General features: G+C 42.7%; 53 protein-coding genes, 1 tRNA gene and 2 pseudogenes (1 of these 56 running past the window's edge). 24 read left to right on the top strand and 32 right to left on the bottom strand.

All coding sequences use genetic code 11. The features are described from left to right. Window positions 1-179 precede the first annotated feature (179 nt). From ovoA to MiAbW_RS01020, 9 genes are all read right to left on the bottom strand, one after another. The gene (ovoA, locus tag MiAbW_RS01060; RefSeq protein ID WP_151694553.1) at window positions 180-1,535 is read right to left on the bottom strand and encodes a 5-histidylcysteine sulfoxide synthase; all 1,356 of its coding nucleotides are present in this window, start codon (window positions 1,533-1,535) and stop codon (window positions 180-182) included. Between the two features lie 40 nt (window positions 1,536-1,575). Beyond that, entirely contained in the window at window positions 1,576-2,586 is a 1,011-nt protein-coding gene (egtD, locus tag MiAbW_RS01055) for an L-histidine N(alpha)-methyltransferase (protein WP_151694552.1), read from the bottom strand. A gap of 229 nt (window positions 2,587-2,815) precedes the next feature. Beyond that, window positions 2,816-3,100, bottom strand: a complete 285-nt coding sequence (locus MiAbW_RS01050) for a DUF7734 family protein (RefSeq protein WP_151694551.1) — start codon at window positions 3,098-3,100, stop codon at window positions 2,816-2,818. Between the two features lie 32 nt (window positions 3,101-3,132). Beyond that, the gene (locus MiAbW_RS01045) at window positions 3,133-3,726 is read right to left on the bottom strand and encodes a DUF3177 family protein (protein ID WP_151694550.1); all 594 of its coding nucleotides are present in this window, start codon (window positions 3,724-3,726) and stop codon (window positions 3,133-3,135) included. Window positions 3,727-3,906: 180 nt separating this feature from the next. Continuing rightward, window positions 3,907-4,131 carry a Calvin cycle protein CP12 gene (locus MiAbW_RS01040; protein ID WP_151694549.1) on the bottom strand — a complete coding sequence of 75 codons (225 nt, stop codon included), beginning with the start codon at window positions 4,129-4,131 and terminating at the stop codon, window positions 3,907-3,909. Window positions 4,132-4,183: 52 nt separating this feature from the next. Then, window positions 4,184-4,363 carry a hypothetical protein gene (locus MiAbW_RS01035; protein WP_151694548.1) on the bottom strand — a complete coding sequence of 60 codons (180 nt, stop codon included), beginning with the start codon at window positions 4,361-4,363 and terminating at the stop codon, window positions 4,184-4,186. 316 nt (window positions 4,364-4,679) lie between these two features. Further along, entirely contained in the window at window positions 4,680-6,524 is a 1,845-nt protein-coding gene (locus MiAbW_RS01030) for an AAA family ATPase (RefSeq protein ID WP_151694547.1), read from the bottom strand. An 82-nt stretch (window positions 6,525-6,606) separates the two neighbouring features. Then, the gene (locus MiAbW_RS01025; RefSeq protein ID WP_151694546.1) at window positions 6,607-8,508 is read right to left on the bottom strand and encodes an ArsA family ATPase; all 1,902 of its coding nucleotides are present in this window, start codon (window positions 8,506-8,508) and stop codon (window positions 6,607-6,609) included. 12 nt (window positions 8,509-8,520) lie between these two features. Next, window positions 8,521-9,204: a GvpL/GvpF family gas vesicle protein gene (locus MiAbW_RS01020; RefSeq protein ID WP_151694545.1), complete on the bottom strand. Its 684-nt coding sequence runs from the start codon at window positions 9,202-9,204 to the stop codon at window positions 8,521-8,523. A gap of 92 nt (window positions 9,205-9,296) precedes the next feature. Here MiAbW_RS01020 and MiAbW_RS01015 point away from each other — a divergent pair, with 92 nt between their 5' ends. After that, window positions 9,297-9,632, top strand: a complete 336-nt coding sequence (locus MiAbW_RS01015) for a gas vesicle protein (RefSeq protein ID WP_151694544.1) — start codon at window positions 9,297-9,299, stop codon at window positions 9,630-9,632. A 131-nt stretch (window positions 9,633-9,763) separates the two neighbouring features. On the opposite strand, the gene MiAbW_RS01010 is transcribed toward MiAbW_RS01015, so the two are convergent. The 14 genes and pseudogenes from MiAbW_RS01010 to MiAbW_RS00940 all read right to left on the bottom strand — a co-directional run bounded on the left by MiAbW_RS01010 (window position 9,764) and on the right by MiAbW_RS00940 (window position 20,003). Beyond that, window positions 9,764-10,024, bottom strand: coding sequence for a gas vesicle protein GvpG (locus MiAbW_RS01010; protein WP_151694543.1), 261 nt, complete (start codon window positions 10,022-10,024; stop codon window positions 9,764-9,766). A 14-nt stretch (window positions 10,025-10,038) separates the two neighbouring features. Continuing rightward, window positions 10,039-10,773, bottom strand: a complete 735-nt coding sequence (locus MiAbW_RS01005) for a GvpL/GvpF family gas vesicle protein (protein WP_151694542.1) — start codon at window positions 10,771-10,773, stop codon at window positions 10,039-10,041. A gap of 15 nt (window positions 10,774-10,788) precedes the next feature. Continuing rightward, a complete protein-coding gene (locus MiAbW_RS01000) occupies window positions 10,789-11,262 on the bottom strand; it encodes a gas vesicle protein K (RefSeq protein WP_151694541.1) in 474 nt (157 codons plus the stop codon). A 375-nt stretch (window positions 11,263-11,637) separates the two neighbouring features. Then, the gene (locus MiAbW_RS00995) at window positions 11,638-11,946 is read right to left on the bottom strand and encodes a hypothetical protein (protein WP_002803843.1); all 309 of its coding nucleotides are present in this window, start codon (window positions 11,944-11,946) and stop codon (window positions 11,638-11,640) included. Continuing rightward, the gene (locus MiAbW_RS00990; protein ID WP_002796982.1) at window positions 11,903-12,313 is read right to left on the bottom strand and encodes a gas vesicle protein; all 411 of its coding nucleotides are present in this window, start codon (window positions 12,311-12,313) and stop codon (window positions 11,903-11,905) included. The genes MiAbW_RS00995 and MiAbW_RS00990 overlap by 44 nt, the downstream gene beginning before the upstream one ends. A gap of 29 nt (window positions 12,314-12,342) precedes the next feature. Continuing rightward, complete coding sequence (gene gvpN, locus MiAbW_RS00985) at window positions 12,343-13,383, bottom strand: gas vesicle protein GvpN (RefSeq protein ID WP_151694540.1); 1,041 nt, start codon at window positions 13,381-13,383, stop codon at window positions 12,343-12,345. A 630-nt stretch (window positions 13,384-14,013) separates the two neighbouring features. Beyond that, window positions 14,014-14,652, bottom strand: coding sequence for a gas vesicle protein GvpC (gene gvpC / locus MiAbW_RS00980; protein WP_151694539.1), 639 nt, complete (start codon window positions 14,650-14,652; stop codon window positions 14,014-14,016). 433 nt (window positions 14,653-15,085) lie between these two features. Next, window positions 15,086-15,301, bottom strand: coding sequence for a gas vesicle structural protein GvpA (gvpA, locus tag MiAbW_RS00975; protein WP_002735503.1), 216 nt, complete (start codon window positions 15,299-15,301; stop codon window positions 15,086-15,088). A 150-nt stretch (window positions 15,302-15,451) separates the two neighbouring features. Beyond that, a complete protein-coding gene (gene gvpA, locus MiAbW_RS00970; protein ID WP_002735503.1) occupies window positions 15,452-15,667 on the bottom strand; it encodes a gas vesicle structural protein GvpA in 216 nt (71 codons plus the stop codon). Window positions 15,668-16,713: 1,046 nt separating this feature from the next. Then, window positions 16,714-16,983, bottom strand: a complete 270-nt coding sequence (locus tag MiAbW_RS00965; protein WP_151694538.1) for a hypothetical protein — start codon at window positions 16,981-16,983, stop codon at window positions 16,714-16,716. A gap of 436 nt (window positions 16,984-17,419) precedes the next feature. Further along, window positions 17,420-17,494 (bottom strand): annotated as a pseudogene (locus MiAbW_RS00955) (RNA-guided endonuclease InsQ/TnpB family protein); the annotation flags it as partial. 67 nt (window positions 17,495-17,561) lie between these two features. After that, a pseudogene (locus MiAbW_RS00950) lies at window positions 17,562-18,459 on the bottom strand (tRNA (5-methylaminomethyl-2-thiouridine)(34)-methyltransferase MnmD). Further along, entirely contained in the window at window positions 18,419-19,213 is a 795-nt protein-coding gene (locus MiAbW_RS00945; RefSeq protein WP_151694536.1) for an alpha/beta fold hydrolase, read from the bottom strand. The pseudogene MiAbW_RS00950 and the gene MiAbW_RS00945 overlap by 41 nt, the downstream one beginning before the upstream one ends. A 190-nt stretch (window positions 19,214-19,403) precedes the next feature. Then, on the bottom strand, window positions 19,404-20,003 hold the full coding sequence (locus tag MiAbW_RS00940) for a superoxide dismutase (RefSeq protein ID WP_002765257.1): 600 nt from the start codon (window positions 20,001-20,003) through the stop codon (window positions 19,404-19,406). A 435-nt stretch (window positions 20,004-20,438) separates the two neighbouring features. Here MiAbW_RS00940 and psbH point away from each other — a divergent pair, with 435 nt between their 5' ends. From psbH to glgB, 3 genes are all read left to right on the top strand, one after another. After that, window positions 20,439-20,633, top strand: a complete 195-nt coding sequence (gene psbH, locus MiAbW_RS00935; protein ID WP_002736544.1) for a photosystem II reaction center phosphoprotein PsbH — start codon at window positions 20,439-20,441, stop codon at window positions 20,631-20,633. A gap of 104 nt (window positions 20,634-20,737) precedes the next feature. After that, on the top strand, window positions 20,738-20,986 hold the full coding sequence (locus MiAbW_RS00930; RefSeq protein WP_151694535.1) for a TatA/E family twin arginine-targeting protein translocase: 249 nt from the start codon (window positions 20,738-20,740) through the stop codon (window positions 20,984-20,986). 432 nt (window positions 20,987-21,418) lie between these two features. Further along, window positions 21,419-23,698 (top strand): 1,4-alpha-glucan branching enzyme, encoded by a 2,280-nt coding sequence (gene glgB, locus MiAbW_RS00925; RefSeq protein ID WP_151694534.1) that lies wholly within the window; start codon window positions 21,419-21,421, stop codon window positions 23,696-23,698. Between the two features lie 182 nt (window positions 23,699-23,880). Here the strand turns inward: glgB and MiAbW_RS00920 are convergent, their stop codons facing one another. Then, a complete protein-coding gene (locus MiAbW_RS00920; RefSeq protein ID WP_151694533.1) occupies window positions 23,881-24,150 on the bottom strand; it encodes a hypothetical protein in 270 nt (89 codons plus the stop codon). Window positions 24,151-24,347: 197 nt separating this feature from the next. Further along, on the bottom strand, window positions 24,348-24,749 hold the full coding sequence (locus MiAbW_RS00915; RefSeq protein ID WP_151694532.1) for a fasciclin domain-containing protein: 402 nt from the start codon (window positions 24,747-24,749) through the stop codon (window positions 24,348-24,350). Between the two features lie 667 nt (window positions 24,750-25,416). Here MiAbW_RS00915 and MiAbW_RS00905 point away from each other — a divergent pair. From MiAbW_RS00905 to MiAbW_RS00890, 4 genes are all read left to right on the top strand, one after another. After that, the gene (locus tag MiAbW_RS00905) at window positions 25,417-26,373 is read left to right on the top strand and encodes a ribonuclease Z (protein ID WP_151694530.1); all 957 of its coding nucleotides are present in this window, start codon (window positions 25,417-25,419) and stop codon (window positions 26,371-26,373) included. A 2-nt stretch (window positions 26,374-26,375) separates the two neighbouring features. Continuing rightward, window positions 26,376-29,612 (top strand): tubulin-like doman-containing protein, encoded by a 3,237-nt coding sequence (locus MiAbW_RS00900; protein ID WP_151694529.1) that lies wholly within the window; start codon window positions 26,376-26,378, stop codon window positions 29,610-29,612. A gap of 211 nt (window positions 29,613-29,823) precedes the next feature. Further along, window positions 29,824-30,750, top strand: a complete 927-nt coding sequence (gene argF / locus MiAbW_RS00895) for an ornithine carbamoyltransferase (protein ID WP_151694528.1) — start codon at window positions 29,824-29,826, stop codon at window positions 30,748-30,750. A gap of 131 nt (window positions 30,751-30,881) precedes the next feature. Next, a complete protein-coding gene (locus MiAbW_RS00890; protein WP_151694527.1) occupies window positions 30,882-31,307 on the top strand; it encodes a hypothetical protein in 426 nt (141 codons plus the stop codon). Window positions 31,308-31,357: 50 nt separating this feature from the next. Here the strand turns inward: MiAbW_RS00890 and malQ are convergent, their stop codons facing one another. The 3 genes from malQ to MiAbW_RS00875 form a co-directional block, all read right to left on the bottom strand. Further along, window positions 31,358-32,860: a 4-alpha-glucanotransferase gene (gene malQ, locus MiAbW_RS00885; protein WP_151694526.1), complete on the bottom strand. Its 1,503-nt coding sequence runs from the start codon at window positions 32,858-32,860 to the stop codon at window positions 31,358-31,360. A 155-nt stretch (window positions 32,861-33,015) separates the two neighbouring features. Then, window positions 33,016-33,086: transfer RNA gene (locus MiAbW_RS00880), tRNA-Gly, on the bottom strand. Window positions 33,087-33,159: 73 nt separating this feature from the next. Continuing rightward, window positions 33,160-33,897: an HAD family hydrolase gene (locus tag MiAbW_RS00875; RefSeq protein WP_151694525.1), complete on the bottom strand. Its 738-nt coding sequence runs from the start codon at window positions 33,895-33,897 to the stop codon at window positions 33,160-33,162. Window positions 33,898-34,250: 353 nt separating this feature from the next. On the opposite strand from MiAbW_RS00875, the gene MiAbW_RS00870 reads away from it, so the two are divergent. Further along, window positions 34,251-34,463 (top strand): YciI family protein, encoded by a 213-nt coding sequence (locus MiAbW_RS00870; RefSeq protein ID WP_151694524.1) that lies wholly within the window; start codon window positions 34,251-34,253, stop codon window positions 34,461-34,463. A 21-nt stretch (window positions 34,464-34,484) separates the two neighbouring features. Next, the gene (locus MiAbW_RS00865) at window positions 34,485-36,038 is read left to right on the top strand and encodes a bifunctional pantoate--beta-alanine ligase/(d)CMP kinase (RefSeq protein WP_151694523.1); all 1,554 of its coding nucleotides are present in this window, start codon (window positions 34,485-34,487) and stop codon (window positions 36,036-36,038) included. 216 nt (window positions 36,039-36,254) lie between these two features. Here MiAbW_RS00865 and MiAbW_RS00860 read toward each other — a convergent pair whose 3' ends face one another. After that, complete coding sequence (locus tag MiAbW_RS00860) at window positions 36,255-36,695, bottom strand: hypothetical protein (RefSeq protein ID WP_151694522.1); 441 nt, start codon at window positions 36,693-36,695, stop codon at window positions 36,255-36,257. 259 nt (window positions 36,696-36,954) lie between these two features. Here MiAbW_RS00860 and MiAbW_RS00855 point away from each other — a divergent pair, with 259 nt between their 5' ends. Genes MiAbW_RS00855 through MiAbW_RS00840 form a run of 4 tightly spaced genes read left to right on the top strand, consistent with a single transcriptional unit; the run spans window position 36,955 to window position 40,152 of the window. Then, window positions 36,955-37,455: a type II toxin-antitoxin system VapC family toxin gene (locus MiAbW_RS00855; protein WP_151694521.1), complete on the top strand. Its 501-nt coding sequence runs from the start codon at window positions 36,955-36,957 to the stop codon at window positions 37,453-37,455. Window positions 37,456-37,465: 10 nt separating this feature from the next. After that, window positions 37,466-39,289, top strand: coding sequence for a phosphodiester glycosidase family protein (locus MiAbW_RS00850; protein ID WP_151694520.1), 1,824 nt, complete (start codon window positions 37,466-37,468; stop codon window positions 39,287-39,289). A gap of 14 nt (window positions 39,290-39,303) precedes the next feature. Further along, window positions 39,304-39,627 carry a phasin family protein gene (locus MiAbW_RS00845; protein ID WP_151694519.1) on the top strand — a complete coding sequence of 108 codons (324 nt, stop codon included), beginning with the start codon at window positions 39,304-39,306 and terminating at the stop codon, window positions 39,625-39,627. Between the two features lie 6 nt (window positions 39,628-39,633). Continuing rightward, the gene (locus tag MiAbW_RS00840) at window positions 39,634-40,152 is read left to right on the top strand and encodes an FKBP-type peptidyl-prolyl cis-trans isomerase (protein ID WP_151694518.1); all 519 of its coding nucleotides are present in this window, start codon (window positions 39,634-39,636) and stop codon (window positions 40,150-40,152) included. Between the two features lie 87 nt (window positions 40,153-40,239). Here the strand turns inward: MiAbW_RS00840 and psb28 are convergent, their stop codons facing one another. After that, window positions 40,240-40,578, bottom strand: coding sequence for a photosystem II reaction center protein Psb28 (psb28, locus tag MiAbW_RS00835; protein WP_151694517.1), 339 nt, complete (start codon window positions 40,576-40,578; stop codon window positions 40,240-40,242). 186 nt (window positions 40,579-40,764) lie between these two features. Here psb28 and MiAbW_RS00830 point away from each other — a divergent pair, with 186 nt between their 5' ends. After that, window positions 40,765-42,273 (top strand): helicase C-terminal domain-containing protein, encoded by a 1,509-nt coding sequence (locus MiAbW_RS00830; RefSeq protein ID WP_151694516.1) that lies wholly within the window; start codon window positions 40,765-40,767, stop codon window positions 42,271-42,273. Window positions 42,274-42,300: 27 nt separating this feature from the next. On the opposite strand, the gene MiAbW_RS00825 is transcribed toward MiAbW_RS00830, so the two are convergent. After that, complete coding sequence (locus MiAbW_RS00825) at window positions 42,301-43,848, bottom strand: NAD(P)/FAD-dependent oxidoreductase (RefSeq protein WP_151694515.1); 1,548 nt, start codon at window positions 43,846-43,848, stop codon at window positions 42,301-42,303. Between the two features lie 153 nt (window positions 43,849-44,001). Further along, window positions 44,002-44,337, bottom strand: coding sequence for a hypothetical protein (locus MiAbW_RS00820; RefSeq protein WP_151694576.1), 336 nt, complete (start codon window positions 44,335-44,337; stop codon window positions 44,002-44,004). A 176-nt stretch (window positions 44,338-44,513) separates the two neighbouring features. Between MiAbW_RS00820 and MiAbW_RS00815 the strand changes: the two genes are divergently transcribed. From MiAbW_RS00815 to MiAbW_RS00775, 9 genes are all read left to right on the top strand, one after another. Continuing rightward, the gene (locus MiAbW_RS00815) at window positions 44,514-46,115 is read left to right on the top strand and encodes a 2-isopropylmalate synthase (protein WP_151694514.1); all 1,602 of its coding nucleotides are present in this window, start codon (window positions 44,514-44,516) and stop codon (window positions 46,113-46,115) included. Window positions 46,116-46,842: 727 nt separating this feature from the next. Next, window positions 46,843-48,093 (top strand): RNA polymerase sigma factor RpoD, encoded by a 1,251-nt coding sequence (gene rpoD / locus MiAbW_RS00810; RefSeq protein ID WP_151694513.1) that lies wholly within the window; start codon window positions 46,843-46,845, stop codon window positions 48,091-48,093. Between the two features lie 232 nt (window positions 48,094-48,325). Beyond that, window positions 48,326-49,165: an Rpn family recombination-promoting nuclease/putative transposase gene (locus MiAbW_RS00805; protein WP_151694512.1), complete on the top strand. Its 840-nt coding sequence runs from the start codon at window positions 48,326-48,328 to the stop codon at window positions 49,163-49,165. Window positions 49,166-49,236: 71 nt separating this feature from the next. Continuing rightward, window positions 49,237-50,709 (top strand): BCD family MFS transporter, encoded by a 1,473-nt coding sequence (locus MiAbW_RS00800; RefSeq protein WP_151694511.1) that lies wholly within the window; start codon window positions 49,237-49,239, stop codon window positions 50,707-50,709. Window positions 50,710-50,823: 114 nt separating this feature from the next. Beyond that, on the top strand, window positions 50,824-51,261 hold the full coding sequence (locus tag MiAbW_RS00795; protein WP_151694510.1) for a pentapeptide repeat-containing protein: 438 nt from the start codon (window positions 50,824-50,826) through the stop codon (window positions 51,259-51,261). Window positions 51,262-51,365: 104 nt separating this feature from the next. Beyond that, window positions 51,366-52,472, top strand: a complete 1,107-nt coding sequence (locus tag MiAbW_RS00790; RefSeq protein WP_151694509.1) for a hybrid sensor histidine kinase/response regulator — start codon at window positions 51,366-51,368, stop codon at window positions 52,470-52,472. 225 nt (window positions 52,473-52,697) lie between these two features. Then, the gene (locus MiAbW_RS00785; protein ID WP_151694508.1) at window positions 52,698-55,484 is read left to right on the top strand and encodes a cation-translocating P-type ATPase; all 2,787 of its coding nucleotides are present in this window, start codon (window positions 52,698-52,700) and stop codon (window positions 55,482-55,484) included. 388 nt (window positions 55,485-55,872) lie between these two features. After that, complete coding sequence (locus MiAbW_RS00780) at window positions 55,873-56,277, top strand: hypothetical protein (protein WP_151694507.1); 405 nt, start codon at window positions 55,873-55,875, stop codon at window positions 56,275-56,277. A 31-nt stretch (window positions 56,278-56,308) separates the two neighbouring features. Beyond that, window positions 56,309-57,671: the start of an nSTAND1 domain-containing NTPase gene (locus tag MiAbW_RS00775; protein ID WP_151694506.1), read on the top strand. Its footprint extends 2,399 nt past the window's final position; only the first 1,363 of its 3,762 coding nucleotides appear in the window; it begins with the start codon at window positions 56,309-56,311; its stop codon lies beyond the right edge, outside the window.

Here is a 57,671-nt window from a genome sequence, read left to right as displayed (position 1 = left end):
GGTTCTATTGTAGCGATCGAGGGGCGATTCTTCCAGGAATTTTTTTTTAAATTGGCAATTACCTAGGATTGGCCGAATAAAAGTAGAATTCAGTCCAGTAAAGGGATTGAAACCCTTTACTGTTGCCTCTTGCCTCTTGCCTCATCTCCACAAGCAATTTAAATGCGCGGGCAGCCTAGCTAAAGACTTTGCGCAATTCTAAAACCAGCGTGTTGATAAAAATTCCGGCGAAACCAATTGCGGTAGTAGGGTAGGATTTCTGTGCCGTTAGTCACCCAAGCTCCTCCTAACATCATTTTATGTTGACTGTTGAAGAAAGGAGTGGAATTGTCAGCATAGAGGTAATGGGGTTGAAAGTCAGTTAAGGGATTAAAATCATCTTCTAGCCATTCCCAGACGTTACCGCGTAAATCATAAATTTCTGAGTTATTACCCGCATTTTTTAACATTCCCACGGGAGTGGGAGAACAGAATTTTAAATTGAGGTTATAGTCATCAAATTTATCGTTTTCTAGGGTGTAATCTCGATTTTTTTGACTGCCATAGGTGACTAAATTCCACTCAGCTTCGGTCATTAAACGTATTCCTTGACCTTGAAAACGACAGTAGGCTATCGCTTCATAATAGTTAACTTCTACTGGCCAATCCAGAGGTAAATCGAAAACATCAAACATGGCTCGATATTGATAATTTCCTCCCTCATCTACCAGCCAAAATTTAGGATATTTGACTTGATAATGATTTTTCCATTGCCAAGCTTCCTCATCCCAATAACTGGGATTTTCATAGCCACCATTATCAACAAATTTTTTAAATTCTCCGTTGGTGATCATATATTTACTCACCAGAAAATTGTTAACTTGAACTTGACGATAACCATACTCATTATCCCAACCATAAATGGGAGAATCTTCGGGTTTACCAATTTCTACTATTCCCCCAGAAACCACTACCATTTGATTAGGATAAGCTTGACCAAAAGAAGGAGCATAATGCCAACTTTGAGGACGTTGCAGACAGTCTAAGGGCATTTGTCTGAGTAACATTGAAGATGTTTCAAAATGAACACGCTGATGTTCAATTCCCATCATTAATGCCCAAAGAGAATGGCGAGTATGAATAGGAAGATTAAGGGGGATATTTTTAATTATTTCGACCACAATTTCAGAGACTTGTTGCCGATATTCCCACACTTTAGCCACCCCAGGCCACTGAATATGAGCGATAGCAGAGTTTAATTCTTCAGGAGTTGCCGGATCTACTCCCACTCCAAACAATAATTCATAGTCAGGATTAGGGCTTTTTTTTAATAGGTTAACCAGTTGCAATTTATTCAGATAAAAAGCGGCAGCGTGACCTAAATAAAAAATGAGGGGATTTCTTAAATCGTCAGGGTTACAGTAAAAAGCTTCTTCTTTGATAATGCTTTTTAACAGCAGATCTTCTAATTGCCAAGCATTTTCAAAATAGTCCAGTATATTTTCTCGACTACAGTTTTTTAGAGAGATAGGAGCCTGTGCTTGAATAGCTTCCATGTTTTTATGCCTCTATTACTGATGATAATGTTTTCGTTATTTAAAGAGATAATTGACAGAGAATTAAACCGAATAAATTTTCGGGATCGGTGAAAACCTTGAGCGGTTTTAATCCCTTTGATTCTAGGTCTTTTGTCATAGTTTCTAGGTTAAATTTGCGCGAAATTTCGGTTAAAATACTTTCCGATGCTTTAAAATTAACTGTTAAATCGAGTTTTTTGATATGAACAGGATGATTTTTTTGACAAATTAAATACATTTCAATTTGGGATTGATCTTGATTATAGATAGCTTGATGACTAAATAAATCAAGGTTAAAATCAGCTTGAAAACGCCAATTTAAATGGGAAAGCATATTTAAATTAAAAGCGGCTGTCACCCCTTGAGAATCATTATAAGCTGCTTCTAAAATTGCCACTGGTTTTTGCAGATCAATTCCCAATAAAAAATAATCTCCAGCTTTTAGAACAGTAGCAATTTTTTCTAAAAATTTATCACATTCAGCCGCAGAAAAATTACCGATCGAACTTCCCAAGAAAAAAATCATTCTGGTATTATCAGAAGCATTTTGATAATAAGCTAATGCCTGTTCATAGGTTCCAATTAACCCCTGAATTGGTAAATTAGGATATTCTTTTTGTAATTCTATGACACTAGCTTTGAGAATAGTTTCACTAACATCGATAGGTACATATTTAGACGATTTTTGTTGCTGATAATAAGCGTCCAATAACAGACGAGTTTTAGTGGAACTACCACTACCTAATTCGATCAATTCACAGCCCCCTGTATAAGCGACAATTTCTTGAGCATATTCTTGGAGAATAGCCGATTCTGTCCTAGTGGGATAGTATTCTGGCAATTGACAGATTTCTTCAAAAAGTTGGGAACCTTGCCGATCATAAAAATATTTAGATGGTAAACTTTTGGGGGTTTTAGTTAATCCTTCAATTACATCTTGTCCCTGATCTTTAACTATATTTTTGCCAGTAGCAGCGGTGGCTAAATACTCAATTTGTAACAGTTCTTGGTTAGATTGTTTAAGTTGCATAGATTCTCCGATTATTCTCAGGTTTTTTGATTGTTCTCGATCGATACCGAGTATAAAATCTACTTTGACAGCTTGAATGCTGGCAGAGATTATTGTTCTCTGGTAACTTTACCACTAAAACGCCGCAAAATTTACCTCTTGTCTAGATAGACAAAGTTTATGGATGGTAAATAAAAGCTGTTAAATCCATCGAGATGAGTGCTGATGTTATTCAAGTAAAATTACTGGTTTAATTAATCAGTAAAGACTGCATTTCCTCTAAGGTAAGATTTTCTTGAATATAGCGAGGGTTAAGGGAATGATAGGGACTAGCAAGACGATCTATCTTAATAATTGTCGCCGTTTCAGGAATGAGCGGAATATCGGGATCGTAGGGGGTGCTGCGGGTAAGGGAACTAGAAAAACCTTTAAAAATAGAGATTTCTTCCTCCTCCCCATCCACAGCAATAGTCACTAATAAAACCTCTTGGGGATTTTTGATGCTGTATTGTTCGAGTTGTTGACCAATATTCATAGAAAAATGGCTAATCATCAATAGCTAAAGACCTACTGTTGTAAAGCTGAACGTCCCTGTTTGCCAAGGCGAATAAGAAGAAAATGGGCAAAATAGAGAGTATAAAAAGAGAGACCAACCAAACCAAAAAAGCCCAAAACATTAGCGGTGGCTTCTGAATGAAAAATCTCGCGAAACTGCCAGGGTGCTTCCTGCCAAACCTGACAATAGGGAGAATTTAGCAATTCCCCTGACATAGCACAAGAGAGAAAAGGTAAGGTAGAAATTGCGCCCAAAGGACTATAAATCGTTACTGCCCAACGCCAAGCAGTGGTGACAAATTTAATCGGACTGGCGGGTAAATCTTTAATTTCATCGTTAATATCCACCCAAAACCAGAGGGACATCGGGATTAAAATCTTAGCTAAAAAACTGGTGACAAAACCAATCGGCCAGGAAGCGATCATTAAATATACGGTAATTAATAAAAGACTAGCCACTCGCCAATAGATGATCAACAATTTCTGCAATGATTCGATTTTTGCAAATAAAGACCAAATTAACAAAATTGCTGGAATAATCACCGTAAATAGGACGGCTAAACGATAATCTATCCAAACGAGAGGACGAAACCAAAGTTGATTCATAAATTATTTAGACATAATTACACTGTCAACATTTTACTGTCTTCGGACGCAGGAGCCAAAATCGGCTCGGCCACAGCTTGACCGACAAACTAAAAAACGAGGGGCGATCTCTTTATAGTTGAGATCGCCCTAAAGCTAGGATTCTACTGTGAGGAGAGAAAAAACTGCTGCCTGACTGGATTAATCTTCATAAAGGCGACACTCGGCGGCATCGGGATTATCAGCACAATACTTTTCAAAGTAGGTTTTTTGGGGGTGGTCTTGACGTTGGTGAGCGGCTTCTGCTTGTAATTCTTCCACCGCATCCCAAGCGGCGGCACATTCGCCAGAGGTGGCACCTTCCATACTACAGACGGCTCTGGCGTTTTCTAGCTCTTCTTGAATTTTATCTTGGATATTGCTCATGATTCCTCTGGAATTGATCTATTGATACTCTAACAATTATACAGTCACCTTCTCAAACCATAGGATCGGTTATCCCACTCGATCGCCTTTCCTGTTCTACTAAGCCGATCCTACCGCGATTTTTGGGGAATTTAACATCAAGATTTCCTGACAGGCCAATTTTTAGCCCAGATTCCCCACTGGAGAAATGCCAGAGGGATTTCTCGCCGGGATAGACAGCGAGCAGAACCATATATCGACTTATTTGGGGCTGGCTGAATAAATCTAAAAACCTTGTTGGATAATGTCTTTGGGCTTTTTTGACATCAAAAAGTGTCAGCCATTGGAGTGATCGGGGGGAATTTTCAGGGACTTTTTCCCCGAAAATTGGGTAATTGACCACCTCAAAATCGGTAAAACCCTACACCCCATACCCTGCCACCAGGAAAAACTTTTTCAGCAAACCTTAATTGGACCGATTATTGCAGCCATTTTGGCACATTTTCCTTTTTAGGATGGTTTTCCTGAGTTGATATTCTCCCCCTTACTTTAAGTAAGGGGGAAAAAAATCAATTGGCACGCTGTTCAACCAACAGTTGGTAAGCATGATTAAAATCAGCCGTTGTAATGCGAATATCAGCCGGGTCAGTCATTCCCTGATGGCGATAACGACGAATTGCCATCAGTGCCGCTTGGTTACATAATAACGCTAAATCTGCACCATTCCAGCCTTCGGTTGCCTCGGCCCAATAGCCTAAATCCACATCCTCTAAAGGACGTTCCTCATTATGGACACCGAGAATTGCTAAACGACTAGAGGCATTCGGTAAATCAACTTTTAACTGTAAATCCAAGCGTCCCGCTCGCAATAGGGCCGGATCTAAGGCATCTGGGCGATTAGTGGCTCCAATCACTAAAATCGTTGCCCCCGTTTGCAACCCATCTAACTCCGTGAGGATTTGTCCCACAACCCGGTCACTCACTCCTGAATCCCCACTATAACGACCTCTTGCTGGTGCTAAAGTATCAATTTCATCAATAAAAACCACACAAGGGGCTGCCTGACGAGCTTTGGCAAACAACTCACGCACCGCTTGTTCACTCGCCCCCACCCATTTACTCAAAAGCTCAGGTCCATTAATACTGATAAAATTAGCTCGCGCCTGAGATGCAACCGCTTTGGCCAATAAGGTTTTTCCCGTTCCGGGTGGACCCCAAAGTAAAATACCTTTGGGAGCTTGGGCTTTGGTTTGCGTATATAATTGGGGATGGAGTAATGCTCCTTCCACGGACTCCTGTAGGGTTTGTTTAATCTGTTCAAGTCCGCCAATATTGTCCCAAGCCACATGGGGAGATTCCACCTCCACAGACCGCAATACCGCCGGTTTAACTTCTTTAAGGGCTTGCAAAAAGTCGGATTGGATCACCGTCATTGTTTCTGGAATTTGCGAGTCAATCGTAGGAACCTGGCGCCGCAAAGCACTATAGGCCGCTTTCTGGCAAACGGCTTTTAAATCTGACCCGACAAATCCCACCGCATTATCGGCAATCAGAGCTAAGGAAACCGATTCATCTAGGGGCATGGAACGGGTGAGAATTTGCAGGATTTCTAAACGGCCTTTGCGGTCAGGCACCCGAAAGAGGACTTCTCGGTCAAACCGTCCAGGACGACGGAGGGCAGGGTCAAGATGGTCGGGACGGTTTGTCGCCGCTAGAACAATCACCCCTTGGCTTTGGGCAAAGCCATCCATTAAACCCAGCAATTGGGCCACCAGTCTTTTTTCTACTTCCCCCTCAACTTTACTGCGGTCAGGTGCCATGCTATCAATTTCGTCAATAAAAACGATACAAGGCGCATTCTTACTGGCTTTCTCAAAAATTCCCCGCAGTTTTTGCTCGGCTTCCCCATAATATTTGCTGATCACCTCTGGTCCGACTAAGGCAATATAGTTAACACCGAGTTCTTCGGCCAAAGCACGGGCAGTCAGGGTTTTACCGGTTCCGGGTGGTCCGACTAAGAGAACGCCGCGAGTGGGTTCAAGTCCTAACTTGGCCAATAAGTCGGGGCGTTTCAGAGGAATGGCAATTAGTTCCTTGAGTTCTTTAATCACTTCCGCCAAGCCACCAACATCTTTCAGGGAAGCCGTGGTCGGTCCTTCGGGCGGTGTCACACTGTCTTCAACCCCTGAATCGGTGGGGGTATCGCGATTGCGATTCACCTCAAAATCATCCCCACCAGAATTGCTCGGGCGAGAAACTCCCCCTGAACGGGGAATACCGCCAGCACGGGGGATGTTACTCAAGGAACGAGAGTTAAACTGCACTTCGGTTTTAATTTCCCCTTTTTCCAGTTTTTCCTCTAAGGTTTTAGCCAGTTCGACTAATTGCTCAAAGCCTTTGAATAGTTCTACCATAAAATTTCTCCTGAGTCAAGTGAAGGATGGGGACTGGGTGATAGATGGGGTTAAGAAGTCCGACTTTAAAGACTAATTACCTTTAAAATAACAGATCTGCCGCGGCTTTGACCCGGGCTAGAGGTTCTACAGACCGAGGTAAACTGGGTAAGCGGATCAAAGTTTGATCTGGGAATAAATCCCGATCAATTTCCTCATTAGCGTGATAACGATTCTGCACGACATAACGTTGATAGACTCCCATTTTTTTCAAAGATTCTGTCAATCGCAGTTGTTCGGCAACGATAGCATCTTGGGCTTGCAAAATTCCAATAAATTCTGTATGTTGGGAATCTTTTAGTTTTTTCTGGGCATACATCACTTGTTGTCTTAAGGTTCGCAATCGTCCCATTAAATCTACACGCCCTAAGACATTTTGATACTTCATCCAAAGCTTAAAAATCCAACTTAACCAATCTCCTAAAGCCGTTGGCATTTCTAAAAATCGCAGGAGATGACCGGTAGGAGCCGTATCTAAAATAATCAAATCTTGTTGTTTCTGGTCTAATAACTCCATTACTTTTACTAGGGACAACATTTCATCAATTCCTGGCAGAGATTGAGCTACAATTTGTCGCCAAGCTTCTGGAGTATAAGCTAGTTTGATGTTTCCTTCTTCCTTACCTTCACCACCAATCATTTCTGCCAGTTCCCATAAATAATCATCCCGAAATTTTTCTAAAATGATATTAGCATCAACTTCTTGACCACTTAAATTAGCAGTTAATTGTGTGGATTGATGTCCTAACTTTGTCCCAAAGGCATCTCCCAAAGAATGCGCTGGATCAATAGAAATAATTCTAATTTTTTGATCGGTATGACGATTAGCTAACGCCCAACCAATGGCCGCAGCAACGGTGGTTTTTCCCACACCCCCCTTGCCACCAATGATAATGAGTTGGCGTTTATCGTCAATAAAATCACTAAAACTCGGCAGAATCTTTTGCGGCCATTGAATAGGAGGCGGCGCCATAAATTCTACTTGTTCGAGGATTTTAATTTGACTCATGATCTGATCTAGTGCTTCACCTCCTAGGGGCTCTTTTGCCTGTTGGGGCAGGGTGAAAATTGTCTCTTGACTTGGAATTTTCAGGAATTTATCGAGGATTTGCTGTTGCTCACTATAGCGGTCTAAATTTTGATTAGGATCTGTTAAAATGCGATTGATAAATAAGCTGCCGCAGGGAATATTTAAGTGATGCAAACTATTGAGTAATCGTTCGGTTTCTAATAAACTCATCGGTTCGGCAATTGCCACAATTAAACAAAGGGTAAAATCCCTATTTTGTAGGAGTTGTTTGCCTTCGGTTAATTCTGATTTTGTTTTGACTAAAAAGTCATCCACATCATCGGCATTGTAGGTTTTTGCAAAAGTTTGCGAAATAACACGATGTTTTTCTTGAAACAACTCTAAAGAATTGAGAATAATCTCTAAAAAGTCTTTAATTTCCAATAAATTTAAGGTATGACCCGAGGGGGCCATATCAACAACAATTCGATCAACAACATTCTCTATTAGTAATCGTTGAATTTCTAATAGACCCATGATTTCATCCAAACCAGGCCAGTCTAAATCCCAAACAGGAGTTAAATCTTCTCCTTCAACAAAACTACCCCGTTCTACCAAAAGTTCTAAAAATCTTCCGTATTTTGCTTTAAACTCTAAAAGCAATTTTTCTGCATCTAATGCCCTAACTTTTAAGTTGGGTAAGTCTTTTACAGGTAATGCTTGATCGCTAACTTCTGTTTGCAATACATCCCCTAAAGAGTGAGCAGGATCGGTTGAGATTAACAGGATTTGTTCCTCGGGAAATAATTTAGCCCAACGGCGAGCAAATCCACAGGAAAGGGTGGTTTTTCCCACTCCTCCTTTGCCACTAAACATAACTAAATGTCGAGTGTCATAACGACTTAGAGAGTTATTTACCAAGTTAAAGTTAGTCATAGAGAAATCAAGTTAAGTAAAGTGATAGGGGGGAGAAACTTGTCCTAATTGTAATTCCCAACGGGGGCAAGCTTTCTGCCAATGCAAGACTTGCTCGATTAGTAAAGGTTCTTCTTGAAAATTAACTAAAAGATAAATTCGTGATTCTGTACCCGGAGAAGTAATAATCCTAGTTGACGGATAGCTTTGGGTGATTAAATTCACGAGATTTTGCCATTCTGAACCTTGCAAAGTATAAAAATCTTGTTGAGCTTCATAAATCTGTTTTTTGGCTAAAAAATATTGTCTGCCCCTGCTTTCAGAAAGGAGTACAGGCTCCTCTAGCTTACGGGGAATACATTTTAAAAGATATTCTCCTTTTCCCTCAAGTTGTTCAATTTTTTCTAGATATTCTTGGGCATGAGAACAAAGATGAGTCAGTAAATTTTCTGCCTCTAAAAAAGATGTACCAAAACGTAGGGGTAAAATAGTGGTTTGTTGAAATAATTCACAGATGACTCGATCATGACATACAACGGATTGAATCAGGCGTTCATCATCATTTTGTAAAGTGTCTAAACAAACTTCGGGTTCGACTACGGCCGAGAAGTCTCCACCGGTTATCAGTAACAATGGGTTAGCCATTCCAACCGGTAATTTTAGGCTTTCTATGGGGGTTTTCAAAAAAGCGTAAGTATATAGATTGTACAATTTCATAGGGTTTACTAACAGAAAATTGACGATTTTTTACGAGTTTTTATATTGGGGCGTTGATATGCTAGAATATTCTAAGTTATTCAGGGATTGTTATGACAACCAATCGTCCACCCAGACCAATTAGATCTAAAATTAGCACCATGCCTCGGAAACAATCTGAAGCAGATAACCAACTTGAGCTTTATAAGTTAATTACTGAAAAACAACGTATCCAAGAAAAATTAGAAATGATGGAGCGGCAGATTCAGCAATTAAAAAATCGTCTCACGTTTGTGACAGAGCAAATTGAGACCACAGAACAAAGTATTCAAAATTTGCGTACAGCAAATCCTCCTAGTGTAGCTAAAAAACCTGATTCCCCCAAAACTGTTGCTCACTCCTCTAATAATAATTCTAGTAATTTCCAAGCTTTTTACCTAGAATATTAAGGCTTAATCAAGGGCTAGTTCTGACCGAGCTTCAACGAGTTCTTGAGCTTGTCAAAGCCGCCCTTACTTTGTTCATGGCCTATAGGGTGGCAAAGATTGCCAGTTATAAACCTGGGAAGTATGGAAAAATTTTAGAGAGAAGATTCAGATTGGTTTTCTGCCTCCTCTTCTTCTAAGGCTTGAATTTTTAATAAAAGTTCTTCTTCCTGAATTTCAAACTCTTCCTCAGAAATGTTGCCCATATCGTAAGATAGTTGTAACGATAATAATAATTTGTGCAAATTTTCAGCTTCATCATATTCTATATTTGCACGCTCTTGAATTTTCTCCCCAATCCAGATCAGACCCCCAATAGGACCGGTAATAGGAAGAAGTAAAAGATCGAGAAACATAACTAATACTCTCCTTAGATAAGTTGGGCAAAGGTATAGGGTGCAGTTAAATTGTTATAGCGAATTCTTAGGCGATCACCAAACTGCTGATCGATCACTTCAACGTTTTGGCTAAATTCTGGCTCTTGCTCCCAGGGAATTAAATAAGCTGCATTGTAAATCATGTCATCCGTCATCGGATCGCTTTCAATCACCTCTTGGGCGCGATGATTTAATTGCTCTCTAAAGACTTGAATAATGTCTTGTTTCCGTTGCAATACAGTGGCTTCAATGAGTTGACCTATATGGATAATTTCTTCCATATTTAAGTTTTTCCCCATCATCGCATCCCGTTCTTGCTTTAACTTCGGATTAGACTCCAAAGCCGCTTGTAATTCCCGCTGATTATCCCAAAAAATCTTAATGCTAACTTCTCGTTGGCCTGACAGTTTAGCAAATAATTCTTTCAGTTGGGTTTTATAGGGATTAATTAATTGTTCGGTGACGGATTCCCAAGTTTTGATAACTAAGCCGAACCGCAGGGGCAACAACGTTGTCAACCCTGCTTCCATGACAGTTTCTAATACTTTTTCGTGGCAAATTAAATAGCGACGGGATGCCAAATACTTCTCTTTATGAGCAGCGGAGTAGAGAAAACTAAAACCATCAATCATCTCGCTGTGAACTGGCTCATTATCAATCCCCTGCAAAACCAGTCCGTCAGGAACTGGTTCGGGAAATATGCCATATAAATAAAGACCCACTGTCATCAGTATTCTCCCAAATTAAAGCGGCTGAGAAGTTAAAACCAAACGAAGCTTGAGGTGAATTAAATCTAGTTGAGCCAAACCCAGATCAACATTTCCTTCCACAACAACTCCGGTACTGAGGAGTCTATCCACTAATTCTAACACAGAAGGCTTAATACCCTCCTCTCCAGGGTAATAACTCCCCGCTTCAGGTAAAAGAGTGCCAAACTCTCCTAGGTGGACATTCAACTCTTCTGGCTCAACCTCAAAAATTTCACACAAATAGAGAATTTGTTCTTGTAATTTTTGGATACTTTCTGCTGCTCTATCTAAATCAGACTCACTGAGAACCCCTTTTTCCATCCGGCGAATGATTTGGGCTTCGAGCAATTGGCGCACCAGTTCCACAACAGTTAACAGTAAAGGGGCTAAACCGGCTTGGCTATTACTTTCTGGACTGGTCAGCAAGGCTTGATTATCAGAATCGTAAGGTGTGCAAGCAAGTGTCATGGTTGGAGTTGGTAAATGAGGAGTTCTTAAGGGTGAGTCTCTAGTGGGGGGCTTGGCCAAGAAATTTTATCTGAGGGAAAAAATGATGTAACCAAGCAATGTCAACTTCCCGCCGCCCTGTGAAGATTCTAGTGACGAATTTACCCGACAGGAGGAATGTGCTTGATTATTTTAACTGGTATCGTAGCCCTCGATTGCCCCCGATTGGGGTAGGGATTTTAAGACTTAAAGTTTAGCTGCCGGGGTTTCTGTTGATAAGGCTTGGGATTGGCTATAGAGATAGGATTCGCTTGCCCACCCATTAATTGCCATCTCCCTTGCTCTATCAACAGAGGCAATCGTTAACTGCTGTAAACTTCTTGACCGTTTGAGGATTCAATTGAGGAATTTCAATATATACGAGGAATGTGCTTGATCGTTGGGACTGCCATCACGTCTCTCCATTACACTCCATTTGGTTAAGGATTTTAAGGTTTGAAGTCGGCGTGAAAGTTCCAGGTTTTCTGCGAATAAAGCTTGGCCTTGGCTAGGGAGGTAGGGATAACCTTGCAAGCTGTTAATCGCAGTTTCCCTAGCTTTATCAAGGGGAGCAATCGTCTCGTGTAAATTTCCTAACCTTTGAGGATTCAGGTGAGGAATTTCACGCATCTGAGGAATGTGCTTCATCGTTCGGACTGGTATCATGGCTCTCTATTGCACTCAATTGGCTTAAGGATTTTAGGGTTTCAAGCTCAGTTTCCAGGGTTTGGAGTCGGAGCGAAAGTTCCCGATTTTCTGCTAGTAAAGCTTGGGATTGGCTATGGAGGTAGGGGTCTCCTTCCCACCAGTTGATCCCCATTTCCCTGGCTTTATCAACAGAGGCAATTAACAAACGAATGCGGATATTTATAAGTTCAGTGGAGGCGATCGAAACGGAAATATCGCCGGCAATTACAATTCCTTTATCTAAAACTCGTTCGAGTATATCCGCTAAACTCGAACCTTGAGTTGCTGTTTTTAGGGAGTTGCTTGACTGGTTTTTGAGCGAGCCAGCAAAAGTGGAAGAAGTCACGGTTGGTTTCACTCAATAAGAGTATAAAATTAGTCTTTTCGCTGAGGCAAGTTGCCTCGCAGTAAAGATTGAATGGCTTTTAACGATTGATTTCCTGTCGAAGGTTCAGGAGTTGACGCTTGGGCATCGGAAGGCTCCGTTTCCTCTACAAAGGATAAGGATTCTAACGGATTGTCCTCGAGGATTTCCCATAAAATCGCTCTTGACTTATCAACAGATAAATTGGTGCGGGACAACAGAACATCGGCGCAGATATCACGGAAGTCCGAGTCAGCGGAGTTGGCCGCAATATCGTGAGAGGCGCAGACTTTAGCAATCATTAAACAAGAGCGCAAACCCGACGTTTTTTCAGTCGCAGTTTTCACACGAAAGGTTTTGACAAGGTTGACAATAAATAAAGCATCTTCTCGACCAATTCCCGTTTTTTGAGCAAGAATTTCTGTCTGAGTTAGTTGGTCCGGTTCAGGCATATTGATAGTTACCAACCGATCCATTAAAGCATCTTGGGTGGCATGAACCCCACAGTATTCTTCTGGGTTGGAGGTGAAAATTGCCCGAAACTGAGAATTGACTTGTAGGTAATCGGGTTGATGGCTAGTGGGCGGCAGGGTGAGAATTTTTTCTTCCAAGGCAGAGAGTAAAACGTTGTTGACCTCAGGCCGAGAACGATTGAACTCATCATAAACTAGGGTAAACCCTTCTCGACAGGCCATTGTTAACCGAGAATCCACCCAATTGTGTTTTAGCTCGTCTTCAACCTTGAGAACGCTGTGGATATAGTTATCCATCAGTTTTTTATGGGTGTAGCCAGACTGACTACCAATTAAATCGGAACTGGTAAAGTCATCATCGCCAAAGATTAGCATCACAGGTCTGGCTAAACAATTGGCCAGGTGCATTGCCAAGGTGGTTTTTCCCGTTCCTGCCGGACCACATAGATGGATGGAAAAACCAGCGTTTAGATAACGTAAGGCGCGAGTGGCAACTTGATCAATCGAAGGCGTAACAACAAATTGACCAGGGCGAAGGCAGAGGATGGATCTTCTTGTTTGAGTTTCAGTAAATGTCATAGTTGAAATCTAGTAAATACTATTGATAATCCCCGCCTGAAGCGGACGGGCATTTTTGAGCTAACAACCGCCTGTTTAGGTTTCCCCTCAATAACCGAGTAGGCAAGGACGCTTGTGTCACCCGAATTTTACGGCAAGAAGTTTAATCGGCTTTGACTTTTAAGGCTTACCCCATGATATATAATATCCCAAAAGATTAGGAACTGTCACCAATTAGCTCTAGAACCTTGATTCTGAAGGTATTTTTAGGAGATTCATTAGTCAAGGGGCTAAGGGTCTAAAATTCTTGTCTAGATTACTTTTCAAGACTTAAACAATGATAAGCCCAGATGCAGTCCTTTTCCCTTACCTCCTTTGTCAATAAAAGACTACTAATCACGACATTAACTATAGACTGAGTGAAGCTTTATCATACTTTTTAATTTACCAGAGACCTAGAGAGGACTAGATAGGAACCCGACACTCCTAGGTTGAGTCTAGAAACTTAGAAAAGCAGGATCAGCATGGTAGGTTGAAAACCAAAGGCTTATTGTTGTATTTTCAGATAGTCCTCTAGTTTAGCCAGGAAAAGGGACTAGAGGGTTTTTACTCTAGCCCTAGGCTTAAGTGGGTTGGAATTAACCTAGAGATTTATTTGCCAAAAACGTAGATAGACAAATCTTGACGAAATTGACGCAATTCGTCTTTTAGCTGTTTCGCTTCAGCTAAACGTCTTTCTTGAAATTGACTTAAATCATCCTTCACCTGTTTAGCTCGATCTAGATGCTGTTGACGTAAGTCGTCCTCTAGCTGTTTCGCTGCCGCTAAGCGCTGTTCTTGGAATTGACTTAAATCCTCTTTCAGCTGTTTAGCTCGATCTAGATGCTGTTGACGTAAGTCGTCCTCTAGCTGTTTCGCTGCCGCTAAGCGCTGTTCTTGGAATTGACTTAAATCCTCTTTCAGCTGTTTAGCTCGATCCAAACGCTGTTGACGTAGGTCGTCCTCGAGCCGTTTCGCTTCAGCTAAACGTTGTTCTTGAAATTGACGTAAATCCTCTTTTTGCTTTTCCGCCTGAGCTAAACGCTGTTTTTGGGTAGCTGTTAAAAACAAGTGGCTTTCCTGTTGAACTTTTTGGAAAGATTGGCGCAAAGCAGTTGCCTGTTCTTGCGCTTGTTTTTGTCTTTCAGTTTTGACATCCAACAGAAAAGATTGGACTTCTCGCGAGAGTTTAGCTACTTCTTCAGCAATCGATAAACGCTCTTGGTGGAACTGTTCCATGAGAGCAGGCATGGGGTTGTCCTCAATTACTAAATACTATGGAATTGACTAGACCCAATCACCCGTTGAAAAAAACATCCACGAGGACTGGGAGAGAGACAGTAGATTCCGACTTTTCTTATCACCCAAAAGTTGAGATAGGGAACTACCGCATCCCACGAAGCGTGGCTTCCTATCCAAAGAATGGCTTTCTGTTGCGAAAAGTAGCGATTCTGGCGATAGGCGGTAAACCTAGCTACAAAGGTCAAAATCACGGTTACAAAAATAATTTGTATGGGTCTAGCTTTGTTTTCGCTATCCGTTGCCGTGCCAACCTGATCAATTATAGACTATTGCGCTCCAAGAGACGGGTAACTAAACTCAATTAGGGATTAAAGAAAAGCCGAGAATCTGAAAAAATCGGTAGGTTTTTAACTGAGCAGATTGGAAAATCTGTGATTGATCCTTAAGCAGGAACCGCCGCAGATTGAGTCAGACCAACGGCTTCAGCATATTTGAGGTAGGTTTCAACCGAAGCGATGACTACACGAGCTTCAATCGCTAATAATTCGATTCCCACCAGAGATACGCGAGCCCAGGCATCAATAACGATACCTTTGTCGAGGATACGATCAATAACTTCAGCCAAGCTAGAGGAAGAGTTGGTTTTTTCAACTGCCATGGTAGATAAACCTTTTTGTTTGTTGTATAAAGTGTACATCGCCTAAGTCATGGAGGATTCAGAAATCTATTTGGTTTTTCTGCCTTCATCACTTCGGCAATTTCGAAATTAACACCCTTGTTTTGTCGGTGTCAAATGTAAGATGAATCCTTAAGCAGGAACCGCTGCAGACTGAGTCAGACCAACGGCTTCAGCATATTTGAGGTAGGTTTCAACCGAAGCGATGACTACACGAGCTTCAATCGCTAATAATTCGATTCCCACCAGAGATACGCGAGCCCAGGCATCAATAACGATACCTTTGTCGAGGATACGATCAATAACTTCAGCCAAGCTAGAGGAAGAGTTAGTTTTTTCAACTGCCATGGTAGATAGACCTTTTTTTTGTTGTATAAAGTGTACATTGCCTAATTCATGAATGATTCAGAAATCCATTGTTTTCTGCCTTCATCACTTCGGCACTTTCAAGAGTAACACCCTTGTTTTGTCGTTGTCAATAGCTAATCTCGATTTTTTTAGTTAAGAAATGTACGAGCTTTTGGTTAAGAAATGCTATCAATTCTCAGTTTTGTGATTAAGAAATGTAGTCGATTCTCAGAAAAGGATCGCACCTATGCGTTCCTGATCAAGCGATCGCTGGCTCTAGCCAATATCTTACACAGAACGAATCAACTAATATTAAAAGCCTTGCTTTGCAAGGCTTTCATCTGCTTAAGGCACAAATGTCTTGAAATTTCAGCTTTAACGATCGCTCGCTATCTTAACCTCAGTTCGGGATAAGCTAAAACCCTGATGCTACCCTAGCCTGAAACTCCTATTCTTTCGTGGAAGCTATGGCAAAATTACCTTAAACCGAACTGGCGTTATCTTAGGTGTTATTTGTAAGGCTGAGGGGTGGACAGACTTGACAATCTAGCCATCACAATGCGAAAATGTATGATGGAAGATTCTTGCTTCATAGGAACCTGCTTTTTGAGACGAGTCCCAACGAGTCTTAATATTCTCTTCACAAGCTTAAACTTTTGACTGGCCATCAGTATTGGTTGACAGGATTCTTATTGCTTCTGCTCTTAAATTCTTGGCCGCATTCGTGATAAGTCTTGCGTTTTGGACTTATCCATCGTTAGATCATTTTTCAAAAGTAAGTAGTCGTGCAAAATAAATTTCCTAGTGAAGAAAGGCAAAAGGCAAGAGGCAAGAAGCAAGGGGGGTTAGATATGTGTAATTAATTTTGCTTAGGTACTTAATGACAGACTCAGTTGATCACCTGAAAGCGCAATCCCTCTCGAAGAAAGGAATTGCACTCTCAGATGTTAGTCACGACTATTGAAAAAATTGGCATTAGCTATTTTTTCCTGGAATCTAGCCACTATTTTCAGAGATTGCCGTGGTGCGGATTCGTTGACATCCCTTTAGGTGGATTGACTGGCGAGAAATTGTTGTTGATAGTCTAAAAACTGGCCATGCCATTCCGCAAAACGCCGCTCCCCATCTTTGACTAAAAGTTGGCGGTAGGTTTCCGAGGAAATCCAGGGCTTTATTGGACGTTGTTGGGCTGAACGAGATTGGTATTCAGCCGTTGATTGACGGCAGTAGTTGTGATAATTTTGGTGCCATTCGCGATAGCGCCGTTCTCCATCCCGCACGAGGGCTTGGCGATAGGCTTCTGAAGATAGGCTCATGGTGTTACTCCTTTTCAAATCCCTTGATGGCTTGGCTAAGATTATAACACAATGGGTGAACTACCCGGCACTGACCTCTCGTCAAGGTTTCTTTGCTATCTCAACTGCTGGATTTTGTCCCGCTTTGCGTTGCTACCCTTTTCTGCTATCGGTGATTTGATCGTGAATTTTGGCTACTTTTATTCTCGCTTTTTCTCGATTTTTTGGCTCTTCGGTTTGTCTTATGCAACGGACAGGGTTATAAGGGATGAAACCCCTATAGAAACAGACATTACTGCGATTTTTGTCAATTGTTTGCGATCTGGAGCGGACTAATCAATTAAATCTTTTGCCAGATCAGGATTTAGTCGATTTATGCCTCCATATAGAATTATACCAAGTAACGAAGAACCCTAATTCCTAAGTTAATTCCGATGGCTTTATCTATTGCGGGTCAGGGTTTAATAGTGGGATCATCAAATCTTATTGAGATATGCCAACGTCCAGAAGGATGTAATCTGACTGTTACTGTTAATTCTGGCGATTTTTGCTATTACAAGCACAAAAGCCCGAATTATCAGGCATTTAACTACTTATTCTCATTCCGAGATTTCGATCGAACTCACCAAATCTTTGCCAACGTTTTTTCCAGTGGCTAGTCGGTTCTAAGTCACAGAGAGCCTGTTCGCTGCGACGACGTTGTATAATCACTTCGGCTGGGTCGGTTAAAGTCGGGTCTCGATAGGGAATAGCGGCCTTAGTTTGCAAGTGTTCCCGTTCTTGTGCCGATAGAGATGGGGGTAAGGACAAAAAACTGGCTATTGTCCCTGGCGATCGCCGTCCGACGCTATCGGTGGCCCCAATCTGCAATCCTGCTAATTGTAAAGCTCTTCGCACCGAGGCAGCACAGGAATAGGTGACTAAATAACCCGTCGGACTCAGACATTTTGCCACTAAAGCTAAAAACTCCACCGTCCACAGTTGCGGACATTTCCCCGGGGAAAAGGGATCGAGAAAAATTGCCTCCGCTTGAAAACCCGCCTCAATCACCTGGGTTATCGTCTGTCGCGCATCCCCGATTAACAGTTTAGCCGTGAGATTAGGCAAGTCTAGCTGGTGATTATGGGCAAAATCATTTAAATATTCGGGAATTGGTTGACTCCAACTATTTAAGAGATTTTCTCTAATAGCTGCTAGGGGAACCATTTGATCGCTTTCTAAAGCTAATAATTCTACCCGACAATCCCCCCTAACTCGCCAAATGGCCGCCAAGGCTGCAGCGGCATTGTACCCTAAGCCGTAACAAATGTCAAGAACTTTCAGATTATTGCTCTGGTCTACTTTTGCTGCCAGACGACTAGAGATGATAAATTTTTTCTCGGCCTCTTCCCTTGCCCCGGAGGTAGAATGATAACATTCGCCGAATTCGGTCGAAAAAAAGGTATAAGAACCATCCTCAGTGACTTTTTGCGGGTAAGCTTCGGGGGAGACAAGCATGGTGATGGAGAATGTCTTTAAGGTGAATATCGGTTTCCAGCAGGCAAGCATGACCACTATTGGGCAGAATCGTTAATTTTGCAGCGGGTAACTGCTGAATTAGGCGTTTAGCCTCCGCTACCGATGGTAACAGCCGGTCTCCTTGACTGGCTATCACTAACACCCCCAATTGCAGACTTTTTAATTCCTTGGCACTAATCTGAAACCGTTGTAACTGGGATAAACGCCAGCTAATCGTCTTCGGTGGGACGTATTGCATGGCTTTGAGGAGAGAGAGGCAATCTTCCCGGGATATTCGACCGAGAGCGGCGAGAAAGGGTAAAATAGTTAGGGCCGAGCTGCCGTGGATGAAATCGGGCATTATCTGGGTGATACCGATTCCCAAGCTTAAAAGAGGTCTTTGATTAAAAGAAGAAGCAGGGTTAATTAAAATCAGTTTTTTAATTAATTTTGGTGATTTTGTCGCTATTTTCAAGGCTAAACAGCCGCCAAAAGACTCACCGCAGAGATAGACTTTTCTCGGTTGTCGCTTTAATTCCTGTGCCAATAAAGCAATCACGCAATCGCTTAACTCCTCCCAGTCACCGAGATATTGCGGGGAAATCGCCAAACAACGCAGATCGAAGTAAGGGGCAAGGTTTTTAATCTGACGATGGTACAGTTGGCCGCTGCCATCCATTCCGGGTAAAAATACAAACAGGGGATAATCGGGACGGGGATGACGGGGAATAATCCAACTGACAGGTTGTTCCATTGTGCAACAAGCGCGATCGATGTTAAAAAAGTTTTTTCTGGTTATCTATTTTAAGGATAATTAACATTAGAGAGATTTGCCAATTTTAATAGTAAGACTAACCCCCAACCTATGGATGGTTCCTCTCCACTCCCCAACCCATGATAACTGATAGCTGATAACTGATAACTGGATTAACTGAGCCAAATTTTTAGGCCGCCGCTAAATTAGCAGCCACGAAATCCCAATTAACCAACTTGGTTAAAAAGTCGCTGATGTAATCGGGACGACGATTTTGGTAGTCGAGATAATAAGCGTGTTCCCACACATCCATAGTTAAGAGGGGAACCTGTCCGGCGGTTAAAGGATTGTCAGCGTTGCCGGTTTTGGTAACTTTGAGAGTACCGTTATCGAGAACCAACCAAGCCCAACCGCTACCGAATTGAGTTGCGCCCGCAGTTTTGAAAGCTTCGACAAATTTCTCGAAACTGCCGAAATCTGCGTTAATTTTAGCAGCTAAAGCACCGGTAGGCGCACCGCCACCACCCGGTTTCATGCAGTCCCAATAAAAACTATGATTCCATGCTTGGGCGGCATTGTTGAAAACCCCGGCTTTAGAAGCATCACCGGCAACCTTAACGATAACTTCTTCTAAAGAGAGAGCATCGAGTTCCGTATCTTTGACCAAACCGTTATAGTTGTTGACATAAGCGGCGTGGTGCTTGTCGTGGTGGAATTCTAGGGTACTTTTGGTGATGCAAGGCTCTAAGGCAGTGTAATCGTAGGGTAAAGGGGGAAGTGTGTAAGCCATCTGTTGTTCTTTATATCCTCTCTTGAGAGCTTGTTTAAGTTAGTGTTGATAAAACTTTACATCCCCGATCATAGCACCGAAGGAGACGTGATCAGTAATCAGCTTTTTTCTCCCTTCTGCCCCCTCCCTTCTCCTCCATCACCCCAACCCCTCACTGATAACTGATTACTGAAAAATCACCTCAGCCTCTATTGACCGTCTCCCAAATCCTGAGAAGATGACCAAACAATGTTAAAATAATTCCCGTACTGTAGGCGCTTGCAGATTCTTGTGGGCGTGGCAGGGCAGGCGAAAAAACGATTCCGTTAGGAATTAGACCAAAAAAGTTCCACTGGCAACAGCAGTAGATTTTATCTCACTGGGTTGACTGGTTGGCACTTTGTCAAATTACGGATCAATACAAAATTATCATTTACAGATCTTTCTTGGTAACTTATGGCACAGCGTACACGCTTAGGTGAAATCCTTCGTCCCCTCAATTCGGAATATGGTAAAGTTTCTCCCGGTTGGGGAACTACCTTGCTGATGGGAGTGTTTATGGCTCTGTTTTTAGTCTTTTTGCTGATTATTTTACAGATCTACAACTCCTCCCTAATTTTAGAAGGATTTAATGTGGATTGGGGTCAGTAAGCAGATTAAAAGAATCTTGTCGGCATTTTTGGCGGCAGAATTATCCCTCGGACTTTAGCAGGTGGGTTATTGCCCACCGCAAGTTTTTTATTAGGAGCAGAAAAATGAATATTTTTGGGATTGGATTACCGGAAATGGGGTTAATTCTCTTGATTGCCCTGCTAGTTTTCGGACCGAAGAAGTTACCAGAAATCGGTCGCAGTTTAGGCAAAACGATTCGAGGATTTCAAGAAGCATCAAAGGAATTTGAAAGTGAATTTAAGCGAGAAGCCCAGCAGATTGAAGACTCGGTAAAAATCAAAGCTCAATTAGAGGAAAGTCAATCTACTAGGGATCAAACTCGTTCCAGTTAAGAACTGTGTAGAGATGTAGTTTAGGTCAAATTCGAGGGTATTCCGCTAGATTAACATCGAGAATGACCAAATCGAGATTAAATTGGCAGTTTTACCATCGGCCACCATTTCTAAGCTAAGACGCATTTAAACCGCTTATTCTTAGATTAGCCGAACCTACCCCAATCCCTTTACTGTTGCCTTTTGCCTCTTGCCTCGTCTCAACAAGCAATTTAAATTACGAACGGCTTACTTGTTAGTTTTTTTGACTGAGAAAGCGGTAAATCAGGCGGAGTGTAAAATCGTCTTTAACGACGAAAATTTTGGCAGCAGTCACAGCCATAGTTGAATGAGTAGGCAGAATATATCATTAGTTTGAGAATTCCCAGACGGCAGGGAAAAAATGACTATTTCCTTGCTATAAGTATTGTAGATGTCAAGAATGGTAAATGAATGTCTATAGTGGTATCCCCCGAACAAGTCCATCAAATCGTCAACAACCTCCATCACGATCCCTTTGAGGTTTTGGGGGCCCATCCCCTAGAAGAACAAGGAAAAGTAAATAAATGGGTTGTTAGAGCTTATTTACCGAAAACCACGGCCGCTTGGGTTATTTTACCGTCCCAAAGACAAGAATATCCCATGACGACCGCTTATCACCCCCATTTTTTCGAGTGCGTTATCGATATCAGTGAACTGAACAATTATCAATTACGCATCCAAGAGGGAGAACAGGAACGGGTCATCTATGATTCCTATGCCTTCCGTTCTGCCAAACTCAGCGATTTTGATTTACATCTGTTTGGGGAGGGTAACCATCACCGCATTTATGAAAAATTAGGGGCGCATTTAGCCGAAATCGAGGGTATTAAAGGGGTTTATTTCGCCGTTTGGGCCCCTAATGCCCGCAACGTCTCGATTATTGGTGATTTTAACAGCTGGGATGGTCGTGATCACCAAATGCGGAAACGTAATAATATGGTCTGGGAATTGTTTATCCCGGAAATCGGTGTTGGCACTAAATATAAATACGAGATCAAAAATTGGGAAGGTCATATTTACGAAAAATCCGATCCCTACGGTTTTGCCCAAGAAGTACGCCCGAAAACCGCCTCGATCGTGGCCAATTTAGATAGCTATACTTGGGATGATAGCGATTGGATGGAAAAACGTCGCCATAACGATCCTTTAACTCAACCGGTTTCCGTTTACGAATTACACCTCGGTTCTTGGCTGCACGCTTCTAGTGCCGAACCCCCCCGTTTACTTGCTGGGGAAGGGGAAGCGGTTCCCGTGTCGGAATGGAACACTGGGGCGCGCTTTTTGAGTTACTACGAGTTGGCCGAAAAACTGATTCCCTACGTTAAAGAATTAGGTTACACCCATATCGAATTATTACCGATCGCCGAGCATCCTTTTGATGGTTCTTGGGGTTATCAAGTGACGGGTTATTTTGCCCCCACCAGTCGCTACGGCAATCCTGAAGATTTCATGTATTTTATCGATCAATGTCACCAAAATGGCCTTGGTGTGCTAGTGGATTGGGTACCCGGTCACTTTCCCAAAGATGGCCACGGGTTAGCCTTCTTTGATGGTACTCATCTTTATGAACACGGCGACCCGCGCAAAGGGGAACACAAGGAATGGGGAACCTTAATTTTTAACTACGGTCGCAACGAAGTCAGAAATTTCCTGGTGGCTAATGCCCTATTTTGGTTCGATAAGTACCATATTGACGGTATTCGCGTCGATGCGGTGGCTTCTATGCTCTATCTCGATTATTGTCGTAAAGATGGGGAATGGGTGGCCAACGAGTACGGTGGCCGGGAAAATTTAGAGGCCGCCGAATTCCTCCGTCAAGTCAATCATGTAATTTTTAGCTATTTCCCCGGAATTCTCTCTATTGCCGAAGAATCCACCGCTTGGCCGATGGTGTCCTGGCCCACCTATATGGGCGGTTTAGGCTTTAATTTGAAGTGGAATATGGGCTGGATGCACGATATGCTCGATTATTTCGGCATGGATCCCTGGTTCCGTCAATTCCATCAAAATAATGTCACTTTTAGTATGTGGTATAACCACAGCGAGAATTATATGCTGGCTTTGTCCCACGATGAAGTGGTTCACGGCAAAAGTAATATGATTGGCAAAATGCCGGGGGATGAGTGGCAAAAATTTGCCAATGTCCGGGCCTTATTTAGTTATATGTTTACCCACCCCGGCAAGAAAACCATGTTTATGAGCATGGAATTTGGTCAGTGGAGTGAGTGGAATGTTTGGGGTGATTTGGAGTGGGGTCTTTTGCAGTACGAACCCCATCAACAGCTAAAACGCTTTTTCTCGGATTTGAACGCCACCTATAAGAGTGAACCTGCTTTATATACCCAGGATTTTGGTCAGGATGGCTTTGAGTGGATCGACTGTAGTGATAATAGTCATAGCGTCGTTTCTTTCCTGCGCTGGAGCAAAAATTGGCAGGAGTTTCTGGTGGTGGTCTGTAATTTTACTCCCCAACCCCACAGCCATTATCGCGTTGGCGTACCCCATCCCGGTTTTTATCAGGAAATCTTTAACAGCGATGCGGGTAAATATGGCGGTAGTAATATGGGCAACCTTGGCGGTAAATGGTCGGAGGAATGGTCCTATCATAGCCGTCCCTACTCGATCGATCTCTGTTTACCACCTTTAGGGGTTTTAGTTCTCAAAATCGATCCTCATGCTTCTGGGGAATAGGGGAATAGGGGAGCAGGGAGATGGAAGTAGGGAAGTGGGGGAATGGGGGAATTCAACTCAAACCCTAACACCCTAAAACCCCCCGCAACGCGCACGCAGTGACCACCCCAAACCCTAACAAAAAATTTAGAGGCCATCTTGCGGAAAGTGGCCTCTTTTTTGGCTGAATTTTGCGGAAACTATTAAGTTGTTAGATTAGCGAGCAATGTTTGCGCCCATTCTTGAGCGAGTTCTTCCACGTTACCATTACTATCGAGATGGCTAAGAATATATTTTTGTCGTTGGTGAGCTAATTCAGCGAGACTACCGATATGAACAAAACTTTTTGGCAAACGATCATTCTCAAAGGAATATTGACCGACGTGGTGGGCTTCGATATGCTGACGATCAATCCAGAATCCCCATCCTTGCGGTGCGGTATTCAGTTCCGAGAGAAATTCTAAGGTCTTCATTGGCGTACTCCTTAGCGGGAATTATCTTATTTATCCCTTTATAACCGGCATTCTAAGGCGAAAATTAATCAGGGGGAGAAACTGGTTAACCATGAACCCATCATCGAACCCATAAACAAGCAAAAGTGTCTGTATATTTAGTTACTAAATAAGACAGATTTGCCTTGGAGGCGGTCTGGGGAAAAGCCAGTCAAAAACTAACCCATCAGGATCACCCTATCGATGACGTGGATCACACCATTATCTGCCTCGATATTACCCGCGACCACCGTGGCATTTTTCACCTCAAAACCTTCGCTACAATCGACGGGAATCGGTGAACCCTCTAGAGAAGTCACTACAGCCAATTTTGCCAAATCTTCCCGCATATATTTGCCCGCAACGACGTGATAGGTGAGAATTCGGGTTAATTGGGGGATATTCTGCACTAGGGTTGTAATCGTCCCGGGTGGCAATTTGGCAAAAGCTTCATCGGTGGGGGCAAAAACCGTGAAGGGGCCAGGACTTTTCAGGGCATCCACAAGATTAGCCGCTTGTACCGCCGTTACTAGAGTTTGAAAATTATCGGCACTGACCGCAATATCGACAATATCTGCCATAAACTTGACTCGATCCCTTAAAAAAAATTATCTATTTCAGATTTTAAACTCAATCTTGTCCCAAAGATCGTCCTAGGGATGGGGTGTGGGGAAGTGGGGAAGTGGGGAGAATAAATAAAAATAATCTCCTGTCTCCTGTCTCCTGTCTCCTGTCTCCTAACTCAATTTTGGACAAATATAAGGAAAAACTATTTATTGACTCCACAAGCTTGAGAATATTTAAATTAACATTCCGCAATATTTATAAATCCTTAAGAATTAATTGAGAAAGATTTTTATTTAACAACGATGTTATCATGGTTACAGCGATTTTGCTGAATTTCATAATGGGTCATTTTGTGCTTTTTTAGGTAGCAATGGTTGAAACCCTTGCCACACCTACAAGGTGATCCTAATTAAGACAGGTAAATTAGTCAATTTCACGCACAACGACGATCTTTTTTTTGTGTAGTTTTATTGCAAAAAAAAAGTTTTTTTGACAAAAAGCACAAAGTATGATATGTGCGGCAACCTATTTCTGGCTGCGAGTAATTATTGCCGAGTTAGGTCAAAATCAGGGGATTTGCTGTTTCCAAGTCGAGAAATACAGAAAAGCAGCAATTCGATCGAGAAATCGATAAAAACAGCCTAGACTAGAAAGAGAATCATCTATCCTGACAGCTATCCCGTGGAGATTACTTTTTTAGGAACCAGTTCCGGGGTTCCCACTCGTTCCCGTAATGTCTCTAGTATCGCCCTTCGTTTGCCGCAACGGGCGGAAATATGGCTGTTTGACTGTGGAGAAGGAACTCAACACCAGTTACTGCGTAGCGACCTGAAAAGTTCCCAAATCCGACGCATTTTTATCACCCACATGCACGGCGATCATATCTTTGGTTTAATGGGATTGTTAGCCAGTATCGGATTAGCCGGTTCTGCTCAGGATATTGATATCTACGGACCACCCGGACTAGGGGACTATCTGCGTGCTTGTGCTAAGTATTCCTATACTAATTTCGCCAATCGGGTGCGTGTCCATGCCGTTTCCCCTGGCATACTCTACGAAGATGAAGAATTTACCGTCTCCTGTCAGCTATTAAAACATCGTATTCCCGCCCACGGTTATCGCATCGCCGAAAAAGACCGTCCTGGACGTTTTGATGTGGAAAAAGCCAACGCTTTAGGTATTCCCCCCGGACCAATTTACGGCAAGCTGAAAAAAGGGGAAACTGTCACCCTCCCCGATGGCAGAAAAATTCGCGGTCAGTCCCTCTGCGGGGAAACGGAAATCGGCCGTAAAATTGCCTACTGTACCGATACTATTTTCTGTGAAGGCTCGATCGAATTGGCACAGAATGCAGATGTGCTAATTCATGAGGCGACTTTTGCACACCAAGATGCCGGGTTAGCCTTTGAAAGTGTTCACTCCACTTCAACGATGGCAGCCCAAGTGGCCTTGGCATCCCGGGTAAAATTGTTATTAATGACCCATTTTAGTCCCCGTTATCTACCGGGTAATTCTCTGGATATTTCCAATCTGTTAGAGGAAGCGCGGGCGATTTTTCCTAACACTAAATTAGCCTACGATTTCCTCACCTACGAAGTCCCCCGCAACCGTCAAGAAATGGTCTTAGGAGTTAAGTAATTATGCCAGCAGCAGTAGAAGAAAAAAGCATGGTTCCCACGGTTTTAGTGGGTATTGGTGGCACGGGTAACGAGATTTTATCGCGATTGCGTCGTTTAATCGAGGAAAGTTATGGCAGTTTGAGTAATTTTCCGATTGTCAGTTTTTTGGTGGTTGACACGGATAAGGATTATAAAATCAGTAATCCTGAAGCTGCCGGCAGTGCTTTTAAAGATAACGAAAAACACTGGGCCAGAGTGAGTGGAAAACAGGTACAGGAGATGGTATCTGACATGGATAGATATCCCTGGATTAATAGTTGGTTTCCCCCGGAATTAGAGAGAAATATTACTTCCCTAGAAGCGGGGGCGGGACAAATTCGCGCCTGCGGTCGTTTTGCTTTATTTTGTAATTATCATGAGATCCAAAAAAAATTTCTAGACGCGGTGAGACGGGTAAAGGGACAAGAAAACTTTATGCTTGATCGCTATGGAATTAAAGTTAATAATACTGCTATTAATGTCTTTACTACGGGGTCTTTAAACGGTGGTACGGGTAGCGGAATGTTAATCGATCTAGGCTACTGTATTCGTAATTGGTTACGAGGGGAAAGTAGTCCTTTGAGTACGGCAATTGTTCCCACTCCTGAAGCATTTGCGGGGATTAGTGTCGGCGATCGAGTTTTGGCTAATGGTTACGCTGCTCTGATGGAATTAAATTACTTTTCTGACTACAGAACCGAATATCATCAACAGTTTAGCAGCGGTTTAGTCGATGAAGTGGTTAGTAAATTACCCCCCTTTGATTTTACCTATTTAGTGGGGACAAAAAACGGCGAAGGTGATTTTAAACTCGGTCAAATTCGGGAAATGATCGCTCAAAATATCTTCCTAGATATGACCTCTGATTTTGCACCCCATAAGCGTTCTATTAGAGATAATATTAAGGGTTCTTGGGCGCAAGCTGACCCCGGTGGGCGCGGTTATCCTAAGCAATTTATGAGTTTTGGACTATCAACTATTGAAATTCCCATTGCCCAAATTCGTGCCTCCTTATCGGAACGTTTAGCTAAAGATTTAATTAATTGGTGGCTGAACGATTCCGTGATTTTACCCGCTAAAATGTTGGAGTTAGTAAGAGGTGATATCCTCAAAAAAATGCGCTTGAGCGAAGGGGAATTAATTATGGATTTATGTGCCGACAAGGATCGCTCTTTAATTGCCATAATCTCCCAATGGATTAACGAAACTCGTCAGGAAATCAACCAAGATAATTGGCTATCCTGTACCAAACAGGGTGTTAATATTTTAGGCAATGAACAGGGGAAAATTCTGCAATTTATTAATGATTATTTAACGCCAAGAGTCGAGGAATTTAAACGCAATCATTTACTAGAATTGAGTCCCGATGAACGGCTGCACGGTGATTACCTGAAAAAGATTTATAATAACCGGGATGAAATTATTCAACGGGGTAAAAACTCCATAGAAATGGAGTTTTATAATATCCTTGAGGATCGGAACCGTGGGGTCAAATTTGCCGAGAGTTTTATTATTTTAGTACGACAAATCTTCACCGACATAGCAGAAAAATTCCGTCGCGATCAAGAACAGGTTTGGAGTCAAAATGAAAGTAAACGTCAACGAGAATACGATACAGCCTTAGCAGAAATTAATGATCTGAAAGATAAAATTCATATCTCGAAAAAAGATAAGATGGAACAATATTGTGAACAAGCTTTAACGGGATTGGAAGGCTGTTTAATGGCCAATATTCAACGAAAAACCAGAGGTGCAGGAGTAGAGGTTATTAATCGTTTACTGGAACATCTTAATCAATTAGAAAGCCGTTTTAATCGCTTTCGTCAGAAATTAATTCAAAGTCGCGATCTATTTAATCTGCAAGCTAATCAACAGATTGATAGTGCCGATGCTTTGTTAATTAATGGGATTAAATTATTTGACAGACAAGAATTAAATGGTCTTTATCAAGACTTTATCGAACAATTTGCTTCGGGGATTGCTGGTAACAAAAACGCCTATGATACGGGTATGGATAACCTTTGTTTACCCATCTCAGAAGAGATTTTAAAGCAATCTAGTCCCCTCTGGAAAGAAACGCGCCGCGCCGATGAAAATATGCGTTTATTTGACATCACCGAGATTGCCGATATTCGTCAAGGAGATTTTCAAAAAGTTATCCTAAACCAAGCTAATCAACTACTACAAAATGCTCCCGCTAGTAGTCGCATTCAGCAGGAATTAGCCGCTTGCGTTCGCTTGTTAAAAATCTATAACAATGATGCCGAGATTATCAATAATCTTCGCATTGCCTACCAAAAATCGCGACCCCTAATTATGCTCAATCCTGCGGTTTTGCGGGGAAAAGATGCGGGTTTTACACCCCAATTAAATCAAAATGTTGCCCTGATTGGGGGAAGAAATACCAGTAACCCGGCAGCCCAAAAAATTATTCCGAAACTGCGGGAATTTATTGCCAACGAAGACGATATTAAACCCTTGGGAGACGTGGAAAAATATCGTCTTGTCTTCGTGCAGGAAATTGGCGGTTTTTCCCTACGCTGTCTCGAGGGAATGAGAGATTTACGGCAATCCTATCAGGACTGGAAAGGAGAATTTATTCTCGCTAAACGCGCCCAACAAATGGGGGAAAATCGCGATTTACCCATCCCCGTACATATCCAAAAGGAACCTCCTTTCTGGGATGTTTTTCCCGAAGATCCGAGTATTTATCAATTGGTGGTGACAGCCCGAGCTTTAAAAGTGCTTTTTCCAGAAGTCAATCGAGTCACTAATGAGAAAACAATTCGCTATGAAATTAAAACCGCAACGGGATTAAAAAAAGTAGATATCGCCACCAGTTGGGAAGATGCGGTACAGGTGTTAGAAGTAAAAGCTTGTCGCGAAGATAAGGAAAAAATTCAAAGTCAGGTGACAGCTAAGTTACAGGCTGCAGCCACTCCGGAGAAAAAACAAGCTTTGTATCGGACTTTCATTGAATATTTACAACAACGTTCCGAGGAGTTAACAGGAGGAAAAGATAATACAGAATATAAACGGGAAGATGCAATTATTTTGCAGTTAATCTATAACTATAAGTTGGATAGCGGTGGAGAAATTCCTCTTGCTGCGGTGACGGAAGTGCCTAACCCAGCTTTAATTATCTGCGGTAATTGTGGACATAAAAACCCGCCTTCGTCTAATTTTTGTTCTAAGTGTGGGGCAAAATTAGTTAAGTAGAAATTAGGCAATTTCTTGTTTTTAGTACTGGGTTGACAGAAAAAGTGGGTGTGTTAGCTGGACTAACATCCCCCACAATCAAAAATTTTCGGGAAAAATTGCCTAATAGCGAAAAAACTGGATTATAATAAGGTCTTTACTCAAGATTTTTGCAGCCTCGCCAACTGCCATAAAGCCCAATCAAAACCCCTGTTTATCGAGAGAAAAACCAATGGTAGCCACTTTAAAAGGACGAGATGTTTTAAGAATAACCGACATGAGTAGCGAAGAAATCAGCGCCCTACTCAATCTATCGGCACAGCTTAAAGCTGGTAATCTTAACCCTAGCTGCAAAAAAGTCTTAGGATTGCTATTTTATAAAGCTTCCACCCGGACGCGGGTTTCCTTTACCGTCGCTATGTACCAGTTAGGGGGACAGGTAATCGATCTTAATCCCAGTGTAACCCAAGTGGGGCGGGGGGAACCCTTAGCAGATACAGCCAGGGTACTCGATCGCTATCTCGATATTCTCGCAGTTCGCACCTTTAAACAAGAGGATTTAGAAGCTTTTGCTAATTACTCGCGCATCCCGATTATCAACGCTTTAACAGATTTAGAACATCCCTGTCAGATATTAGCCGATTTACAGACTATCCAAGAGACTTTTCAGACTTTACGGGGAATTAACCTCACCTATGTGGGGGATGGTAATAATGTCGCTAATTCTCTCCTCTTAGGTGGCGCTTTGATGGGGTTAAATGTGCGGGTTGCTTCCCCCGCAAACTATCAACCGGATGGGGAAATTGTCGCCAGCGCCCAAGCTATTGGCGAGAAAACCGGTAGTAAAATCTTAATTACCGACGATCCCGTTACCGCAGCAAAAGACTCTCAGGTGGTCTATACTGATGTCTGGGCAAGTATGGGACAGGAAAGCCTCGCTGATGCCCGAATTCCCATTTTTCAGCCCTACCAAGTCAATGAACAGCTAATGAGTCACGCTGACAAAGACGCGATTATTCTCCATTGTTTACCTGCTCACCGGGGGGAAGAAATTACCGACGGGGCGATCGAGGGTGTACAATCAAAAGTCTGGGAGCAAGCGGAAAATCGGATGCACGCCCAAAAAGCTTTAATGGTGAGTTTATTGGGATTAGTCTAGCTCCCGATGGTCAGTTACTAAAATAATTATTAAACTCGATCATCAATCATCCTAAGACCTGTCCGACACCAGAAGTTAACGCTAGGATTGATGGTAAGAGCAATAATCAGGGCAGCCTCCACACAAACTATATGTCAGACACCTCCGCCGTTAAAAAATATCTCGCCCATTGGTTTCAATTGGGAAAAAAAGTTGTTTGTCCCAAAAACCAAGCTATGCTATTTCCGCTGCCTATTTTCAATGGCGATCGCTATTCGTCGGAGTTTGAAGATTGTTGGCAAAAAATGCTCGATCCTGAAAGTGGCGATTGTTATCTAGAAGGTACTCAACAAACTATCCAAGACTTACTTTCCCCTCAATGGGAATTTCATCCCTGCGCTCGTTGTACTATACCTGTACCAATTGAGGTACTGGGCCAATCGGGTTTATCCTGTCCCTGCCATGATTTGAGTAATTGGCCTAATTTAGAATTACCCTTACCCCATTTACCCGTCAATAGTCGAGAAAATCTCGATCGCATCCGGCAAAGATTGCTAAAAAATTCTCACCCACATTAACCGGACAAAAAGAGACGTTAGGAGTAACGTCTCGAAAAAAGGATTGATATCTAACGATTTCTGCCAAAAAAATTGACTAAATCTCGCAATCTCTCCCTATATTCTCCGGTTAAAGCTTCCTGACGATAGCGCCATGACCAATTGCCTTCTGCGACACTGGGGGTATTCATCCGCGCATCCGATCCTAAACCTAACACATCCTGTAACGGTACGATCGCCTGATTAGCCACGGAACTATAGGCAAGTCGAATCAGATCCCAAGCCACTCCCTGACCACTGGGAGCGCCAAGATATTGATATAGTCGCGCTTTTTCGTAGTCATTGGCGTTATCCTGAAACCAGCCCACAGTGGTGTTATTATCGTGAGTGCCGGTATAAATCACACAGTTGCGTTCGACATTAAAAGGAAGATAGGGATTACCCGCATCACCCCCAAAAGCAAAGTGGAGAATCTTCATACCAGGGAAGGCAAAGTGATCGCGAAAATCTAGGACTGCTTGGTCAATATCGCCCAAATCTTCGGCAATAATCGGCAATTTACCCAAACGAGCGCCAATAGTATTAAAGAGATCATAGCCCGGGGCCTTGAGCCAACGACCATTAATAGCGTTTTCCTGGCCAAAAGCCACCGCCCAATAGGCCTCTAATCCGCGAAAATGATCGATACGGATGATATCGACTAGGGAAAGAACCGCTTTTAAACGGCGTACCCACCAGTCAAAGCCCGTATTTTTGAGATAATCCCAGTTATAAAGAGGATTTCCCCATAATTGCCCCGTTTCTGAGAAATAATCCGGGGGAACCCCCGCCACTTCCAAGGGATTACCGGTTTGGGGATCTAGTCGGAAAACCTGCGGATTTGCCCAAACATCGGCACTATTATGGGAGACATAAATGGGGATATCACCGATAATCTCGATACCGAGGGAGTTAGCATAGCGTTTTAGGGCTAACCACTGCTCAAAAAACTCAAATTGCAGGAATTTGTGCAGAAAAATCTCCTCTTGTAACTCCTGTTTCGGTGTTTCCAACGCACCCCAATGACGTTCGCGAATTTCTGTCGGCCATTCCATCCATGCTTTACCCTGGTAAGCGTGGGATAAAGCCATAAATAGGGCGTAATCCTCTAACCAATCGGCATTGCCAGCACAAAAGCCGGCAAACTGTTTGTAAAGAATTGTGTCAGAACCCTTGACAAAATTGCTCGCCGCCTTTCTAAGTAGGGGAATTTTCCAGGCGATCAATTTATCAAAATCCACTTGATCGAGGGGAAAATCGGGAATATCCTCGAAATCTGCGTCACTAAGCAGGTTTTTTTCCCGAAGAAGATCGAGACTAATCAGGAGATGATTGCCAGCAATGGCACTAAAACTCATGTAGGGAGAGTTACCGTACCCTGTCGGGCCTAAAGGGAGAATTTGCCAGAGTTTTTGACCACTTTGAGCCAAAAAATCGATAAATTGATAGGCTTCTCTACCTAGTTCTCCAATCCCGTAACGACCGGGATGACTGGTGGGATGAAGCAAAATACCGCTAGAACGGCTAAAAGCCATGAAAAAACCCCCTTATCAATGATTCGGTTAGCAGTTATTAAGTGTTTAAAGCTGAATGCTCACTGCTATCTCCAAGCTAACCCGATCTCGATCATTAAGGGCAATACTTAACAACTTTATTAGACCTATAGGACAAAATGAGACACGACAACTTAAGCGGGTGAGGGGAATCGAACCCCTATCATTAGCTTGGAAGGCTAGGGTTTTACCACTAAACTACACCCGCGTTTTCTTAGCATAACACGAATTGCCGATTTTTGCAAGTAGGGATTTTCAGCTTGTTAATCGCCTCTAGATGGTTATAAATTGCCTAAAAATCCCGATCGCTCCTTGATTTTCCCGATTTGGCTAAAAGTTTCCTCCACGCGATCGAGATCTAGTTGGGAGAAATTATCGATCGCCCAGTTGGACACTCTCTGCATAAAATGGAAGGGATAGGTATGAGCGATTCCCACTACCTGCATTCCCGCTCTTTTAGCCGCTTCGCAACCGACAAAAGTATCTTCAATCACCAGACATTCCCAGGGTTGCAACTGTAGATTAAAATTCCAACGATTGAATCTTTCTACGGCCAGTAAATAACCATCCGGTTGGGGTTTACTGGTGCTGATCTCATCACCGGTGACAATGACACTAAAGTAATCCCCAAGGTTCACCCGTTGCAAGATTGATTCCACTTCCGAGCGTATTGCTCCCGTCACCAAACCGATTTGTATATCCCTGGCCTGAACCCGTTTTAAAAAAGAGTATATCTCCTCGTAAATAGGAAGTTTCTCTAATTTTCCTAATCTTTCTCGGTATAAACTGGTTTTTTTGTGAATTAATTTAGTCAGATACTCCTCGGTCACTTGACGACCGCGACGGGTGAGAACATCGCGCAAACAGACGCGATCGCTTCTTCCCAGACATAACTCCGCAAATTCCGACCCTAGGGGCAGTAAATTTTCCCCGAGCAAGATTTCATTAATTAACTCTTGATGTATCGGTTCATCATTGATGATCACCCCATTAAAATCGAACAGAACAGCCTTTAACATCAATCTTAGACAGAAAAGCCAATAAATACTAAATATTCTTGATTATACTAAAGTTTTTCGTCGGAACAGGGTGTGGGGAAGCTAAGACCCATTTTCCCCCAATCCCCCCCGAAGTCGGGTAGGGTTGATTCATGAATCAACCCTAGGGGCAGGGGGTATCAAAGACAAAATCTATCTTCTATTTAATCAGAACCACTTAATTATCGGAACTAAAAAGGGCTTATATATATTTTGGCAAGGATTCCGATTATAATAAAAAGTATAGGTCAAATCGAGGAATTTTGTCAAGTCTTTTTTGCCATTAATCTATATAATTATCGGGCTGCTTACCAGTCATTGTCCTGAAAAAAATTATGCCCTGGTTTGTCAAACAAGCCTATGTGCAGCGGTTAACCGAGACAGGACAGGAGACAAAAACGAGTTATTGGGTAGAAAGAGGCGATGGGATGTTATTATTTAAAGCCGATTCCCTGGAAGCAGCCGAATCGATCATCGGGCAGCATCCCCTGATTAAAAATGGCTGTGTGGAGTATGAACTGCACGAATGGCGAATAGTAGTGGAATAGGCTATTAAAGGAGTGAACCCTGTGCAAATATTCACGACAATCCCCGGTTTACGCACTTTTTTGGCTGATTATCGCCATGATCGCAGTATTGCCCTCGTGCCAACCATGGGCGCTCTCCATAAAGGTCATGCTAGTCTAATTCGACGCGCAGTGACGGAAGCGGAGGTAACTGTGGTTAGTATTTTTGTTAATCCTCTACAATTTGGCCCCACAGAGGATTTTTCTCGCTATCCCCGCACCTTTGAAAGCGATCGCCAATTGTGTGAATACTTGGGAGTTGCTGCTATCTTTGCTCCGAGTGCGGAAACCCTGGGAATTGGTGATTATGAGGACATAACCGCAGTTTTTCCCCCGATTTCTCTGACTAGCGGGTTATGTGGTGCTTTTCGTCCGGGACATTTTCAGGGAGTAGCCACAATTGTCACCAGGTTATTTAATATAATTGCACCGACGATCGCCTATTTTGGCGAAAAGGATGCCCAACAGTTAGCGATTATCCGGCAATTAGTCAGGGATTTAAATTTAGCGATCGAGATTCGCGCTTGTGCTACAGTGCGAGAAACATCGGGATTAGCAGTTAGTTCTCGCAATCAGTATCTATCGGCCACAGAAAGGGAAAAAGCGACAATTATCCCCCAAAGTTTGCAATTAGCTCTCGAAAGTTTTCGTTTAGGGGAAAGACAAAGGGAAAAACTACTGGCTATTGTGCAAAAAAATCTCGACAGAGTGCCAGAATTTCGCCCTCAGTATCTGGATTTAGTCCATCCCCAGAGTTTACAACCGATCGAGCAGATCGAGACAGATGGCTTGTTAGCGATCGCTGGATCGGTCGGCCAAACCCGTTTAATTGATAATATAATCTTGCGTCAACGTCGGGCAGTTATCGCTATTGATGGGCCTGCTGGAGCGGGAAAATCGACGGTAACGCGCTTAGTAGCGGAAAAATTGGGGTTAACCTATCTCGATACCGGTGCGATGTATCGCGCGGTGACATGGTTAGTGGTGAATTCCGGTCTGGATTTGTCCGCAGAAGCGGCCATCGCCGAGTTATTATCTTTAGCGAAGATAGAAATAATCCCAGCCGATAGTCCCGAAAATGCGACTATAGTGAAGATTAATGGGCAGGATGTGACTTTAGAGATTCGCTCTCCCGCAATTACCGCGCAAGTGTCCAGAATTGCCGCTCAAAAAGCGGTGCGACAGCAGTTAGTCACCCTGCAAAGACAGATGGGAATGTCGGGGGGAATAGTTGTCGAAGGTCGGGATATTGGTACTAATGTTTTCCCAGAAGCGGAATTAAAGATTTTCTTGACAGCGACACCCGAAGAAAGAGCGAGAAGGAGATTAAAAGACTTAGAAGCGCAGGGAAATGGGGGGATTAGTCTCGCAGAATTAACCCAAGAGATTGAAAAAAGGGATTATTTGGATAGTAATCGCTCCCTAGCACCCCTGCGAAAAGCCGCAGACGCCATCGAAGTTAATACCGATCATCTCAGTATTACAGAAGTCACGGAAAAAATCATTGCTCTTTATCATCAAGGTTCAAGCACACTCATCTTTAGGTCAAAAGAATGATCAGTACCTAGACAGAATTAATTAGGGTTTGCTGAAAAAGTTTGTTGGTGGGGTTAGGATTGAGGAGATTGCTTTTATTTATTCTCCCCTTGAAGTTATTTAAGAAAGTATCCCTTTGATTGTATTAAGATTGATCGCTCTTTTATCAGCATTTACCTCGCTAAAACCTGTAAATGCGGCCGATTTTCCAGCGTTTCTCCGTCATCAGTATTTAGTTTAAAGTTGACGTTCCAGAATCGCTTCCATGGTACTGCTTAGGTAGTGACCATTGAGAATAGCACTGGTAAGATGGTAACTGTTGTTATTAATGCGATAAAAGGTTTCAAAACCACTGCGCCGGCTGTCTGCTAATACCCAATAACGTTGGATAATAGTATCAGCACCGATCCAACCTTCTCCTTCAATTTGTCCTAAAATACTTTGTTGTAGTACAAAAGTATATTCTCTTTTTCCTCTTCCCAAGCGACCGCGGTATTGAAAGGAAATGTCTTCTTTTTCCTCATCGGGAAAGATTAATTTACTGACTAAATTAAACCAATTATCTTGACTCCAAGCGATTAGTATGCGACCCTTGGTCGGTATGGGCATTTGATTTCGTTCTAACCAACTTCCCTCTAATTTCCATCGTCCTGGTTCTAATAAAAAAGTGTGCGCCAATGTGATAACCCTTTCGCTGCCGATACTGGTTTTTTATCTTTCCATAGTAGCATCAGTGGTCAGGAATCAGCATTCAGGTGCGTTATCAAAAAACGCTGACAATTGCCATAATTTGTTGTTGCCCTCGATGGTATAGCAGTTATCTTAATGATGAGGTACGAAATTTTCGTTTTGGCGAGTTGGTCGTCGCTATCAAATTAGGTTACACCTCGAAACGCTATAATTATATTGTTTCTGGGAAAATAGGAAAATAAAATCAATGGAAAAACCTCTAGTTTTTTTAGATACTGATGTTTTGGCTTCTTATCTACGAGGAGATCTAGCCAGTGTACATTTATTTGATCGAGAAATACTCGATCGCTTTCGTATTGCTATTAATGCGATCATTTTACAAGAGTTATTATTTTTAGCAGAAGTTCGGAATCAACCCGAAATAATCGATCGGATTCAAGAAAAGGTGACTATCTTGGATTTTGATTTAGTTAAACTTGATAAATATTGGCAAAATGCTAGATATATTCGCAATATTTTGGTAAACTCGAATGATGTTTTAATTTTAAGTAGTGCCGCTAATTGTGATTATTTAGTTACCTACGACCGACAACTTAAAAAAGCCTCTAGTTATCTAGATAACTCTAAACAGATGCTAGTAACACATGAAGAATTATTAGAAGTTATTGATCAAGAAAATATAGTCCCTTATAGCCTCTCTTGTCAAGGTTATAAATCGTCAAATTTTCCCTTAAGCAAGGTGATTTAGGGAGATAATTATGAAGTTAAATTTTCTGACTTTCTCATCGATCTGTTTAACGGTAACTTCCTTGATAATTCTTGGTAGTCCAGCTATATCTTTAGCCGATCATAGATCACCAATAACTTTAGCTTCTAGGGATTTATCAAACCAGCAACAGGGACGAACAATTATTCTTAATGGTCGTTCTTTGCCCGTGTCTTGGCGACAGTGGACAGCAGCAAATAGTACCAGAATCGCCATGAGTGACATGGGAGCAAGACAATTATTCGGCATGGATTTTCTTAGCACAAATGATCCGAAAAAGCAACCGATCAACTGGTTTAATTTAGAAACTTTATCAGCTAATTTGATTAATTTTGATCGCTGGCTAGACGTTACGGATATTTTACTAAAAATGGGGGCAACAACCACTATTAATGGCGATAGTTTAACTATTAACTTTGCTGCTTCCCAGATTCAAGATATTCAGTTAGAAAATTATGGGGCAGTACAACGGATTATTATTCAACTTGATCGCCCGACCTTTTGGCAAGTTAGTCAGGCAAAAAATCAAGCAGTTATTACCCTAGAAGGAAATGCCCAGCAATCGCTTATCTCTAGGTTTCAACCCAAAACTATTAGCAACAGTAACGAAAATAACGATGAAGATGATCTAGGCAACTCTAATAATAACTTACCCACTCAGATCACTTACTTAGAAAATAATGGGGTGATCAGTCGTTTAAAAATTAACCTTCCCACTGCCTACGGATTACAGATCAGCAGTGTGGATAATCCTCCCCGAATTATCATTGATTCTCGTCCCGATGCTATGGATGAAAAGCGCATTGTTTGGCAACCAGGATTAATCTGGAATCAAAAATATATCCAGTTAGATCAAGATTGGTTTCCCGTGACTTGGTTAGAAATCGATCCTAGAAATCCCCAGATAACTATTAAACCAATCACCGCTAATTCCACCTCAATGCGTGGTACTAATCCCCTGATCACGATTAATAGCGAAAGTAACGCAGTAGCGATGATTAATGGCGGCTTTTTTAATCGTAATAATCAGTTACCTTTGGGGGCAATTCGTGTGGATGGCAAATGGTTATCCGGACCAATTTTAAACCGAGGAGCGATCGCATGGGATAATCGTGGTAAAATCAGGATCGATCGCCTGAGTTTAGAGGAAACTCTCATTACTGCCACTGGACAACGTTTTCCCCTAACCCAGTTAAATAGTGCCTTTGTAGCAGCCGGCTGCAGTCGTTATACTCGCGATTGGGGAAGTAATTATCATCCCCTCACCGATCGCGAAACCGGGTTAGTCGTCCAAGGCGATCGCGTGACGGAGAAATTAAATAATCTTTTCCCACAGGATAGTATAGACATACCAGAAAATGGCTATTTAGTCATCTGCCGAAAGACAGATATTAATTTAAAGATTGGTGAGACAGTCAACCTCGATAGCGTCACCCTACCGGGGGATTTTGCTAATTATCCCCAGATTTTAGGTGCAGGTCCCCTATTATTGCAGAATGGACGCATAGTTTTAGATGGAAATGCCGAAAAATTTAGTCCGGCATTCCAAAATCAACAGGCTTCCCGCAGTGCGATCGCAGTTAGCCAAGAAGGAAAAATTCTGCTAGTTGCTATCCATAATCGTGTCGGGGGAAGGGGGGCAACTTTAGGCGAATTAGCCCGAATTTTGCTGTTAATGGCGGCAAAGGACGGTTTAAACCTAGATGGGGGTAGTTCGACTGGGATAGCCTTGGCGGGTTATCTGCTCGATCGCTCTGCCGTTACCGCAGCAAAAGTCCATAATGGAATAGGGATATTCTTATCCCCGTCTCCTTGAAAGGTGTGAAAACAATGGATAATAGTGACTGGATTAAACAATTGCTGCTGATGGGTATTGGCACTACTTCCCTGTTGGCAGAAAAGATCAAAGAAGTGAGCGATGAATTAGTAAAAGACGGTAAGATCAATTCCGATCAGGCTAAAAACTTTGTCGATGATCTGATGACACAGGTGAAGTCTGAACAGGGAAACTTCGAGAATAACTTAGAACGCTATATTCGCCAGATTTTGCAGGATTTAGGGGTTCCCCGACAATCGGAAATGGACGAACTGCGGGGAAGGATTGATAGATTAGAACGACAGGTGAGAGACTTAGAGAATAAACTCTGGCGTTAGGAAACTATGAAATCAATGCGCGAAATCTTGCTCAGTTTTGCTATCATTGCGGTTTGTGGCTTATTTTTAATCGTTGCTTCCCTCTTTGGTGGAGGGGAAAAAACCAATGCGATCGCCGCAGAAACCAATCCACCCCCTATCACTCAAACTATTAATAAGGAAATCATCTCCATGGATTTAGATCAAGCAGTCACCACCGATTCGGGACTAAAATACATCGATATTGTGGAAGGAACTGGAGAAAGTCCCCAAAAAGGTCAAAAAGTGACTGTTCACTACACGGGAACCCTCACAGACGGCAAAAAATTCGATAGTTCTAAGGATCGCAATCAACCTTTTACCTTTACCATTGGAGTTGGTCAAGTGATTAAAGGATGGGATGAGGGAGTCGCATCGATGAAAGTCGGGGGGCAGCGTACCTTAATTATCCCCCCAGAATTAGGTTATGGTGCGCGGGGTGCCGGTGGGGTGATTCCTCCCAACGCGACTTTACTTTTCGATGTGGAATTGTTGGGAGTCAAATAAATAGGTTTTTCCTCTGATTTTTCACCTCTACCCGCATCGATCCTGAATGCGGGTTTTTTGACAGATTGCTGGAAGCTAAAGGCCAAATCAGGAAGATTTAGTAAATTCTAGACCGTTTTCGCTACCGTAACGTTCCATAAAACGCATAAAACGATCCCACTCTGCGGGAGAATTAAAAATAACCGTAGCTTCGATCGCCATGGGTTTACCGTTGATGAATTTGCCTTTTACTTCCCTGGTGACGATTTCTCCTTCCTCATCGACGAGATACATCCCCGTGATTTCCTCGGTTTGTTGATCTCCGAGGATAGTCGGTTGATCAAAATAAAATTTTGCCGATCCCTTCTCTCCCGTTTTAGTGCGACTTAAGCGGATATCGGGAACAACTGGTTCTTTTAACCCCCGGGAAAACTGAATTTCTGCCATTACTTTTCTTTATCCTTCTCATAAAATACACATTTCTAGATCATCTCACACCAAGTCGCAAGTAAAAAGCAGATGGGACAGCATAAACTTAAAGTATCGACGGTAAACTCGCGGGAGTGGGTTTGATTGATGAAAGATCACTTGTAAACCTCTCCCTTCCCACTGATAACCAATAACTGAGATGAGATGGTTTTATTAGAAGCAGCGGTTCATTCTTCCCTACGCGCTTTTTTACGCGAACAAGGACGCTTTTACTGGTCTCATCATCTCACTATGGGGCGACTGGTGGCTAGAGCTTTACGCTTAAAACGGTCCTCTCTCATACAAACTGGAACCACTCTCACCCGTTATTGTCTCAGTTATCTCACCCCAGCCCTTTTAGGTAATACGCCTGTTCTGATAGTTGCCCCAGAGTCAGAACTAAACCTACTGTTAGAAGTGGAAATCCCCCATCTGCAAGCATGGTTACAAACTCAGCGAGATATCCTCAAAAGCGATCGCTTTCCCGCTAATTTTACCGGTTTACTCCTCACCACACCCCAACAATGGTTAGAGGATAAATTGGGCAATCTCGGTCATTTTCCCCAGAATATCGCCACTATAATCGATCGATCCGAAGATTTAGAAATTTGTCTAGTAGATTATCTCACCGTCACCATTGCTCCCGAACAATGGTTCGCTTTAGGGTCAGCATATCCCCAGCATAGAGAGTTTATAGACTTAATTAAAGCACAACTTAGCCAAAGTATTCTTGGTCATCCAATTAATCCCTATAATTGCTATCTTATTGATGCCAAGGAAAAAGAATATATAATTGCTCTCCTGCATCGCTTGGATCAAGACTTAGTCACTGATTCTGCTTGGCAACTTTTAGCGGCAAAAATCTCCGAGCATAATTATCTCCTCTGGACATCCGTAGATCGAGAGCGAGGAGAATTTACCCTAAAAATCAGTCCTTTGGAGGTGGCTAGTTTTTTCAAACCGATTTGGCAGCAGCAACCCTTTGTTTTAATCGGCAGTTTTTTAGATAGCGAAAAATCAGCTAATTTATACCGTCAAAATCAGGGTATCGGAGATATTTTAACTCTAAAGTTTGCAGCTGATCGCGAAAGTGAATATATTCATTTATATCTACCCGATCGCATCAGCGCCCCCAATACGCCCGAATTTCAACCGATGTTATTAAAGCAAGTGCGGGAATTAGTTAGTGCTGATCATACCAGTGAACAACCGATCGTGATCCTGATTGAAGATGTTCCCCTCAAGGCACAAATTGCCACCCAAATCGCAGCCGATTACGGTTCGCGAGTGCAGGTGGAAAAAACTGGGATTAATAGTAATACTATTCTCGTGTGTGGTTGGCAATTCTGGCAAACCCATCAAGAAAAATTTATCACTCCCAGTTTATTAATTATCGCTACTTTACCCTTACCCTCCCCCGAAAATCCTCTCGTTGCTGGCAAAATTGCCTACTATAAACGACAACATCTCGACTGGTTTCGTGCCTATCTTTTACCCACAGCAGTAAGGGAAATTCAGAAATCTGTTCAGTCTCTCCGGGAGTGTCAAGGTTGTGTGGCTGTTCTTGATAATCGTGTCAATGCTCGCAGTTATGGCCGACAAATTCTCTCCGCTTTAGAACCCTATGCTAAAGTTAATTATCTCGATCAACAATTTTTTCAAGATAAAGATTAAATCAGTTATCGGTTATCAGTTTACTGTTCACTGTTTACTGATAAAATCTCCCCCAGAGCCATATTTCCAACTATCTAAACAACGATGATAAAGATATTTTTGCTTGTCGGGTAACTTTTCTAAAACAGGTTTTAAGTTGGCTGCTAAGGGATATAAACCACTATACAAAGCTAAATTAAAATAATGTCTCGTCCAATCGATAAAAGGACTGATACCCACTTGCGGAATCATCGGTAAAACTAATTGAGGATTAACCAAAGGCAAAGTTTTTGAGAGGGAAGAAAACTGCACCACATCCTGTAAAAACGGTTTTAATACCTCATCTCCCAACTTATCCATTACCCTAAAAACTCCACTCATTAAGTCATTAATTTGATTGGGATTAGGGTTAGCAGACATCGGGACACTCATGGTTTTTTGAAATAGCCACGTTACCGATATATTTGGTTGATAGGGTTGTAAAAGGGCTAAATCTTCTCGGTTTAAAGCATCAATTTGTAAAGCTTCCTCGATGGCGAAAGTTAGCCTTTTTAAATGCCTAACCATTGCCCCAAAACCACCAAAACTGACCGGAGATTGACTACCGCTACTATCTCCCACTGCCAGAATTCTTGACCAGGGCATCTTTAAAGGACTTTGACGATAGGCAGGGAAAAAACCCGCTAGAAAACGCTGAAAGTTTACCGCTTCTAAATCCACCTTTTGATACTCCGGCAGTAATCTTAAATACTCCTCCATCAAAAATTCTAAACTAAAGCGATCGGGATTGGTATCAAGATAGGTAAATAAATAAGTTGTTCGACCATCCCTAGCAGGAAATGCTTCCCAAAAGTATTGACATTGGTGCAAGATTGGGGTAAAAGAATAAATCAAATCACCAGTTTCATTACTGGGAAAACCCTGACCGCAACTACCCACCACTAAACAAACTCCATCGGGTTTTTCTCCTTTTCTTGCCTGTTTGGCAATTGGCGAAAAATGACCCATGGCATCGATTAATAAACGGGTTTTTAAAGTTACTTCTCCCGTGTTAACCATTACTCCATCGGGATGAATAATCGCCCCGCTAAACCACGATTTTTCTAATAACTTTCCTCCCGCTTGCAAAAACTTATTTTTTAAAGTCTCTAGCAAATAAACCGGATCAACACCAATATTTAAAATATCTCTAACCCAAAGCTCATAACCTTGATAAAATCCCACCCTAGCAGGATTATATTCCGTTGCTATTGCTTGATTTAATTCAGCTTCGGTCAATAAATCTAACTCTAAAAAACTGCTTAGTTCTAAACGCGAAATATTCCACTCCTGCTCACGACCGCGCAGAATACCTCTTTCTAATAATGCCACACGCCAGCCCCTAGTTTGTAAAGCAGCCCCGATAAAAATTCCTAGGGTTCCCCCCGCAATCACTAGATCAAAATCTGTCTCTCCTAAAGATTCTTGACTTTGATTAATTGCCGTAGGAATAACTGGATTTTCTAAACGCAAAGCTTGCCAAGCTCGATCGCTGGATCGCAATTGTTGTAAACTCTGAGGAGATACTCGATCGAGTAAAGATGCAACTAAAGACATAATCTTATATCAGTTATCAGTTATCAAATGTGAGTTTTTAGTTATCAGTTCACTGTTTACTGATCACCTAAAAAAGCACGATTCTAGCCGTTTCTTAACAGTAGAGAATTGCCACCTCACCATTAAGATAACTGCTCTATCCAGAGGAGAAAACTATTTAGATTGGAAAAACTTTTTCCCTTCTTCAAAGAGTTTATTAATATCCTTGAGAGAAACTCCGAAAATCACTAAAACTCCAGTCAAGACTAATAAAAAACCGATAAAACTATTCCGATCATAGAGAAATAAACCTACCAAAACGATAAAATAGGGAGAGAGAATTTTACTAATATTTTCAACTACAGTAACCACCTCTGGTGGGGGAGTCTCAACAAGATTAATATCAGTTTTATCCTGATCCGGTTCGAGATTTTGCTTAATCGAAAACATCACCTCCTGTAAGTCTTTTACCTCCGGTGGGTTCGGTTCCTTCGCTGGTTTGCCAAACATTGTTAAATCCCTCGCCAATTTATCCATATCCTCTATGGTAGCCAAAAAGAGGGCAAGCCGGAAAAGCGCGAGCAAGTCGAGAAATTCTCAAGGCAATTTTCCTTAATAACCCCCTCGGCCTGGGCTGCTATAATCAGAGGAACAACTCCCAAGTTCGTTAACGGTACAAAAAAACTATGAATACCAGTCCAGACCGTGTGATTATCTTCGATACCACCCTTCGAGATGGGGAACAGTCCCCGGGTGCCGCTTTAAATGTGGATGAGAAGCTAACCATAGCCCGCGCACTGGCACGACTGGGAGTTGATGTCATTGAAGCGGGTTTTCCCCACGCTAGTCCGGGAGACTTTGAGGCTGTACAGAAAATTGCCGCCAGTGTCGGCAGCGAAGCTGATAGCCCGATTATTTGCGGATTAGCCCGCACTACCCAAAAAGATATCAAATCTGCCGCCGATGCGCTCAGACCCGCCGCCAAGCCCAGAATTCACACCTTCCTAGCCACATCTGATATCCACCTCCAATACAAACTTAAGAAGACTCGTCAGGAAGTTCTTGACATTGTGCCGGAAATGGTGGCCTATGCCAAATCCTTCCTTAATGATGTGGAATTTTCCCCTGAAGATGCCGGCCGCAGCGATCCGGAATTCCTCTATCAAGTCCTCGAAAGAGCGATCGCCGCAGGAGCTACCACCGTTAACATTCCCGATACCGTCGGTTATACCACCCCTAGCGAATTTGGGGCTTTAATCCGTGGTATTAAGGAAAATGTCCCCAATATCGACCAAGCGATTATCTCCGTCCATGGTCACGACGATCTAGGGTTAGCGGTGGCTAATTTCCTCGAAGCAGTTAAAAATGGCGCTCGACAGTTGGAATGTACTATTAACGGTATCGGTGAGCGTGCCGGTAACGCTTCCCTAGAAGAATTGGTGATGGCCCTTCATGTCCGGCGCTCCTATTTTAATCCTTTCCTCGGTCGTTCCCCAGAGTCCACGGAACCTTTAACCAAGATCAACACCAAGGAAATCTATCGCACTTCTCGCCTAGTTTCTAATCTTACCGGCATGATCGTGCAACCGAATAAGGCGATCGTCGGTGCTAACGCTTTCGCACACGAGTCGGGAATCCATCAGGACGGGGTGTTAAAACATAAACTCACCTATGAGATTATGGATGCAGAATCGATCGGTTTGACTAATAATCAGATCGTACTCGGTAAACTCTCCGGCCGCAACGCTTTTCGCTCTCGGTTACAGGAATTGGGTTTTGAGCTTTCGGAAACGGAACTTAATAACGCTTTTATCCAGTTTAAAGAAATGGCTGATCGCAAAAAGGAAATCACCGATCGCGATCTAGAAGCTATTGTTAACGATGAAATCGATACGGTTCCCGATCACTTCCGCCTTGAGCTAGTACAAGTGTCCTGTGGCAATAACGCCAGACCCACGGCCACGGTAACGATTCGCACTCCCGACGGTAGCGAGTTATCCGATGCGGCCATTGGTACAGGTCCCGTGGATGCTCTCTGCAAAGCGATCGATCGAGTGGTGAAGATTCCGAACGAATTAATCTCTTTCTCGGTGCGAGAAGTGACCGAGGGAATCGATGCTTTAGGAGAAGTGACTATCCGTCTCCGTTATGAAGGACGCACCTATTCTGCTCGCGCAGCCGATACCGATATTATTGTCGCCTCCGCTCGCGCCTACGTCAGCGCATTAAACCGTCTCCACGTGGCACTGCAGCAGAAGGAAAAAACCCCAGAAATGCTACAAGTATAGATAGGGTTTGCCAGAAAAGTTTGTCGGTGGGTTTAGGAGTCGGTCGTCAGTAGTCAGTAGTCAGGAGATTGTTTTTATTTATTCTCCCTGCTCCCAACCCCGGCGTTCCCTGCTCCCTTCTCCCCAATTCATAATTCATAATTAATAATTCCCACTTCCCACGTCGCTATTGGAGAAAATCTTAAATTTGTCTCGCAAATTTCTAAAATGTTGCTAACTTAATATTATGAGCTTGCGCTCTAACAATCTTAATACATTTGTATTAAGGCTAAATTCCCGTGAAAGCAATGAGGGATAAAATTTATCCGCAAGAATCCGATCAAATTAAATACAATAGCTAAAGACTAAAGGAATTAGCAAAGGCAAATAGGGATGGTGTTCCCCTTGCCAATGGGAACAGTTAACCCAGCCAATAATTCCTTTGATTGTTAGCTATCTGGTCAACACCGCAGACAAACCGACGATCAGATTTCAGTCCTCCAGCCATTTATCCAATTTTTGCAGGAGCCAGATTATGAGTTGACCGTGCTAAAACAGCATTCCGTGTCGCTAAAATCGCATCGACACAAGGAAATTTAAGCAAAAATCTTCTCCCATTTGTTGTAATTAAAGCTACAATCGGAAAAGTCTTTCCCCGTCTCGGATTTGAGACACAAATTTGTTCAGTATCACCTAGATTGAGATTCGATCTTCTAGTTTTGCACAGAAGGAGCAAGAGGAAAACGGCATGATGCAGGCCCACGATGTACTAACCCTTACCGAGCCGCCATTGGATTTAGATTTGATTGACCTAGACGAAGACTTCGATGATGAGGATATCGAGTTAGAGCTAGAAGAAACCAGCGATAGCAACGATGGCAAAAAAACCCGCCGCCTTGCCAGCGCTCGTCGTCGCGACGCCGCTAGAAAAAAACCCTATACAGAAGATTCGATTCGGATTTATCTGCAAGAGATCGGCAGGATTCGGTTATTGAGAGCGGAGGAGGAGATCGAATTAGCGAGAAAAATCGCCGATCTACTGAAATTAGAACGCATTCGCGAAGATTTTCACCTCTATACCGATGCTGAATGGGGAAAACAGGTTTTCTTGTTCGAGCGCATCGAGAAAATTATCGCCGAAAAATCGGAAAAAGAACCAAAATTATCGGATATTAAGGCTTATTTAGGTAAGACGGAGCTAATGGCTCCCATGCTGGAAGAATGGCTGGCCAAATCAAAGGAATACTTATCGGCCTTTAAGCGTCGATTGTACCATGGTCGTCGCGCTAAGGAAAAAATGGTACAATCGAACCTGCGTTTAGTGGTTTCGATCGCCAAGAAATACATGAATCGCGGTCTTTCTTTCCAAGATTTAATTCAAGAAGGTTCCCTCGGTTTGATCCGCGCCGCCGAAAAATTCGACCACGAAAAGGGTTATAAATTCTCCACCTATGCCACTTGGTGGATTCGTCAAGCCATCACCCGGGCGATCGCCGATCAATCCCGCACCATTCGTCTTCCTGTCCACCTCTACGAAACCATCTCCCGGATCAAAAAAACCACCAAGATTCTTTCTCAGGAAATGCGCCGCAAACCCACCGAGGAAGAAATCGCCACTAAGATGGAGATGACCATCGAAAAACTGCGTTTTATTGCCAAATCCGCTCAATTACCGATTTCTCTAGAGACTCCCATCGGTAAAGAAGAAGACTCCCGTTTAGGAGACTTTATCGAAGCGGATGGGGAAACCCCAGAAGATGAAGTTTCTAAAAATTTATTACGCGAGGATTTAGAAAATGTCCTCGATACCCTTAGTCCTCGCGAACGGGATGTGCTGCGTCTGCGCTACGGTTTGGATGACGGCCGGATGAAAACCCTCGAAGAAATCGGCCAAATCTTCAACGTCACTCGCGAGCGCATTCGTCAAATAGAAGCCAAAGCCCTACGGAAACTGCGTCACCCTAACCGTAATAGTATCCTCAAAGAGTACATTCGTTAATTTCCCGCTCTCAAAAAACTAGAAACTGAGTCTCCTTGAGGCTCAGTTTTATTGTAATCTACACTTACCTCGATCGAATTTATTATGATATGAATTAACAACAATTATAGCAGTTATCTTAATGATGAGATACGAGGTTTTCCTTTTGGGGAGTTGCTCATCGATACCAAATTAGGTTACACTTTATCTTGATGAGAAACGCTATAAATATCTCATTGATTAGAATCAAGAAATGTATGATAATGTCTGTAAATTTCTCGCCGAAAATTATAGTCGTGACTTCGCCGAATGGTTATTAGGAGAACCCCTCTCCTTCACCCAATTGAGTCCCTCGGAACTCTCTCTAGAACCGATTCGGGCCGATGCCCTGATTTTGTTAGAATCAGATCCGATGATTCTTCATCTCGAATTCCAGACCGATCCTGACCCAAAGATGTCCTTTCGGATGTTAGATTATCGCACTAGAGTCTATCGTCGCTTCCCCAAAAAAACCATGCGACAAGTGGTAATTTACCTGAAAGAAACCTCATCACCTTTGGTGCAGGAAAACGCTTTTATCCTTCCCAATACCCGTCATGAATACGAAGTGCTTCGTCTCTGGGAAATTCCAGCCGAGGAAATGTTAGGATTATCAGGATTGTTACCCTTGGCCAATCTAGGAAAAACCCCTAATCGTCCCGAAATTCTACGACAAGTAGCCGCAAAAATTGATAATATCGAGGGTAGAACTGAAAAAAGCAATTTAGCCGCCGCTACAGCAATTCTGGCGGGGTTAGTATTAAGTAAGGAAATCATCGGAAGCTTATTAAGGGAAGAAATTATGCGCGAATCAGTTATTTATCAGGATATCAGGGAAAGTGGAAAAGCACAAGGAAGAGAGGAAGGAAGACGAGAAGAAGCGGTTTCTTTGATTCTACGGCTACTTAACCGTCGTTTAGGTGAAATATCCTCGACTTTAAGCCAACAAATCCGAGAACTATCTCTAGAAGAATTGGAAACTTTAGGAGAAGCGCTGCTCGATTTTACCAGCTTGACAGATCTGACCGATTGGTTATCGGAGATAGAAATTTAAATCTCCAGAAGATGTCTGCTCGTCCTGCGTTAAATTTTTAAATACTGGCTTTTTTCCGTATTGATTTAACCATGGCTACCAGCGATATTTCCAATTCTACTCACTCATCCCCAAAACCCCTGCCAAAACTGGGACTTTTCACCATGTTTCGCTTAGGACTCTTTCAAATGGGACTAGGTATTATGTCCCTGCTGACTTTGGGGGTTCTCAATCGGATTATGATCGATGAGTTAAAAGTTTTACCCTTTCTCGCCGCAGCTGCGATCGCTATGCACCAGTTTGTTAGTCCAGCACGCATCTGGTTTGGGCAAAGATCCGACGGTAAAACTATTTTAGGTCATCATCGCAGCGGTTATGTCTGGATTGGGGCGGCAGTTTTTACCGCTTTAGCTTTTATTGCTTTGCAGGTAGTTTGGCAATTGGGACTTAGTATTCAAACTTCGGGATGGAGTACCATTTCCTACGCCTGGATTGCCCTCTTAGCCTTAATTTTCGCCCTCTACGGACTCGCTTTAAGCGCCAGTTCTACCCCTTTTGCTGCCCTCTTGGTGGATGTGTCCGATGAAGATAATCGATCGCAATTAGTTGGTATAGTTTGGTCAATGTTGATGGTGGGAATCGTTGTCGGGGCGATCGTTAGTTCTCGTTTGCTGGATACTCCCAATATCTGCGGTACAAATATTTTGACCTATGATCCGACTCAATCAGCCCCTATAGCCAATATTCCGCAACTACAGGCGACAATTAACCCTGTGTTCACGATTATGCCCGCAATTGTCTTCGGTTTGTGTATTTTAGCGACTTTTGGGGTAGAAAAAAAATATTCTCGTTTTAGTTCCCGTTCCACTCTCGTCGAAAGAGAGGATCAAATTACCTTCAAGGATGCGTTACAAGTTCTCACCGCTAGTCGGCAAACCGGCTTATTTTTCACCTTCCTGCTGATGATGACTTTGAGTTTATTTATGCAGGATGCAATTATGGAACCGTTTGGGGGCGAGGTTTTTGGGATGTGTATCGCCCAAACCACCCAATTAAACGCTTTTTGGGGAACCGGAACCCTTTTTGGTATTGCTGCCACGGGATTTATGCTCATTCCCCGTGTTGGTAAACAAAAAACCACTAAATATGGCTGTATTTTTGCAACAATTTGTTTTATTCTCTTGATTTTTGCCGGCTTTTCTGCTAATCAAAGTTTATTAAAATCAAGCTTGCTCTTTTTCGGTTTAGCTTCGGGAATGATTACTGCTGGGGCTACCAGTTTAATGTTAGATTTAACCGCCGCCGAAACTGCGGGAACTTTTATCGGCGCTTGGGGATTATCACAAGCGATCGCACGGGGATTAGCCACGGTTTTAGGGGGTACGATTTTAAATATCGGTAAAGTTATCTTTTCTAGTCCGGTTTTAGCCTATAGCTTAGTTTTCCTCGTGCAAGCATTGGGAATGATCCTAGCAGTTTGGTTATTAAGTCGCGTTGATGTCAAGGAATTTAAGGAAAACGCCCGATCAGCGATCGCAACGGTGATGAAAGGAGAGATCGACTAGCAAAAGCAAGCAAAAGTGAGATAACAGGAGAATTAGCCCGATCGGGGGAAGTTGGTTAGCAGCTTTTTTCCTATCCTAAAAGTAGAGAAGAAAACGAAAGAGGAGGCTAAAACGATGAAAAGGACTTTAATGATTGCCCTAGGTTCCCTAGCTTCCTTACTGCTGATTAGCCCCGTCGGTGCGGAAAATCCCCGACAGGTGCAACAATTATTGAATACGCGGGAATGTCCGGGGTGTGATCTCCGGGGTGCAGATTTAAGAGGGGCGCATCTAATCGGTGCAGATTTGAGAAAAGCGAATTTACAGGGAGCTAATCTAGAGGAAGCTAACTTAGAAGGCGCAGATTTGACCGATGCTAACCTAGAAGGCGCAAATTTAACCGCAGCTTTTCTGACTAATGCCAGTTTGAATCAAGCTAATCTCAATGGAGTCAATTTTACCAGCGCCATGATCTATGATGCCGATGTCACAGGTGCATCGATGGAGAGAATTAACTTGACAAATGCTCAGATTTATGGTACTGGCATCGCTGTGGGTGGTGAAAATCCTTAGATGTTCTTGTCCTCAAAATATAGTTAATTTTGTAACGGATGCGAGTGTCGCGTCTGTTTTTTTATACACTTTTACTAAATAGTTTGAGTTATAAAATAACCGGCATGACTCAACTCACACCGCGCCCTAGTGTCTTAATTGTCGATGATTTGCCCAATAATGTGCGGCTATTGTCGATTATGCTCACCGAGAAGGGGTATCAGGTACGCAAAGCGATTAATGGACAGATGGCCCTGAATACAGTGCGATCGCTAATTCCCGATCTGATCCTCCTCGATATTAATATGCCCGATCTCAATGGCTATCAAGTTTGTGAACAGTTAAAAGCTGATGAAAAAACCAGAGAAATTCCCGTGATTTTTATTAGCGCTCTTGATGATGTCTTAGATAAAGTCAAAGCTTTTCAAGTGGGAGGTGTCGATTATATTTCTAAACCTTTTCAAGGAGAAGAAGTGATGGCACGCATCGAAAATCAATTAACTATTTGCCATCAAAAAAAACAACTCAAAAATGAAATTCAAGAACGTCAAAAAGCTGAGGAAACTTTAGAAATTTATCTTCATGCTGTCTCTCACGATCTCCGCAATCCCGTGATCGGGATGTCAATGATCTTAAATAATTTAATTAAAAATTCTCAGGGAGAAACTAAAGAAGTATCCCGGAAGATTTTACAACAGATGGCCAACAGTTGCGATCGACAATTAACTTTAATTGATTCTCTTGTCGAAACCCGACAGAATGATCTTTGGGGAGTTTCCCTAGAACTAAAGCCTTTATCTCTCTACGAAATTGGTCAACAGATCGGTCAGGAATGGGAGTTAAGATTAAAGGAAAATCAAGCAACTTTAATTAATAATTTTTCCCCCGATTTACCCTTAGTTAATGGCGATGCTCACCATCTCTGGCGAGTTTTTGAGAATTTATTAGCCAATGCCCTTAAACACAATCCCCAAGGGATAATTATCACTTTATCAGCTAGACTAGAGGGTAATTATCTCCGGTGCAGCATTGCCGATAATGGGGTAGGAATTAGCGAAACCCAGAGAAAAAAATTATTTGATCGCTATCAACGAGGCAATAATAATAATCAGATTAGTTTAGGACTAGGTTTATATCTATGTCGTCAAATTATCCATGCTCACGGGGGTGAAATTGGCATTATGAATAATGACGAAAAAGGTTCACAATTTTGGTTTACTTTGCCCTGCTAAGCTATTGACTATAGCGGTGTGCAGTCGTATGAGGTACAGTGTCACGAGCTATAAACCATGCTAGGCAAAGCTTGGTTTGTATCTCACTCAAGCGCTTACCGCTATATCTACATTACTCATTAAGACTGTCTATGAGCAGCGAGAGGCAGTGTGAGCATTTGTTTTTTCCTGTGACTGGGGAAAGAAAGGGCTAAGATCTATCTAGATCAACTATCTTCACTTGCCATGGCCGCTAATGCCGACTATTCTGCCCATTCTAGACTTAACTTGCAACAGCCTTGGCATATCTATCCGGTGGAAACCACCCTATCTATCCTCGGCAGTTCGGCTGTTAATGGCCTCAATAGGGAGCAAATCGTCGAAAGAATTAAATATTACGGCAAAAATGAACTACAAGAACGTCCAGGGCGCAGTAATTGGCAAATTCTCCTAGATCAGTTTACCAATATTATGCTCCTCCTCTTAATTGCCGTGGCCATAATTTCCGGAGGACTAGATTTACTGGAATTGCAGCGCGGTCATCTGGCTAAAATTGGTGTTCCCTTCAAAGATACGATCGCTATTTTAACAATTGTTATCCTCAATGGTATCCTCGGCTATCTGCAAGAAAGTCGCGCCGAAAAAGCTCTGGCCGCTTTAAAAAAACTTTCCTCTCCCCAAGTTAATGTTATTCGCGAGGGCCAACGCAGAGAAATAGATGCGGTTAATCTCGTACCCGGGGACATCATGCTGATTGAAGCGGGAACCCAAATCAGCGCCGACGGCCAAATTATCGAAGCTTTTAACCTGCAAATTCGCGAATCGGCCTTGACAGGAGAGGCAAATAGTGTTAATAAATCGGCCTCCATTGACCCCTTAGACAGGGATACTCCCCTTGGCGATCGCTTAAATTTCGTCTTTACTGGAACAGAGGTACTGCAAGGCCGGGCCAAGGTCATCGTTACCAATACGGGAATGACGACGGAATTAGGCAAAATCGCTCAAATGTTAGCAACAGTTGGCAATGAACCCACTCCTCTCCAAAAAAGAATGACTCACTTGGGTAATGTCCTTGTTGCTGGTTCTCTCATTCTAGTTGCCCTGACTATTACCATCGGCCTGATCAATGCAGGTTGGTCGGCCCTACAGGAATTGGTCGAAGTTTCCCTTAGTATGGCAGTAGCCGTCGTTCCGGAAGGATTACCCGCAGTTATCACCCTGACTCTCGCCCTAGGTACTCAACGCATGGTCAAACGTCAGGCCTTGATTCGTAAACTGCCAGCAGTAGAAACCCTCGGTTCCGTTAATGTGATCTGTTCCGACAAAACCGGGACGCTAACGGAAAATAAAATGATTGTGCGCGAGATAGAGACAATTAATCGCAATTTTTTAGTTACTGGGGAAGGATATAGCCCAAAAGGACAATTTTTAGACTCCCAGCAACGGGCGATCGATCCCAAAACCGATCTAGAATTACATCATCTCTTAATTGCCAGTGTCCTCTGCAACGATGCCAGTTTATACCTCGATAACAGTCAGGATAGCATTTTAGGCGATCCCACAGAAGGAGCCTTATTAGTTTTAGGGGCGAAAGCGGGCTTAAATTTATCCCTAACCAAGCAAGAGTTCCCTAGAATCGCTGAAATACCCTTTTCTTCCCAAAGAAAGCGAATGTCGGTCATTTGTCAAGGAGTCAATCCCGTACTATTTACCAAAGGTTCTCCGGAATTAATTCTTGAACAGTGTCTCTCCTATCAATCGGGATTAGAAAGTCTTCCTTTTGGGGATAGGGAAAAAGAACAAGTCTTAGTCGCTAACAATGCTATGGCTAACAGGGGTTTACGAGTCTTAGGATTAGCCTATAAAACATTAATTTATCCGTCAGAATCAACTGAAATCAGCGAAGATGAGCTAATTTGGTTAGGAATGGTCGGTATGATCGACGCACCGCGACCAGAGGTACAAATCGCCGTCGCTAGGTGTCGAGAAGCGGGAATCCGTCCGATTATGATCACCGGCGATCATCAATTAACTGCTCTAGCGGTGGCTAAAAGTCTTGGTATTGCCCAAGCGGGAGCTTTAGTCATCTCAGGGCGAGAATTAGATAAATTATCAGCAATTCAGCTAGAAAACCTCATTGACAAAACTAACATCTATGCTCGTGTCTCCCCCGAACATAAATTAACTATTGTCCGCGCCTTGCAAAAAAAGGGTAAATTTGTTGCTATGACCGGAGATGGGGTTAATGATGCTCCGGCCTTGAAACAAGCAGATATCGGTATTGCCATGGGAATCGCTGGAACCGATGTCACCAAAGAGGCTAGTGATATGATTCTCCTTGATGATAATTTTGCCACCATCGTCGCTGCCACGGAAGAAGGGCGAGTCGTTTATAACAATATTCGCAGTTTTATTAAATATATTCTCGGCAGTAATATCGGGGAAGTAATTACTATCGCAGCTTCACCTCTTTTGGGTTTAGTTACTCCCCTAACTCCCCTACAAATTCTCTGGATGAATTTAGTTACTGATGGTTTACCCGCGTTAGCTTTAGCAGTGGAACCCGCTTCTCCTAATATTATGCGTCGCCCTCCTTTTAGTCCCCAAGAAAGTATTTTTGCTCGCGGTTTGGGCAGTTATATTGTGAGAATTGGGATTATTTTTTCGATTATTAATATCACTCAAATGTTGATCGCTGTGCGCTTGGATCCGCTTTTTGGTAATACTGGTTCATGGAAAACTATGGTTTTTACTACTCTCTGTTTAGCTCAGATGGGTCATGCCATTTCCGTGCGATCAAGCGATCATCTTACCATAGAAATGAATCCTTTGACTAATCCCTATCTCTGGGTAGCAGTAACCCTGACGACGATTTTTCAACTGATGTTAATCTATGTTCCTGCCCTGCGGGATTTTTTCGGCACTCAATTTTTAACTAAAGAAGAATTATTAATCTGTTTGGGATTTAGTACCTTGTTATTCGTTTGGGTGGAGTTAGAAAAATTATTTACCCGTTGGTATCATCGGCGATAATCAGGGAGCTTTTTTCATTGTTCAGTAAACAGTGAACTGAAAACTCAAATCCGATAACTGATAAACCCCATCCACAGGGAAAACCGTAGTTTGGCTTTTTCAGCTAAGATTTTTGTATAAGTAGCTGGTTATAATTAAATTAAAAATCGATTTTAGGTTCGATCCCCCCTGCCCCCCTTGATAAGGGGGGTGCCGATCCCCCCTTAGTCCCCCCTTAATAAGGGGGGTATCTGATAATTTTTAACGCCTACCTACTTAGCAATACTTTTAAGGCTTAGTGGCTTGGCCGTGAAATTCCAGTTCTCTAGCTGATTGCGGTTTAGCTTACTATTAAAAACTGATTTGATCTAAGATTGAATCAGCAATATTGTATTGGGAGTATCAAACAATGGAACCAGTTTCTCTGATTGTCACCGCCTTGACTGCCGGTGCGGTTGCTGCGGCTAAAGATACGGCGGAAAAAGGCGTTAAAGATACATATCAAGGTTTGAAAACCTTGATTAAGCGTAAGTTTACTAATGATGCTTTAGCACAAGCCATGGTAGAGGCAAAACCAGAGGATATCAAGAAAGCTGAAGGTTTGTTAAAAGATAAAATTGTCGAAGCGGGGGTTGATAAAGATAATGAAATCACTAAATTAGCCCAAGATTTACTAGACAAGCTCCAAGAACAACCCGGTGGACAACAAATTATCACCCAAAATATCAGTAATGTTAAATATGCTGCTGCCTCTGGCACGGGTAATGCTAGTATTAGCAGCATCACCGAGCATGGCACATCTAAGGATGACTGAGACTGTATTTTAATTAATCAGGATGGTTGATATGTCAGAACCAAGCGAAATTCAACAAAATATTACAGAAGCTCAATATGCTGCTACCTCTGGGACTGGCAATGCAACCATCACGATTACCAATTACTATTATCGAGAAGAAGCAAGAATAGCCCCTGCTGATTCTGCCGATGTTGCCGATGATAAACTGCCCTGTCCCTATCGTGGCTTGTTTCATTTTGGGCCAGGAGATGCAGAATACTTTTTTGGGCGCAAAAGCTTTATTAAAACCCTATTTCAGGCAACCCAAACCCGTAATTTTATCCCCCTATTAGGTGCGTCGGGAAGTGGTAAATCCTCGGTAGTTTTTGCGGGATTAGTCCCCAAATTGCAACAAGAAGGTCACTGGCAGTTTACCCATTTTCGTCCCGGTTCTGACCCTTTTCATGCCCTAGCTTTGGCATTAGTTCCCCTTTATACAACTAATTTAAATGAGACAGACCGCCTCGCCCAAGCGCGTCAGTTAGCAAATTATTTGCGTGATGGCGACATTCCTTTAGCTGATGTTTTTGCCCAAATCAAACACAATTATCCCAGTGAACGGGTACTGCTAATTGCCGACCAATTTGAGGAACTTTATACCCTCTGTCCTGATGAAACAATCCGCCGTAATTTTCTCGATAAATTAACTACATTCCCCTTTGAAAGGGTAGGAGTGGTGTTGGTATTAACTATGCGGGCCGATTTCTTGGGGAATGCTCTTTCCTATCGTCCCTTTGCCGATGTCTTACAAAATACTGACTTGAAATTGGGGCCGATGAACCGAGAAGAACTCACAGAAGTTATTGAAAAACCGGCGCAAAAATTGGGGGTGACATTTGAAGCGGGACTGGTGGAGCGCATCCTCGATGATGTGGAGAGTGAGCCGGGGAATTTGCCATTACTAGAGTTTGCTTTGACGGAATTGTGGCAGCGGCGACAGGGCAAAGAATTAACCCATCTGGCATATACAGAAATTGGCCAAGTGCAGGGTGCTTTGGCCCGCCATGCCAATGAAGAATATGACAAGCTGAGTGAGGCGCAACGGGAACAGATGCGGCGCATTTTCATCCAATTGGTGCGCCCAGGAGAAGGCACAGAAGATACGCGGCGGCTGGCGACAAAAGCGGAATTGGGGGCGGTAAATTGGGCGCTGGTGAAACAATTGGCGGATGCGCGTTTAGTTGTCACCAGTCGCAGTGAAGAGGCACAGGTGGAGACGGTGGAAGTGGTGCATGAAGCACTGATTCGCAATTGGGGGGAATTGCGGGGCTGGATGGATACAGACAGGGTTTTTCGCGCTTGGCAAGAGCGTTTGCGGGGGGCGATGGGGCAATGGCAAAAGACGCAGGGGGATGAAGGCTCATGGTTGCGCG

The sequence above is a fragment of the Microcystis aeruginosa NIES-4325 genome, assembly GCF_008974145.1.
Taxonomy (GTDB): Bacteria; Cyanobacteriota; Cyanobacteriia; order Cyanobacteriales; family Microcystaceae; genus Microcystis; species Microcystis aeruginosa_G.
Note: the sequence above shows the minus strand (reverse complement) of the source record. Positions and strands in the feature narration are given on the sequence as shown.

Excerpts from the sequence above, each read along its gene's own strand:
- ovoA (WP_151694553.1), bottom strand. The coding sequence starts at position 1,535 with ATGGAAGCTATTCAAGCACAGGCTCCTATCTCTCTAAAAAACTGTAGT.
- egtD (WP_151694552.1), bottom strand. The coding sequence starts at position 2,586 with ATGCAACTTAAACAATCTAACCAAGAACTGTTACAAATTGAGTATTTA.
- MiAbW_RS01050 (WP_151694551.1), bottom strand. The coding sequence starts at position 3,100 with ATGAATATTGGTCAACAACTCGAACAATACAGCATCAAAAATCCCCAA.
- MiAbW_RS01045 (WP_151694550.1), bottom strand. The coding sequence starts at position 3,726 with ATGAATCAACTTTGGTTTCGTCCTCTCGTTTGGATAGATTATCGTTTA.
- MiAbW_RS01040 (WP_151694549.1), bottom strand. The coding sequence starts at position 4,131 with ATGAGCAATATCCAAGATAAAATTCAAGAAGAGCTAGAAAACGCCAGA.
- MiAbW_RS01035 (WP_151694548.1), bottom strand. The coding sequence starts at position 4,363 with ATGGTTCTGCTCGCTGTCTATCCCGGCGAGAAATCCCTCTGGCATTTC.
- MiAbW_RS01030 (WP_151694547.1), bottom strand. The coding sequence starts at position 6,524 with ATGGTAGAACTATTCAAAGGCTTTGAGCAATTAGTCGAACTGGCTAAA.
- MiAbW_RS01025 (WP_151694546.1), bottom strand. The coding sequence starts at position 8,508 with ATGACTAACTTTAACTTGGTAAATAACTCTCTAAGTCGTTATGACACT.
- MiAbW_RS01020 (WP_151694545.1), bottom strand. The coding sequence starts at position 9,204 with ATGAAATTGTACAATCTATATACTTACGCTTTTTTGAAAACCCCCATA.
- MiAbW_RS01015 (WP_151694544.1), top strand. The coding sequence starts at position 9,297 with ATGACAACCAATCGTCCACCCAGACCAATTAGATCTAAAATTAGCACC.
- MiAbW_RS01010 (WP_151694543.1), bottom strand. The coding sequence starts at position 10,024 with ATGTTTCTCGATCTTTTACTTCTTCCTATTACCGGTCCTATTGGGGGT.
- MiAbW_RS01005 (WP_151694542.1), bottom strand. The coding sequence starts at position 10,773 with ATGACAGTGGGTCTTTATTTATATGGCATATTTCCCGAACCAGTTCCT.
- MiAbW_RS01000 (WP_151694541.1), bottom strand. The coding sequence starts at position 11,262 with ATGACACTTGCTTGCACACCTTACGATTCTGATAATCAAGCCTTGCTG.
- MiAbW_RS00995 (WP_002803843.1), bottom strand. The coding sequence starts at position 11,946 with ATGATACCAGTCCGAACGATGAAGCACATTCCTCAGATGCGTGAAATT.
- gvpN (WP_151694540.1), bottom strand. The coding sequence starts at position 13,383 with ATGACATTTACTGAAACTCAAACAAGAAGATCCATCCTCTGCCTTCGC.
- gvpC (WP_151694539.1), bottom strand. The coding sequence starts at position 14,652 with ATGCCTGCTCTCATGGAACAGTTCCACCAAGAGCGTTTATCGATTGCT.
- gvpA (WP_002735503.1), bottom strand. The coding sequence starts at position 15,301 with ATGGCAGTTGAAAAAACCAACTCTTCCTCTAGCTTGGCTGAAGTTATT.
- gvpA (WP_002735503.1), bottom strand. The coding sequence starts at position 15,667 with ATGGCAGTTGAAAAAACTAACTCTTCCTCTAGCTTGGCTGAAGTTATT.
- MiAbW_RS00965 (WP_151694538.1), bottom strand. The coding sequence starts at position 16,983 with ATGAGCCTATCTTCAGAAGCCTATCGCCAAGCCCTCGTGCGGGATGGA.
- MiAbW_RS00945 (WP_151694536.1), bottom strand. The coding sequence starts at position 19,213 with ATGGAACAACCTGTCAGTTGGATTATTCCCCGTCATCCCCGTCCCGAT.
- MiAbW_RS00940 (WP_002765257.1), bottom strand. The coding sequence starts at position 20,003 with ATGGCTTACACACTTCCCCCTTTACCCTACGATTACACTGCCTTAGAG.
- psbH (WP_002736544.1), top strand. The coding sequence starts at position 20,439 with ATGGCACAGCGTACACGCTTAGGTGAAATCCTTCGTCCCCTCAATTCG.
- MiAbW_RS00930 (WP_151694535.1), top strand. The coding sequence starts at position 20,738 with ATGAATATTTTTGGGATTGGATTACCGGAAATGGGGTTAATTCTCTTG.
- glgB (WP_151694534.1), top strand. The coding sequence starts at position 21,419 with ATGTCTATAGTGGTATCCCCCGAACAAGTCCATCAAATCGTCAACAAC.
- MiAbW_RS00920 (WP_151694533.1), bottom strand. The coding sequence starts at position 24,150 with ATGAAGACCTTAGAATTTCTCTCGGAACTGAATACCGCACCGCAAGGA.
- MiAbW_RS00915 (WP_151694532.1), bottom strand. The coding sequence starts at position 24,749 with ATGGCAGATATTGTCGATATTGCGGTCAGTGCCGATAATTTTCAAACT.
- MiAbW_RS00900 (WP_151694529.1), top strand. The coding sequence starts at position 26,376 with ATGCCAGCAGCAGTAGAAGAAAAAAGCATGGTTCCCACGGTTTTAGTG.
- argF (WP_151694528.1), top strand. The coding sequence starts at position 29,824 with ATGGTAGCCACTTTAAAAGGACGAGATGTTTTAAGAATAACCGACATG.
- MiAbW_RS00890 (WP_151694527.1), top strand. The coding sequence starts at position 30,882 with ATGTCAGACACCTCCGCCGTTAAAAAATATCTCGCCCATTGGTTTCAA.
- malQ (WP_151694526.1), bottom strand. The coding sequence starts at position 32,860 with ATGGCTTTTAGCCGTTCTAGCGGTATTTTGCTTCATCCCACCAGTCAT.
- MiAbW_RS00875 (WP_151694525.1), bottom strand. The coding sequence starts at position 33,897 with ATGTTAAAGGCTGTTCTGTTCGATTTTAATGGGGTGATCATCAATGAT.
- MiAbW_RS00870 (WP_151694524.1), top strand. The coding sequence starts at position 34,251 with ATGCCCTGGTTTGTCAAACAAGCCTATGTGCAGCGGTTAACCGAGACA.
- MiAbW_RS00855 (WP_151694521.1), top strand. The coding sequence starts at position 36,955 with ATGGAAAAACCTCTAGTTTTTTTAGATACTGATGTTTTGGCTTCTTAT.
- MiAbW_RS00850 (WP_151694520.1), top strand. The coding sequence starts at position 37,466 with ATGAAGTTAAATTTTCTGACTTTCTCATCGATCTGTTTAACGGTAACT.
- MiAbW_RS00845 (WP_151694519.1), top strand. The coding sequence starts at position 39,304 with ATGGATAATAGTGACTGGATTAAACAATTGCTGCTGATGGGTATTGGC.
- MiAbW_RS00840 (WP_151694518.1), top strand. The coding sequence starts at position 39,634 with ATGAAATCAATGCGCGAAATCTTGCTCAGTTTTGCTATCATTGCGGTT.
- psb28 (WP_151694517.1), bottom strand. The coding sequence starts at position 40,578 with ATGGCAGAAATTCAGTTTTCCCGGGGGTTAAAAGAACCAGTTGTTCCC.
- MiAbW_RS00830 (WP_151694516.1), top strand. The coding sequence starts at position 40,765 with ATGGTTTTATTAGAAGCAGCGGTTCATTCTTCCCTACGCGCTTTTTTA.
- MiAbW_RS00825 (WP_151694515.1), bottom strand. The coding sequence starts at position 43,848 with ATGTCTTTAGTTGCATCTTTACTCGATCGAGTATCTCCTCAGAGTTTA.
- MiAbW_RS00820 (WP_151694576.1), bottom strand. The coding sequence starts at position 44,337 with ATGTTTGGCAAACCAGCGAAGGAACCGAACCCACCGGAGGTAAAAGAC.
- MiAbW_RS00815 (WP_151694514.1), top strand. The coding sequence starts at position 44,514 with ATGAATACCAGTCCAGACCGTGTGATTATCTTCGATACCACCCTTCGA.
- rpoD (WP_151694513.1), top strand. The coding sequence starts at position 46,843 with ATGATGCAGGCCCACGATGTACTAACCCTTACCGAGCCGCCATTGGAT.
- MiAbW_RS00805 (WP_151694512.1), top strand. The coding sequence starts at position 48,326 with ATGTATGATAATGTCTGTAAATTTCTCGCCGAAAATTATAGTCGTGAC.
- MiAbW_RS00800 (WP_151694511.1), top strand. The coding sequence starts at position 49,237 with ATGGCTACCAGCGATATTTCCAATTCTACTCACTCATCCCCAAAACCC.
- MiAbW_RS00795 (WP_151694510.1), top strand. The coding sequence starts at position 50,824 with ATGAAAAGGACTTTAATGATTGCCCTAGGTTCCCTAGCTTCCTTACTG.
- MiAbW_RS00790 (WP_151694509.1), top strand. The coding sequence starts at position 51,366 with ATGACTCAACTCACACCGCGCCCTAGTGTCTTAATTGTCGATGATTTG.
- MiAbW_RS00785 (WP_151694508.1), top strand. The coding sequence starts at position 52,698 with ATGGCCGCTAATGCCGACTATTCTGCCCATTCTAGACTTAACTTGCAA.
- MiAbW_RS00780 (WP_151694507.1), top strand. The coding sequence starts at position 55,873 with ATGGAACCAGTTTCTCTGATTGTCACCGCCTTGACTGCCGGTGCGGTT.